Genomic DNA, 55,699 nt, shown 5'->3' with positions numbered 1-55,699 from the left:
GATGGGCAAGCTCTACCGCACGCAGAACGTGCGCTTCTACGATTTTTCGCAGGCCGACGCGTACACGCGCCGTTTTCCGTACCTGACGCAGCTGAAGGTGCCGATGGGCGCCTTCGACCTCGGCAAGAACCTGCCGGCGAACTCGATCAGCATCGTCGCGCCGACCGCCGAGCTGATCGCGCGCGATTCGCTGCATCCGGCGCTGTCCGACCTGCTGATCGAAGCCGCGCGCGAGGTGCACGGCGGCGCGACGACGTTGCAGCGCGCCGGCGAATTCCCCGCCCCGCTCGCGCACGACTTCCCGCTTTCCGACGACGCCGCGCGCTACTACAAGTCGGGCAAGAGCTTCCTGTACCGAACGCTGCCGTTCTGGATCGCGAGTCTCGCGGACCGCCTGCTGGTGATCGTCGTGCCGCTGATCGTGCTGCTGGTGCCGGCGCTGCGCGTCGTGCCCGGGTTGTACGCGTGGCGCGTCAAATCGCGCATCTATCGCTGGTACGGCGCGCTGATCGCGATCGAACGCAGCGCGCTCAGCGAACATGCGTCGGCCGAACGCGCGTCGCTGATCGAGCAGCTCGACGCGATCGAAGACTCGGTCAACGGCATGAAGATGCCGCTCGCGTACGCGGACCAGTTCTACGTGCTGCGCGAGCACATCGGCTTCGTGCGACGGCGGCTCACGGAAAGCCGCGACACGCAGGGCGGGCTGGACGAGGCCGACGAGCAGGCGGCCGATAAAGTCAAAGGCTGAGCGCCCCTGACGACACCGCCGGAACCTACGCCCACCGGCCGCCATCAGGGGATATCGACCGGTGCAAGCCGGGACCGCACCGCGTAAGATCGCTACAATTTTGATGAGATAACGGACGCACCGTCCGCGTCGTCCGACACAGGCAATCCGGGAGACATTTATGACCGTTGGCATCGACGCCCAACAGCGGCAGTGGTTTTACGATTTCGTCTCGCCGTTCACCTACCTGTTGCTCGAGCAATACGACAAATGGCCCGGCTTCGACTTCGCGTTCACGCCGGTCGTGCTGAACGATCTGTATCGCCACTGGGGCCAGCGCTCCGCGTACAGCGTGCCCGCCAAGCGCACCTTCATGTACCGGCACGCGCTGTTTCGCGCGGAGCAGCTCGGCATTCCGTACAAAATGCCGCCCGCCCATCCCTTCGATTCGATGAAGCCGCTGCTGCTCGCGACCGCCGCGAACGGCGACGTGCAATTCGTGCGCGAGATTTTCCGCTTCATCTGGCGCGAGGGGCGCGATCCGTCGAGCGACGAAGCGTTCGCCGAGCTGTGCGAGCGCGTCGGCAAGCCGGACGGCCCGGAACTGATCCAGGACGAAGCCGTGAAGGCGCAATTGCAGCGCAATACCGCCGATGCGATCGAACTCGGCGTCTATGGCGTGCCGACGTTTCGTCTGAACGATCAGCTGTTCTGGGGCGAGGACGCGCTGCCGATGGTGCTGTACTGCGCGCGCACGCCGAACTGGCTCGAATCGCGCGAGGTGAAGCGGATCAGTTCGCTGCCATGGGGGCTGCCGGACAAACCAACACCGGCATAACGCGGCGGCCGCTGAGGGCCGCGCCCTGGTTGCGGCTTCGGCCCGAACGAATCGATGCCGGCAGGCGTCGCGCTGATGCCGGCCATACCGTGCCCGCTATGCCGCCGAAGCGCAAACGGGCCTAAGGTTAAGCTTTCGCACCCCACGCGCGCGCCGCGCGGCGAGTTCATCGGCAGCGCCCGCGCCACCACGCTTCGATCATGGACGACACCGCCGCCTCACTCGATATCTGGCTCGTGCGCGTGCTGCGCACGCTGCTCGTCGAGCGCAGCGTCACGCAGACCGCGTTGCGGCTGAACCAGACCCAGCCCGCGATCAGCACCGCGCTGCGCAAGCTGCGCGAAACGCTCGGCGATCCGATTCTGGTGCGCGGCAAGTCGGGCATGGTGCCGACCGAATACGGCGAGTCGCTGCTCGCGGCCGCGCAGCGCGTGTTGCGCGATGTCGATTTCGTCGCGACGCCGCATGGCGATTTCGACCCGGACCGCTCGCGCCGCACTTTTCGCGTCGCCGCGCCCGACTATCTGAACGACTTCTTCATGCCGACCGTGATCGCGCGGTTTCGCGAAGCGGCGCCGCATGCGCGGCTCGAAATCGAATCGCTGGGGCCGCTGCTCGATCATTCGGCCGCGCTCGACGCCGGCGAACTCGATCTGGTGATCGGCAACTGGCCGAAGCCCGATCCGCGCTTCGAGCGCAGCGACCTGTTCGCCGATACCGTCGTGTGCATGATGCGCGCGGACCATCCGCTGACACACGAGCCGCTCACCCGCGAAGCCTATCTGGCCGCGCCGCATCTCGCGCCGACACCCTACAGCGGCGCGCGCGGCGGCGCGATCGATACCGGCTTCGCGCGGGCGAAGGCGAGCCGGCGCATCGTCGCGACGCTGCCCTACTTCGGCCTCGTCGCGCAGACGCTTCTGCAATCGGATCTGATCTTCACGACGACGCGGCGTTTCGCGATGCACTACGCGAGCATGTTGCCGCTCGCGGTCGTCGACGTGCCGATCGCGTTTCCGCGCATCCGCTGCTATCAGTTGTGGCATCCGCAGCCGGATCGGCCGAGCGATATCGGCTGGCTGAGGACGTTGATGTCCGAGGTGTCGGGTGAGCTGGTCGCGCGCAAGCCCCCGTTGCGCCGTATGGCCTAAACCGTGATCTGCGCCGTTGCGCGGACGTGGTTCGCGGCCTGCCCCAACGCATGAACCGTCGCGGCCTGCCGTGTCCTCAGTCGCAGCAGTTGCGCGCACACCGCAATCGCGATCGCGGCGGGGGCCTTGTCGACGATCCCTTCGACGCCGATCGGACAGGTCATCTCCGCGAGCCGCTCCCACTCCACGCCTCGTTCGAGCAGTCGCCGCTCGAACTTCACGCGCTTCGTGTTCGAGCCGATCATGCCGAAGTAGCTGAAATCACGCCGTCGCATGATGCGCGAGGCCAGCGAAAAATCGAGCGCATGGTTGTGCGTCATCACCAGAAACCACGCGCCGGGCGGCGCCGCGTCGACGATCGCCTCGGGCGTGTCGGTCGCTTCGACCTGCACGTTGGGCGGCGTTTCGTCGGGGAACAGCTCGTCGCGTTCGTCGACCCACTGGACCACGCACGGCAGGCTGCCAAGCAGATGCGCGAGCGCATGGCCGACGTGTCCCGCGCCGAACAGCACGATGTGCATCGGCGCCGGCCGCGGTGCAAGCTCGGGTCCGGTCCCGCCCGGAGAACAATTCAGGCGTGCTTGCATATTGCGCTCCCAACTCGTTTGCCACTCGCCATCACGCCCGCCGCGCGGCCGCCGTCGCGGCCCGCACCGCGCCGACCGCCTTCAGGATTTCCTCGCTGGTCGCGGGCGCATTGAGCGGCGGATTGACCTGATGGCCGCCGACCGCCGACACCGCGTCGCGCACCGCGAAGAACACCGAGAACGGCAGCAGCAGCGGCGGCTCGCCGGTCGCCTTCGAACGATGGATGCTGTCCTCCGCGTTGCGGTTCCTGAACAGCCTGACATTAAAAACCGGCGGCACGTCGTTGACGGTCGGGATCTTGTACGTCGAGGGCGCATGCGTCATCAGCTTGCCGCCGGCGTCCCACCACAGCTCCTCGGTGGTGAGCCAGCCCATGCCCTGAATGAACGCGCCTTCCACCTGGCCTACGTCGAGCGCCGGATTCAGCGAGGCGCCGACGTCGTGCAGCGCATCGGCGCGCAGCACGCGCATTTCGCCGGTCAGCGTGTCGATCACGACTTCCGATACCGCCGCGCCATACGAGTAGTAGTAGAACGGCCGTCCTTGCAGCTTCGACTGATCCCAGTAGAGCTTCGGTGTCGCGTAGAAGCCGTCGGACCACAACTGGATGCGCGCGAGATAAGCCTTCGCGACCACTTCCTCGAACCGCACGGCGACCTCGCCGACCATCACGCGATCATGCGCGAAGCGCACGTCCCGCGGGTTCACGCTGCCCGCGCCGAAGCGCTCGGCCGCGAACGCGGCGAGCCGCTCGCGCAACTGGCGCGCGGCGTCCTGCGCGGCTTTGCCGTTCAGGTCGGATCCGGTCGACGCGGCCGTCGCCGACGTATTGGCGACCTTGCTGGTATCGGTCGCGGTCACCCGAATCCGGTTGAAGCCGACGCCGAGTTCATGCGCGACGATCTGCGCGACCTTCGTGTTCAGCCCCTGGCCCATTTCGGTGCCGCCGTGGTTCACGAGCACCGAGCCGTCGGTGTAGATATGCACGAGCGCGCCGGCCTGGTTGAAGTGCGTGACGTTGAACGCGATGCCGAACTTGACCGGCGTGAGTGCCAGGCCCTTCTTCAGGATCTCGCTGTTCGCGTTGAATGCGTCGATCTCCTTGCGGCGCGCGCGATAGTCGCTGGTCGCTTCGAGTTCGTCGATCAGCTCGTGAATCACGTTGTCTTCGACCACCTGGCCGTACGGCGTCTGGTTGCGCTCGGTCTTGCCGTAGAGATTGCGGCGGCGCACGTCGAGCGCATCGACGCCGCACGAGCGCGCGACGTTGTCGAGGATGTACTCGATCGCGAACGCGCCCTGCGGGCCGCCGAAGCCGCGAAACGCCGTGTTCGACTGCGTGTTGGTCTTGCCGCAGGAGCCGTCGATCGAGACGTCCGACAGCCAGTACGCGTTGTCGAAGTGGCACAGCGCGCGCGTCATCACCGGCCCCGACAGGTCGGCGGAAAAGCCGCAGCGCGAGGTCATGTCGACCGCGACGCCTTCGATCACGCCCTCTGCGTCGTAGCCGACTTCGTAGGTGTAGTGGAAATCGTGACGCTTGCCGGTCACCATCATGTCGTCGTCGCGATCCGGGCGCAGCTTGACCGGGCACAGCAGCTTCCACGCGGCGAGCGCGGCGCAGCACGCGAACAGCGCCGACTGCGATTCCTTGCCGCCGAAACCGCCACCCATGCGCCGGCATTCGATCAATACGTTATGCGATGCAACGCCCAACGTGTGCGCGACGAGGTGCTGCATTTCGGTCGGATGCTGGGTCGAGCAGTAGACGTGCATGCCGTCGTCGTCCTTCGGCACCGCGTACGAGATCTGCCCTTCCAGATAGAACTGCTCCTGGCCGCCGAGCAACATCTCACCGGCCTCGCGATGCGCGGCACGCGCGATCTTCGTGCCGGCGTCGCCGCGCGCGAGCCTCATCGGCGGCAGCACGAACTGGTTCGCGGCGCGCGCCTGCTGCGCGCTCAGCACCGCCGGCAGTTCCTCGTAGACCACCTCGGCGCGCCGTGCGCCGAGACGCGCCACCTCGTGCGACGTCGCGACCACGATCAGCATCGGCTGGCCGACGTATTGCACGACGCCGTCGGCGAGGATCGGATCGTCGCCATGAACGATCGGGCCGACGTCGTTGACGCCGGGGATGTCGTCGGCGGTGAAGACCGCGACGACGCCGGGCGTCGCGCGCACCTTGTCGAGCGCGATCGAGACGATCTTCGCGTGCGCCTTCGACGACAGCCCCAGCGCCGCGTGCAGCGTGCCGGCCAGCTCGGGAATGTCGTCGGTGTAGGTCGCGCGCCCGCTTACGTGCAGATGCGCGGACTCGTGCGGACGCGACACGTGCACCTGGGTAAAGTCGTCGAGTTCCTGAACCTCTTTCAGGAACGGTTCGGCTTGCTGGTTCATGGTTGTGTTCTCCGTATTCTTGAACGCGCGGGGCTCAGGCGCTCGCGCCGGCCGGCGCGACCGCGCGCACGTCGAGCGCGCTCTTCGGCAGCGGCTGATGCGCGCGCGTTTCGAGCCAGAAGCGGTACAGCGTGTTCTTCGCCGACTCGAGGCGGTACTCGCTGCTCGCGCGCATGTCGGTGAGCGGCGCGTAGTCGGTGCCGAGCGCGAGCATCGCGGCCTGCGCGGTCGCCTCGTGCCACTCGGCGTCGCGCAGCACGGCTTCAGCCTGGAGCGCGCGCTTCGGCGTCGCGGCCATGCCGCCGAACACGATGCGCGGCTCGCGGATCGCGTCGCCGTCGGCGATGAACGAGAACGCCGCGCAGACGGCCGAGATATCCGAATCGAAGCGCTTCGACAGCTTGTAGGTACGAAAGCGCAGGTTCGCGCGCGCACCGCCGCGCGCGGGCACCTTCAGGCCGACGACGAACTCGTGCCCGGCCATGTCCTTCTGCTGATACGCGAGGTACAGGTCTTCGAGCGGCATCTCGCGCTCGATGTCGCCGCCCCGCACGATCACGCGCGCGCCGAGCGCGATCAGCCCCGGCATCGAATCGCCGATCGGCGAGCCGTTCGCGATGTTGCCGCCGAGCGTGCCGGCGTTGCGGATCGGCAGCGACGCGAAGCGCTGCCACATTTCGGTCAGCTCCGGGTACTGCTTCGCGATCTCGGCATACGCTTTTTCGACGCTGACGCCGGCGCCGATCTCGATCCAGTCTTCATTGGTTTCGAGCTTTTGCAGCTCGGCGATCTGTCCGACGTAGATGAGGTCGCCGAGCTCGCGCATCTGCTTGGTGACCCACAGGCCGATGTCGGTGCTGCCCGCGAGCAGGTGCGCGGCCGGTTCCTGCTGTTTGATCCGCGCGAGCGCCGCGACCGTGCGCGGCGCGGCGAAGCGCTGGCCCGCGTGCTCGTACTGAAACGTGTCGCGGCGTTCGAGCGTCGCGAGCGTGTCGGCGAGCGCCTTTACGTCGACTGGCGCTTGCGGCGCGGGCGCGTCGAACATGCGCTCGGCCGCGTCGACGATCGGCCGGTAGCCGGTGCAGCGGCACAGGTTGCCGGTCAGCGCATTGCCGATCGCCTCGCGCGACGGCACCGTGCGGTTCGCGCAGCCATGCTCGTGGCCGTGCTTCTCGTAGAGCGCCCACATCGACATGATGAAGCCCGGCGTGCAGAAGCCGCACTGCGAGCCGTGGCAGTCCACCATCGCCTGCTGCACCGGATGCAGCGAGCCGTCCGGCTGGCGCAGGTCTTCGACCGTGAAGAGCGCGCGGCCGTCGAGGGTCGGCACGAACTGGATGCAGGCGTTGACCGCCTTGAACTCGACGCCGCCCGCCGGATTGCGCTCGCCGATCACGACGGTGCAGGCGCCGCAGTCGCCTTCGGCGCAGCCCTCCTTGGTGCCGGTGCAATGCGCGTCCTCGCGCAGATACTGCAGCACCGTGCGGGTGACGGGCGCGTCCTCGATTTCGCGGATCGCGTTGCGGTGATAGAAACGAATCGGCTCGGTCATGTCTCGGTGCTCTCGTCTGTTCCGTGTTTGCGCGGACACGCCGCGTCGATGGTTTGAAAGCTATCACCGTCAATAAACCTAACCCATAGCCTGAATCGCATGGGGGACATATTGTTCGCGCGATATGACCCGCCATTGATTCGTCCCATTTTTTAAGCAAACCCTGCAAGGGAATCGGTTCCATGGGAGAATCACGCCTTCCCGCCGAATTCAAGTCTGGTTTTCCCGATGTCCACCGACTCCGCGTCCGCCCGCAGCGAATTTGCGACGACCCTGCAGATCATTCCGGTCGTCTTTTTCACCTTTCTTTGCTACCTCGCGATCGGTATTCCGCTCGCGGTGCTGCCCGGTTATGTGCACGGCGACCTCGGCTACAGCGCGGTGCTGGCCGGCGCGGCGATCAGCGTGCAGTACCTCGCGACGCTCGCGTCGCGGCCGCTCGCGGGCCGCTCGGCCGATACGCTCGGGCCGAAGCGCACGGTGTCGATCGGTCTGCTCGGCTGCGGCGCGAGCGGCGTGCTGCTGTTGCTCGCCGCGCTGACCGGTCGCTGGCCGGGGCTGAGCCTCGCACTGCTCGTGTGCAGCCGGCTCGTGCTCGGTTTCGGCGAGAGCCTGTGCGGCACCGGCGCGATCCTGTGGGGAATCGGCCGGGTCGGCACCTCCAACAACGCCCGCGTGATTTCGTGGAACGGCATCGCGACCTACGGCGCACTTGCGATCGGCGCACCGCTCGGCGTGATGATCTCGCGCTCGATCGGCTTTACCGCGCTCGGCATTCTGGTGATCGCGCTCGCGGGGCTCGGCTATTACCTCGCGCGTTTGATCGCGCCGGTGCCGGTCGTGCACGGCGAGCGGATGTCGTATCGCAGCGTGTTGACGCGCGTGCTGCCGCACGGTATGGGTCTCGCGCTCGGCTCGGCCGGCTTCGGTTCGATCGCGACCTTCATCACGCTGTTCTATGCGGCGAAGCACTGGCCGAATGCGGCGCTGTCGCTGACGCTGTTCGGCACGCTGTTCATCGGCGCGCGCCTGCTGTTCGCGAACACGATCAAGACCTACGGCGGCTTTCGTGTGGCAATCGCGTCGTTCTCGTTCGAATGCGCGGGTCTGTTGATGCTGTGGCTCGCGCCCGAGCCGCACATCGCGCTCGCGGGCGCCGCGCTGACCGGCTTTGGCTTCGCGCTGGTGTTTCCGGCGCTCGGCGTCGAGGCGGTCGGGCTCGTGCCGCCGGCGAGCCGCGGCGCGGCGCTGTCCGCGTACTCGGTGTTTCTCGATCTGTCGCTCGGCATTACCGGGCCGCTGGCGGGGTATATCGCCGGCGAGTTCGGTTACGGCTCGGTGTTCCTGTTTGCCGCGATCGCGGCTGCCGCGGCGGTCGTGCTGTCGACGGTGCTGTATCTGCGCAACGCGAAAGTAACCAGTCTGTCTACCGCGCAGTAAGCACTCGCAGTGAACGCGCGCAACGAACGCGCGGCGCAGACGCAACAAGGCCGCGACGCGCAAGGTCTTCACGACGCGCGCCGCGGCCATTCGATCCCACTGTCCATCCTCGCGGCTAATCCCTCTCCGCCGCCATCTCCTGCTTGATCGTCGTCTGCGCGCGCACCGCGATCTGGCCGTGATTGATTCGGCTCGACACGTTGTACACGCCGATCAGCATGAACAGCTCGGTCGCGGCCACCGAGCACGCGGTGCCGACACCGCCCCAGAAGTAGATGCTGATCGGTGCCTGCACCAGATGGAACAGCGCGCCGTAGATATAGATCCGCTTCAGCAACGACTGATTGCCCGACGCGATGACCGTCAGCATCACCTGGGTCGTCGTCATGCCGACGATCGCCGGCACGAACACGAGAACGCGCAAGATGCGGAACGTCTCGCCGAATGCCTCGCCGAGAAAACGTCCGACGAACCATTGGCCGAGCACCGTAAAGCCAACCAGAATCAGCACCGCCGACGCCGCGAACGCGACCATGAAGCCGCGGTTGACCTTGTGGATATAGGCGAAGTCGCTGCGCTCGTAAGCGACGCAGATCTTCGGAAAGAACGCCTGGATGGCCGGCGCCGTGCACGCGCGTAGCGCGTTGGTGAGTCGCTCGGCCGCCACGTAATAGCCGACCGCGCCCGGGCCGCTGATCATTCGCAGCATGATCACGTTCGCGTACATGTACACGGACGTCAGCGCCGAACCGAGAAAGATGTGATACGCCTCTTTCGCCTCGGCCATCACGTCGGCCCAACTGACCCGCACGGTCAGCAGGATCTCCCGCTTCCAGATCAGCGCGCCCATCAGGATCACGCCGCACACGAAGGTCGGCGCATATTGCAGAGCGGCCGCGAGCATCACGTCGTCGCGAGTCCTCACGAACAGGAACAGCGGAATCAGCAGACCCACGCGCGTCGCGAGCAGCGTGCCCGCGAGCACCGGCAGGCGCTGCGTGCCTTCGTAGAAGCAGCCGGGCGTCAGCACGCCGCCCCAGATCACGAGCGAGCCCAGCAGCGTCGCACCGCGCTCCTGCGGCGACATGTGCGCGGCGAAGGCCCAGCCGACCAGCACCAGCGAGCACAGCACCGCGAGAATCGCGCGGCCGATCGTGGTCGACCAGTAGATGCGGTTCACGACCTCCGGGCTATCGATGTGCACCGCCACCTTGCGCGCGCTCGACAGGCCGAAGCCGAAGTCGACGATGACGAGAAGAATCTGCGAAATCGATTGCGCGTAACCGATCACGCCCAACCCGGCCGGCCCGAGTACGTGCGACAGATACGGCAACGTAACGAGCGGCAGCACGTAGTTCAGTGCGTACACCGAATACAGCGCGATGATGACGTTTCTCGTCGACACAATCGTCCTGTTTGCAGTAGGCGGTGAAAACTCAGGTCGAAAAAACAGAATACGAGACGAAAGCAGGTTCGCTCAGTGCGATATCGATCCTGTTGTAGCGATCGTCTTCGCCATTTGCGTTCAACACCGCGCTCTTCACCGCATTGCCGATCAGATTGCTTACCACGGTCTTGTAGTTGGCGTCGGTTGCGTCGGTTGCGAACAGGATTTCGGCGAGTAGAGCATGGCCGCGTGTGGCCGCGCGCAACACCACGCGGCCCGAGGTCGAGCGCAGCACGTTGACCGCGATGCGCGTCGTCTCCTGCGAGACGGTCTGGTTTCCGCAATGCAGCGCCGCCGCGACGCCGCCGCGTTCGTAGCCGACGCCGAGATTCAGCGCATGCGCGAGGCTCGCGTCCTTGCCGCCCGCGATCGCGCCGCCGCCCGGATACGCCTTGGCGTAACCGACGATCGTGTCACCCGCGCGATCGCCGAAATTGCCCTGAATCGTGATGCCGTCGAGCGGTGTGCTGCCCGGCGCGGTCGAACTGCCGTACACGAACTGCGGGCCGTCGCAGCCGGCGTTCTCGTCGTCCTGGCCGGGACGGTAGCGATTGCCGACGATCGTCGCCCCCTGCTGGTAATCGATCTGGATGTGGCAACTCTGACCGGGCGGCACATCGAGGTACGACGGATGGCCGCGCGTCGAGAATTTCCAGCGGCCGATCTTGCCGTCGCCGCCGCAACCGTTGCGCGAGAAGTAATTGCCGTTCACCACCTTGCCCCAGTTGCCGCTCTTCATATAGACGCCGGCACAGCCATTGCGATCGAACACCGCGCCGACGATCAGCGACTCCGCGCCGAGAATCACGCCGTGTCGCGCGTTCCATTCCCAGCGTCCGCCGATCACCTGCCAGAAGTTGTCGACGATATCGGCGCCGGCCGTATGGCAGAACATGCCGATGCAATTGATCAGCGAGCCGTCGGTGTGCTCGGTCGCGTAGAAGCCGCGCTCGCACATGTACGCATAGCAGCGCTCGAGCGTCGAGGTGACGCCGAGTTCGTAGCCCGCGCGCGAAAAACCGATCGCCGTGCAACGACTCGCCCCGGCCGACGTACCGAAGTGGATGCCGATCGCCGTGTTGCCGGTGTGCGCCGGATAGTTGGCGAGGTAGTAGATGACCTTGTCGTAATGCGCAGGCCGCACCTGCAGATGATCGACGAACGCCGAGTCGCCGAGCGTCAGCGCCGCCGACCTCGGGCCGCCCGAGTCCTGTCGCTCCAGCACGGTCGCCGCCATCGCGATGTCGGTGATCACCACGTATTCGCCGCCGCCGTCGCCGCGCAGTCTCGAACCGTTCGCGGTGGCCAGGTCGCCGGTGTAACGCCAGATGCCGCGCGGTAGATACAACCCGCGCGCACCGCTCGCGAACGCTTCCCTGAGTTCAGCGCCGCAGTCGTAACCGGACGCGCCGCGCTGGATCGCCGCCAGCCGGTGCGGATCGACGAAGCGCGCGACGCTGACCTCGAGTCCCGCGACGATGTCGCTGAGCGTCTTCAGATAGCTCGGCGCAACCGGTTCCGATGCGGCACGCTCGGGCACGGACGCGGCGACGCGCAGGACGCCGCCGGCGCCGTCGCCCGCGCCGTTACCCATACTCGCGAACGCGTCGCGCTCGCGCAGCGCGTGCCCGGTCGCGCGCGCGATGCCCAAATCGGCTGTGCTTGCACTGGCCCCGGCCAGGCCGCCGAGCAGGAACGTCTTGAGCGCCTGTCGCCGGGTTTTCATCTAGCCTTCCCCCATTGCATTACTCCGTTCTTTTTTCACGTCGAGACATCGACAGGCATCAGTCCACCGTGATGCTTTGCCCCTGCTCGGCGGCCGCCGGACGCGCGCTCACGGTCACGGGGACCGGCACCGCACGCGCCTTCGCGCTGCGACTCAGGCCCTGCACGCCTGGCGGTCTGAACAGCGGCACACGATACTTGCGGCTGAAACGCCACAAGCTGTTCATATGCCGGCGCCCCGCCTTGCTCAGGAAGCCCGCTGCCGACGCACGCTGATGCTCGTGCGTGAGTCGCGCGCCCGGCACGCACAGCACGCGGTAGCCCGCCTGCCAGATGCGCGCGCAAAAATCGACGTCCTCCATATAGAGAAAGAAGTGCTCGTCCATGCCGCCGAGTTCGCCGAATAGCGCGCGCCGCACGATAAAGCCCGTGCCCAGCACCCAGTCGGCCTCGAACGGCGTTCCCGCGGCCCACGCTTCGCGCATCATGTGGTTGTCGATGCGGCGCTTGAACGCGCCGAGCCGCCCGAGCGGCGAACGCCGGCCGAGTATGTCGAGCACCGAATAAAAACGCCGCGCGGAAAACTGCCGCTCGCCATCCGGATAGACCAGATCGAGACCGACGAGGCCGACATCCTTCTCCGTTCTGAACAACTGCACCGCGTTTTCGAGCGATGTATCGACGAAATAGGTGTCCGGGTTCAGCACGAGCACGAGTTCGCGCAGACAACCGACCATGCCGAAATTGACGCCGGCTCCGAAGCCGCGATTGATCGACGTTTTGACGAGCCTCACTCCGGTCGGAAGCGTCTCCCTCAGATAGGAAAACGAATTGTCGGGTGAAGCGTTGTCCACCACGACGATGTCCTCCTTATCCGCAATCGAAAGTTCTAGCACGGAGCGCACGCAATTTCCGACCAGTTTTGGCGTGTTGTAATTGACGATCACCACGCTAAACATTCCCTTCAGGTTCATCCCCACCTCCTGCTTTACATCTGGTGTTCGTGGAATTACCCCCAAACACGGCTTTCTGGTTCTTGCACCTTGCTTCGCGCTGTTCGCGCGCACTACCGACTACCCCCTGCTCGTCCGCGCGATGCAGACGATCCGGAGCGCACTGCCTTCTGGTTCGCTACGTGCTGTTTGCACGCGGTCCGCCCACGTAATCGAACACTGGCAATGTCATCAGGATGAAGACAAACGGAATCACTTCGATCGATTGATAGAAGAGCGTTTGAAATAAAGCGGCCCACATGCACAACGAAATCCGGCTCGCGCTGCTCGCGAGTTTCGTCACCGATATCAGCACGCCGTAATAGAAGATCGCGCCCATCAGGCCGATATTCAGAATCTGCTGCAGCACGCTCGATTCGACGACGCCGAACTCCTGTTTCACCGGCTCGGGTGCCGAGTTCGTGACGAGCCCAAAGTACGTGCCGGCGATCACGTTGACCGGCAATACGAGCGACTTGGCCTTTTCCCATGCTTCGGTGCGGCCGTCGTTGCCGTCCGATTGCAGATCGGTCGCGCCTATGATCCGTTCGGTGCCGACGTTGACGACACTATCGTTCTGACTGCTCACCGCGACGCCGAAGATCATGATCGCCATCGTCGCGAACACGGTGGCAACGATCAGTTTCGCGTTTCTCGTGATGAACTGGATCGGCGCCTGCACGAACGCGAGCCCGAACGTACCGAGAATGATCAGCATGCCGCTGCGCGACAGCGCCGAGAAAATCGCGAAGCTGAGCACCGCGCACGCGAGGCCCGACAGCACGTTCTTGCGCACCAGATAGTCGACGCCGCACAGCGACGCGGCAATCGCGACGAACAGCGGGTAGTGCAGATAGCTGCCGGTCAGCGACGGCGCGCGCAGATTGTCGAAGCCGTACGTCGCGCCGGGCAGATCGATCGGGAAGACGTTCTGCTGCTGCGCGAGCGCGACACCCGCCTCGATCAGCGCGATCAGCACGAGCCCCGCATAGGCGACGCGCGGCTGCACGAAGCGCCTCTGATAGTTCGAGATCGCGTAGAAGTAGATGAACAGCGTGAAGATGAAGACGAACAGATAGGACGGCCCGAACTCACCGGTGAGCGCGAGCGTCGCGACGATCGACAGCCCGGTCGAGAACAGCATGCCCACGAGGAAGCCGAACGACAGGCGTCCTTCGTCGCGGAAGTAAGCGGCGATCGCCGTCGGCGAGACGTACCACACGAGCAGCCCGACGATGCCGCCGACCTGGATCAGATAGGCGGCGTCCTTGCCGATCAGATACTCGAGCACGCCGCGCGAGGCACACAGCACGACGGCCAGCAGATAGGCGATGGTTGCGATCATGGCGTCAGACCTGATACGCCACGGAGGCGGTGAGGTTGACCGGATCACCGCGGTAGATGCGCTCGATCACGTCCTGGAACTCATCGATTTCGCAGACGTTGAGCAAGGTGCCGTCGTGCTCGACGCCTTCCGCGCCGAGCGGCGTCGAGACGACCGGCAGTTTCGCCGCGAGCATTTCGAGCGTCTTCAGCTTGACGCCGGCGCCCGACAGCAGCGGCACCACGCCGATATCGGCGGACTCGAAGTACTTGCCCGGATTTTCGACGAAGCCGGTCACGCAAATATCGTCGCTATTCAGGCGCTTTACGCGGTCGCTCGGATCGGAGCCGACCACGAACAGCTTCAGGTGCAGGCCGCGCCGGCGCAGCGGCAGAAAAATCGTGTCGATGAAATTGAGCAGCGCCTCTTCGTTTTCACGGCGTTGCATCGCCCCCCAGAACAGGATGTTGCCTTTCTCGACCGTGTCTTTCGAGCGCCGCACTTCCTTCAGAAACGCCGGCAGTGAGATCGGCACGACCTGCAACGTGCCGACCCCGGGGTACAGGCCGTTGATCAGCTGCGCGTCCTTGCTGGACAGCACGAGCACCTTGTCGGCCAGCTTCAGCAGACGCTGCTCGAGCATGAAGGTCTGCCGCGTGAACAGCCATCCTTCGATGGACTTGACGCGCAATATGACCTGGATCTGCAAGTCATGCGCGCACATCACGATCTTCACGCCGTCGTGGAAACGCTCGCGCAGATTCTGGGCATACGCAAAGCATTGCGAGAACTCGAGCCGCACGGTGTCGTATCGGTTCCTGTCGACGAGCTCGCAGAGGAACTTGCCGATCGCGGGCTTATAGCGCGAGAACAGGCGCGGCGAAAAAGTCAGCGGATTCGCGAGGAACGACGGAATCAGGTCGAACCGGCTCACGTACTGGATGTACACGTTGCGCACGTTCGCGCGGAACTCGATGGCTTTTTCGTCGACCGGCACGCGCGACACGATCAGCACGTCGAGCTCCGATTCCGCGCTCAGTTTGATCAGGTAGTCGTAGGCCAAACGGTGGCCAGCTTGCGGCGCATTTTTCTGAGGCAGAAAAGGCGTGACAAATAGCTGTTTCATCCGAGTAGTCCCTTGCCTGTACGGTACGCGCTCGGTAAGCGCGGCCGTAAGATCCCTTCGCATTGCCATGTTGCTGTTCTGATCGGTCCAGTCGGGCGCTACGCCCCGCACCGCGGGCGCGTCGCGAACCAGGCGCCCGGGCTTATCTGTCGTACGGTTTGTAGATGTAGGCCGCGTAGCGATAGCGTCCGTAGCCGTAGCTGTAGCGTCCCGGCCGCATCCGCAGTCCGTTCATGATCACGCCGCGCACCGGCAGGCCGACCTTCTGCATCTGGCGGACCGACTCACGCAGCTCGCCGATGCCCGTGACACCCTGACGCGCGACGAAGAACGTCGTACCTGCCACGCAGGCGAGCCGGACCGCATCCGCGGCGAGCAGCACCGGCGGTCCGTCGAGCAGCACGACGTCGTAGCCGGTCGCGACCTGGCGCAGCACCGCTTCGAGCCGTGTGTTCGACAGCACGTCGCTCGGGCTCGCCACCTGGCGGCCGCTCGCGATGAAGTCGACACCCTGGAAACGGGTCGCGCGAATCAGCTCCTCGGGACGGTACGCGCCCTGGATCAGATCGGTGAGGCCGGGACCGCGATCGCCGCCGAGATGCCGATGCAGGAAGCCGCGACGCAGGTCGCCGTCGATCAGCAGGACGCGCTTGCCGGTCGCGCCGATTACCGCGGCGAGATTCAGCGACACGAACGACTTGCCGATGCCCGGCGTCGGGCCCGTGATCAGCACGATATGGTTGCGCGCCTTGGTCATCGTGAATTCGAGCGCGGTGCGAAAGCCACGCAGACTTTCGATGGCCGGATCGATCACCGCTTCGCCCGCAAGCACGAGCGCCTTCGATTCCGGACGGCGACGGCTGTGCGCGAACCGCTCTTCCTGACGGCTGAACGGCACGCTCGCGTAGACCGGCAAACCGGTGCGCAGCTCGACTTCGTATGGATCGTCGATCGCGTCGAACAGACGCTGACGCACGAGCGCGATCACCGAGCCGACGAACACGCCCAGCATCAGCGCGCCGATGATGATCAGCAGCGGCTTGGGCCGCACCGGCGTATCGGGCGCGACGGCGCCGTCGACGATGCGCACGTTGCCGGACTTACCCGCCTTGATCAGCTTCAGCTGTTCGAGCGTATTGCGCAGCGACGTATCGAGCTCGGTGCCGACCTGCACGTCGCGCTGCAGGCGCAGCACGTTCTGTTCGAGCGGCGGCAGCGCTTGCGTCCGGCTCGCGAGATCTTTCGCTTCCTGTTGCGCCGCATGCAACTGCGCGTTGACCGACTGCACGGCCGGATGCTGGTCGGTGAAGCGCGTCAGCAGTTCATTGCGCTTCTGTTGAAGTTCCGCGAGCCGCGTCTGCGCCTGAACCGACAGTTGCAGCAGGTTGGTCGCTTCCTCGCCGAGATCGACGGTGCCATGCTTCGCGCGGAAGTCGTTGAAGCGCGTTTCCGAAGCGGAAAGCTGCTGGCGCATTTCCGGAAGCTGTATTTCGAGGAAACGGATCGAACGCTCCGCTTCCTCGGATTTGCGCTTCAGGTTCTGGCTCACGTATTCGCCAGCGATGGTCGCGAGAATCGCGCTGATCTTCTTCGGATCGCTGCCTTCGAGCGACACGCCGAGGATGTCCGATTCCTTGCCTTTTTCCGAGATCGTCAGTTCCTTGCGCAGCTTTTCGGTCGTCGTCAGCGCGGACTGGCGCCGCACTTCGAAGGTCGCGCCGGGCTTCGCCTCGATCCGGTCGACGACGAGCGTGAGCGGCCCGTAGTTGGTCGTCGCGCTCAGCGCTTGGCCGACCGTGCCTTCGAGCTTCAGCTTGCCGTATTGCAGCTCGTAGCTCGATCCCTCGCCCATCTTCAGCACGAACGGACGGTCGAATAGCTCTTCGGGGACGTCGAATTTCGACACCGTGATGCGCTCGTTGCCGTACACGTAGCCGTGCGGTCCCGGCGTCGACAGATGATCGGAATGACGGCCGAGCCAGCGGCCGAACAGCGGGAAGTAGCGCGGCGCCGCTTCGATGTCGAGATTGAGCTTGTCGACCGCGCGGCCCACCACCATGCGCGAGCCGATCACCTGTGCCTCGCCTGACGTCGCGGTCTTCACGTCGAACATCGCGGACACGTCGCCGATCACGCTCCTGGACGAGGTACCCGCGTTCTCCTCGACCTGCACCAGAATGTCCGCGCGATACACGGGTTCGGAGAACACCGAATAAGCGATGCCGAGCGCGACCGCGATGGCCGTCGTGATGGCAATCAGCTTGCGATTGTCGTACAGCGCATCCAGATAATTCGCGAAGCCTGCCGGCGCATGTTCGCTGTTGTTGTTCCGGCTATCGAATGGTGCACTGCTTTGGTTCATGCGAGTTCTCCCAAAGTCTCGACGGTTTGCCACTTGTTCCCGGCGCCGGGACCGGCACGTCGCCGCATCCAGTCACGCCTGTGTCCAGCGAGCTGACCGCCTCGATCGGACGGGGGTAGCTGATTTCCGCCACATCGGCTACCTTTGTGTGTAACAGCGCCTATGCGAGGTCGGCTCTTTTCCCTAACATCGCATCACATGCTTTCTTACGGATCCCGAAATGAAAAAACTTCTTGCCGCCGTAATGCCCGTCTTGCTGAGCGCCCAGGTGGGTTACGCCCAGAGCATCGTGTCCGCCGCCTCTTCGGCTTATGCGCCGAGTTATGTCGCCAAACACTCGCAACTCGACGCGATGACGCCTCATGCGGCCAGTTCCACCACGCTCTACGGCTCCTCGTCGGATTTCGCGTACGCTAAAAAGAACCGCTATGTCGCGCCCAACGTGTACACCCAAACCAAAAACAGCCTTCCGAAGCAGAAACGTACAAGCGTTGCACAGCCTGTCCGCGGCAAGAACTCAGCGGACCCCTACGGCAGCGATTTGTGGAATTCAGACCAGACCTACGCGTCTCCCGAGACCGCCGATCCGTACAGCGTGCGCTGAGTTGTAGCGCATCACCGTCTGGACCCCCCGTATCGCCGATGTGGCCGCTTGCGGCCACATTCCTGTTTGGTTTGAACCGACTGCCGGGCCCGGTCGCGAAGATTCCCCGATTAGCCGCGTCTCGTCCGCCGTCTTTCCACGCAAACGCTCACGACATGCACATGCTTTTGTTCTGACGAGTCTGGCTTTTTCGCCGACCCATTGAGCCGGTCATCGCCAACTCCGCGCCGTCACCGCGGCCTCGTTTACTCTGTCGAGCCACGCGCTTCAGCGCTCGATAAAATGCCTTTCCATGGCGATCATAATATTCAGAGAGCCCGTCCTTACAACGTTCGGCAGCGCACACAAAAGCCGATTGCTACAGGATTGCTTCAGACAAATCACGCGATAAAAAGCACGTGTTTAAAACGACGATAACGGCACGGATATACACGCCGTTTGCCACAATCAGCGCCGACTATTTTCAGGGCACCGGACGCGGATTATCCGCATAGCGCGCGCGACGGCGCGACGGCGAGACGTGCGTCGAACTTTCGCCGATGTGCATGATTTCAGCCAGACGCCGCGCGTAATGCTCGGGCAGATATTCTTCGACGTCGTACTTTCTGTGCTCATCGGCCAGATGAATGGCGAGTTCGCCGAGCGCCTGTTTCAGACTGCCCGGATCGAACTTGAACTTGATCTTGTTGCCGACCGATTCCGCGGTCACCGCCATGCTGCCGCCATCGCGAACCAGCACCGGCAGACCGAGCATCGCCGCCTCGATCACGACAAGCGGCGCGTTCTCCGCGCCCACCGACGGCACGACCACCGCATCGGCGAACTCGCGCATGGCGGGAAACAACTGCTGCTGCGGCATCGTGCCGAACAGGATCAGCTTGCGCTGTGCGATCAGCGACGCGTAGCGCTGCTCGATCGCCGCGCGGTCCGGGCCGTCGCCGTACACGCCGATGCAATTGATGCGCTCGAAGCCCGTCGCCTCGCAGAGCGTCAGAAATTGCAGCAGGCCTTTCTCCGGCGAGATCCGTCCGACGAACGCGATGTTGAAGCGCTCCTTGTCACGCACCGTGACGATTGGCATCGCGCTCGGCACCGCCGACGGATTGTGCACGATGACCGTATTCTCGATGCCGACGCGATGCAGCGCCTGCTGCATGAACAGGCTCGGGCACAAGATCCTGTCGAACACGCGCGCGGGCTGATAGGCCGCGCGCACCGCGTGCCACCACGCCTTCGTCATCAGATCGTGCACGAGGCCCTTCGGCGTCGGCCGCAACGTGAAGACCGCGCGTGTGCGCAGCACGTCGAGCGGCAGAATGATCGGACGCTTATCCTTGTCGAAGTACTGCAGCGACGGGTTGTAGTAGACGAGGTGATAGTCGTGGCAGGTGTGATACGCGCGATAACCGAACTGACGCTCGTGCCGCGCGATCACGCTGAGAATCGAAGGCGACAGCACGTTGTGGTAGTTGTGCACCATCAGCCGATGCGGCCGGAAACGATGCAGCGCCTTTTCGAGCGCGCGCGCGGCGGTCGTGTTCCAGGAGCGCGACAGCATCGTCGAGCGCGCGGAAAACTGGCTATCGTCGAAACGCTCGACCTCGACGCCGGGCAGCGTGCCCAACAGCTCGGCCGATTGTTGATAGACCACTTCCGCGCCGCCCATGTGCGCGTAATCGTTGATCACCAGTACCCTGCAGCGCTGCATGTCCCCTCCTGTCGTATGCCCCTCGTGCCGTCTCGCGAAAAACCCCGACGGCGTTGCCCGGACGAATCGCTTCGTCCAGGCGCTCCCTCTGTTCAAAACTGCGGAAACTTGCCGCGCCAGCCTCCACCCTCGCGCAGATAGCGCAGAAACAGCGCAATGCCGCTCAATTGCGCCGCGAAGCGCAGCGTCGATGCCGCATCGTCGATGATGATCGTGCGCAGCCGGTACGGATCGGTGTGCTGATCGTTCCAGCCGATGTCGCAGGTGCGCGCGGTTTTGAAGCCGGCGGCCCGCACGAACTCCACTTCGCGTTCGCCGTAATTGCCGTTCGGATACGCGAAGTGCTCGCACGGTTGTTGCAGCAGCGCCGCGATCTCATGGCGGCTGTCGCGGATCTCGGCCTCGCTTTCAGCGTCGCTGCAATGCGTGAGGATCGGATGGAAGCGCGTATGCGCCTGGAAGTCGATGTGCTCGCGCATCGCCTGCATCGCTTCGATCGACAGGCCGGTCGGCCGGTCGTCGCCGTCCTGCTGGTAGCCTTGGGCCGCCAGCGCGGCGAGGCGCTCGTCGTTCGTCATCCGCTTCAGACGTTCATGGCCGACGCGCAGCGAGCCCGGATGCAGCCACCAGTGACTGCGCGGCCGTCCGACGATGCGGCTGCACAGGAAGATCGTCGGGCGCACGTTGTGCTTGATGAACACCGGCAACAGCTTCCCGTTGCCCGCGTGGCCGTCGTCGAGCGTGATCGCCACGCGTGGCCGGCCGCGGCCGGGCGCGCTGACGTCGGTCAACGGCACGAACTCGCACAGCTTGCCGAGATAAGTCAGGTGACGGTCGAGCGTGTCCGGATCGGGATCGTGATAAAGCAGCACGGCCACGCGATCGCGCCACAGCACCTTGCGCGTGAACCACGCCAGACCCGAAATCAGGACGAAGCCCGCCAGCATCTCCTTCACGAGCATCTTGTAGCGCTTCATGCGGCGCCCGCGGTAGCTGTCGGACAGGTGCGAGCGCGCGGGCGCGCCCGTTGCTTGGGTTTTATTCACCTGAGCGCTCCGGCATGGGTGCATGGGCGACGGGCCACGTGCGTTGCCGCGCACCCGCTTTCAACGAACCGATAATGTGCCGCGCCACGGTCGGCGACGCGTGCTTGGTTCCATAGACGAAGCGCATCACGGGCCCGAAGCTGTGCGCGCACGCGGGTCCGATCACATAGAGGCCGCGCACGCGCGTTTCGTAGTGCGACGTCAGGTCGGGCATGCCGCCCTGATTCGAAATCGCGTCGGCCAGATCTTTGGACAGGAACGCGTGCTGCCGCATGTCGGTTTTGAAACCGGTCGCGGCGATCACGTGATCGGCACTCACCCGCGCTTGCTTGCCGTCGCTCAGCACGTTCAGTACGACGCGGTCGTTTTCGACCGCCGCGGAGCGCACCACGGCGCGATGCGAGATCTGCACCTTGCCGACCACGCGATCGTGCAGCCACCACGCGCCGGACGCGCCGTACGTGTGCTCCATGATCTGCTTGCGGCGTCGCGGATCGAGCATGTGGAACACGCCGGGACACTCGGACAGGAACAGCGAGCGCCAGCCGCGCCCCAGTCCCGCGTCGGGCCCCTTGATGCGCGACAGGATGTTGCGACCGCCGTGCGGCCGCTCATGCCACACCACGCTGCTCTCGCGCATCAGCACGTGCGCGCGCGCGCCAAGTTCGTTGAGCAACGCGGACAGCCCGAGCGCCGACTGCCCGCCGCCGACGATCGCAATGTCCTTGCCGCGCGCCCATTCGAGGTTCCCATACAGCTCCGAATGCGACGCATATTGCGCCGGCAAGTCCCGCAGCGCCGGCGGGGTTTGCGCGAAGCCCTTCAGGCCGAGCGCGATCACGACTCTGCGCGCGGCGAGCGAGCGGCCGTCGCTGAGCGACAGCTGGAACTGATCGCCGACGCGGCGCAATGCGAGCACGTCGACCGGCTCGATTTCGCCGACCAGATTCGACTGGAACCACAAGCCGTACTCGACGAAGGTTTCGAGCGGCAGCGCCATGCCGAGCGGTTGGTAAGGCAGTCCTTTCAGGCGGCAGTAGTCTTCGACGGTAAAGCCGCTGCGCGGCGCGTGCAGGCTCGACGCGAAAGCCTCGGAGCGCAGCAGCATGCCGGGCGGCATGTAGTTGCGCCACGCTCCCATCGGTTCCCCGAGGATCTGGTGATCCACGCCGGCGGCCTTCAGATGCGCGGCAAGAGATGACCCGTAGGGCCCCGCGCCAATGATGATGGTATCGGTCAAAGACATGCTGGTCTCCAGGGGAACGGCTTTCGTTGCCAGCGTCAGGCTTTGGCCTGATGCGACTCGGGCGCCCTGATCGCTTTTTTCCAGCTGCGCTTCATGCGCCGCAGCGGATTCATCACGACATAGTGCTGCAACGCTGGGAACGGATCGGTCCAGCGGAAATAGCCATCGAAAATTTTCGTGCGCTCGCTCAGCAATTCGGGCGGCGGCCGGTCGGAAAACGTCGCGCGCCACGCAACCGGTTGCCGGCTCGGGCGCTCGACGGGCAATGGCAGGCCGAGTTCATGGCGGTACGCGGCAAGCGGAATGTTGACGCCGCACAGCGTCGCGATCTCCTCCTGCCAGTCCGTGCGGCCGACCGTGGGCTCGACCATCACGAACTCGTTGTAGTTGTCGTCCCACTTGTACTCGATGCTGCCCATGCCGTCGAAACCGGCCAGCTCGGCGAAGCGCCGCGTCAGCGGTTCGAGCGTCCCGCGCGCTTCGGGCGCGGCCACGCAGATCGCGGTATTGCCGACACCCGGCGGCGAGCTCAACACCTTGCGGCCGGTGAACATGCTGACCATGTTGCCGTCGGCGCCGCGATAGAACAGCGTGAAGTGGATGTTGCTGTCAGGCCCCTCGATCCACTCCTGCGCGATGATGCCGCCCGGCGTCGCGAGCATCGCGATAGCGCGATCGCGTGCATGCTGCAGCATGTCGACGCGCACCGCGCGTTCTTTCTCGCCGCGCAGCACGTTGCGCTTGTCGTCCGGTTTCAGCACGCACGGGTAGCGCAATTCGGCCAGCCGTTCAATGTCGGCAAGCTTGTCGAGCACGACCGAGCGCGGCACCGGAAAGCCATGCCGCTGCGCGAATTCGTGAAAGCGCGCCTTGCTCGACAACATCTTGACGGTGTCGTCGGCCGGCAGGCGGAACCGATACCAGTGCGACAAAGCCGCCCGATTTTCCGACACCGCATGCACCGCGTCTTCGTCGGTCAGAATCAGAACTGGCAGACGATCGAACCGCTTGCCGAGTTCGATCATTTCATCAACGAATATTTTCCCGACAAAACTCTTTACCTGATGCGCATGAACGTGTCGGCACCACGTCGCCGCGCGGGTCCTCGTATCGACTGCGATAACCGGAACGCGGGCCTGCGCGAGCGATCGCGCCACCCCCAGCCCGTTCAACTCTGCTCCAACGATAACCCCTGCCGATTGACCTGAGTCGTATGCGCTCGCCATAGTGTCGATATCCCTGCTTCGTACGTGCGCGGACCCTCGAAGACAGACTTCGAGACTCCACGCGATCGAATTATCGAATCGGATAGAAATCCTTTTTTGTCGCCTCGCGGGGGCGCTTTGGCGTTAAAGCTTGGTTCCGGCGGCATGCATGCATGAGCGCGGCAGGCACGTCCTGGCACGCGCCGTGTGTCGAATCATGGTCTTGCGATTTACCGCAGCGTGAGCATTGCGCTGCTCTTGCCTTGACCTACTTTACGTTTCGGCCTGATCTCGATACGTGCGCCGGCGCACAGAGAACAATAGAAAGTAAGAAAGGAAAAAAACCTTTTAGAAAGGCGCAGAGCCTTATTCCGTAACGGTTTCGGAGATTTCGCCATTGTTATGTAAAAAGGTTGCGAAGCATTAATTTATTGCAACGCGATAATGGCGGGAAAAAACTTTCTAATGGGACTATAAAGTGCTGGATCGCACAAAAGATACGCGCTGCGAATGCTATTCGTAGCGCATCGGAAAAATGCTTATTTACCTTCGCTCAAGCCGCGCTCGAGCGCCGCGACACCCGCCGGCAGATCGACCTTGACGCCGAGATCGACCATCGTGCGGCCCAGCGCATGCACGGTGCGAAACAGGTTGTGCTCGCGGCACTGTTCGCCCATCTGGCCGATACGTACGATCGGCAGACCGAACGAGCCGGAGATTTCCACCTGATGCTGCCGCGAGATATGCGCGCAGACGTCGGCGGGACTGAGGCCGTCCGGCACGTCGATGCCGACCACCGAATTCAGGCGGCAATTCTCCGGCGCATACAGTTGCAGGCCCAGCGCGGTGACGCCTTGTTGCAACGCGAGCGAGCATTTCAGATGGCGCGCGAAGCGCTTCTCCAGCGTCTCCGCGCAGACGAGCCGCAGCGCCTCGTGCAGCGCGAGCACGCCCGACACCGGCGCCGTGTAGTGATACCCGGCGTTGTGCCAGAAATTTTCCGCCAGCGACGCATCGAGGCACCAGTGCGTATTGGGCGCCGTGCGGCCTTTGACGCGCGCCCAGGCGGCGTCTGAAAACGCAATCAGCGACACGCCCGGAATCGATGACAAGCCCTTCTGGCCGCCGGTGATCACCGCGTCGATGCCCCAGGTATCCATTTCGAGCGGCATCGTGCTCAGCGTGCAGACAGCGTCGACGATCACGAGCGCGCCCGCTTCCTTCGCAAGCGCGGCGATGTCTTTCAGATGATGATTCCACACGGTGTTCGAGGTCTCGCCCTGCACGACCGTGACGACCTCGGGACGCTCGCGGCGCAGCGCGTCGGCGATCTGGTCGAGACTCGCGACCGTGCGGTCCGCGACTTCGAGCATGCTCACGCGCGCGCCGACGCGCCGGCCCATTTCGCCCATGCGGTCGCTGAAGAAGCCGTTCTTGATGCACAGCATGCGCGTGCCTTCCCACGCGAGATTGGAGATCGCCATCTCCATCGCGCCCGATCCCGGTCCCGCGACGCCGAGCACCCACTTCGACTGCGTCTGGAACACGTAGCGCGCCATCGTTTTCACCTGGTTCACCACCTTCGCCATCGTGCCGCCCAGATGATTGATCACGATCGCATTGGCCTTCGCGACCGCGGCGGGAATCGGCACGGGGCCGGCGCCCATCATCAGCAGCGGTTCTTCGGGAAGGATGGCGTCGAGCGATTCGACAATCGGACAGGGGACGGACGAAGCAACGGTAGTGGAGGTCGAAGTCGGCATGATCGGTATATGAATGTGAAGCGCAAAGGAACGAACGGCCTCGCAGCAGGCACGCCGCTCGAGGCCGTTCGTCCGATCATTCACCGAACCGTGCGATTGCGCAAGTTTTTTGGCCAGGGTAGCCAGCCGTCATGCGCGAGCGGTACCCGCGTTCACCACATCACCCTACTCTTTCATTCGCGAAGTCGCCTAACATCGAGAAACAGCTTCTTCGGAGCCCGATATGCGCACGATCCTGTTCAGCAGTCGTCAATACGACGTCGATACATTCACCGAGGCCAATGCCGCGCATGGCTATGAACTGCATTTCCAGGAATCCCCTCTCGACAGCGAGACCGCGATCCTCGCGCATGGCTACGACGTGGTCTGCCCGTTCGTCAACGACAGCGTCGACGCCGCCACGCTCGAACGGCTTCATGCGGGCGGCACGCGCATGATCGCGCTGCGCTCGGCGGGCTTCAATCACGTCGACCTCGCGGCGGCCGAGCGGCTCGGCATGCCGGTCGCACGCGTACCGGCCTACTCGCCGTACGCGGTCGCCGAACATGCGGTGGGGCTGATTCTCGCGCTGAACCGGCGCCTGCCGCGCGCGGTCGCGCGCACGCGTGAAGGCGACTTCTCGCTGCATGGGCTGCTCGGCTTCGACCTGCATGGCAAGACGGTCGGCGTGATCGGCGCGGGCATCATCGGCCGGGTGTTCGCGCGCATCATGGCGGGCTTCGGCATGCAGGTGCTCGCCTACGATCCGGGGCCGCCGGCCGACGAACTGCTCGCGCTCGGCGCGCGCTACGTGCCGCTCGATACCTTGCTCGCCGAATCGGACGTCGTCAGTCTGCATTGCCCGCTGTTGCCCGACACCTATCACCTGATCGACCGCGCCGCGCTGGCGAAGATGAAGCGCGGCGCGATGCTGATCAACACCGGGCGCGGCGGGCTCGTCGAGGCGAACGCACTGATCGGCGCGTTGAAGGACGGCCAGCTCGGCCATCTCGGGCTCGACGTGTACGAGGAAGAAGGCGGCATCTTCTTCGAGGATCATTCGAATCTGCCGCTACAGGACGACGTGCTCGCGCGTCTGTTGATGTTTCCGAACGTGATCGTCACCGCGCACCAGGCGTTCTTCACGCGCGAGGCGATGACCGAGATCGCGCAGACCACGCTCGCGAACATCGCGGCGTGGCAGGCGGGCACGCCGCGCAACCTGGTGCAGGCGGGGTAGCCGTGATAACCGTGGCGTGCGCGAATTGCCGCGGACCGCGAAAGTCAGACGTCGCTGTCGCTGCCCGACTGGGTCGCGCGAATCGCGGTGCGGGCATCATCGGCCGCGCCGCACAGCTCACGCAGCAATCCCGCCTCGCGCTCGTGCACTTCGACCGGACACCAGCGCGCGCCCGCCTCGGCCAGATAGCGCGCGCGATGCTGGCCATTGCGAAACGCCACCACCCCCTCGCGCTCGATGCCGACCCAGCCGAGCAATCCCGGCGCGCGACGCGTGGAGATCGTCACGTAGGGCATCTGCGGAATCCGCGGGCTGTCAGGATCGAGAAACTCGCGAATGCCGCGGACCTTGCCCGCGTGCCATTCGGCGACCGGCTTCAGCACGTAATCGGTGTTGTCGCGATTCGCGCACAGGAGCAGCTTGCGCAGATCGACGAGCACGACCTGATGACGTGTGCCGTCGGTGACGAAGACGCGCTTCAGACGCACATGGTCGTACCACGCATGCTCGTGCAACGGCACGATCCAGACAGTTTCGGCGCAGCCCGGGGCGCGGGCCGGCGATGAATTGGGCAAAGGCAGGGACAAAGGCAGGCTCGGCAAGCTGGCGGCAGGACGCCAGAGCATTAATAGAGCGCTAACGCTACGAGCCGGACGTGACGGAAACATGACAGCCTACCGGATTAATTACGCTGCATGAGCACATGGCAACACTGCCTGATCGACAGGCAAACAGGGAGCTTCAGATACCCTTCAGGTATACATAACGATGATAGCCTTCCAATATTTCGATAACCATGTGCGAATCGAGTCGAATGACGGCAACGGCGTCGCTACGATCGTGCTGGAGAGGCCCGCGCGGCGCAATGCGGTCGATCGGCAGGTGGCCGAGGCGTTGAGCGCTGCGTTCAGCCGCTTCGAGGCCGAGCCGGCGTGGCACGCGGCCGTGCTGTTCGGCGCGGGCGGCACGTTTTGCGCGGGCGCGGACCTCGGCGCGCTCGCCGACGCTACGCGCCGCAATGAGCTGCACGCGGACGGCAGCGGCCCGGGGCCGATGGGACCGACACGCACATGCTTCAGCAAGCCGGTGATCGCCGCGATCGCCGGCTATGCGGTGGCGGGTGGGCTCGAGCTTGCCGCGATGTGCGACCTGCGCGTCGTCGAGGAAGATGCGGTGCTCGGCGTGTTCTGCCGGCGTGTCGGCATTCCGCTGATCGACGGCGGCACGATCCGGCTGCCGCGACTGATCGGTCTGTCGCGTGCGCTCGATCTGATCCTGACCGGCCGCGCGGTCGATGCGCGCGAGGCGCTTTCGTTCGGGCTCGCCAACCGCGTGGTGCCGAAGGGCGAAGCGCGCGCGGCTGCCGAGCAACTGGCCGCGGAGCTCGCCGCGTTTCCGCAGGCGGCGCTGCTCGCCGATCGTCGCTCCGCGCTCGAGAACAGCACGCTGGACGATCTCGCCGAGGCATTGCGGCGCGAAGGCGCGGGCGGCTACGCGGCGGTCTTCGCCGAAGGCGTGGCGGGCGCGGCGCGCTTTGTGTCCGGCGCGGGCCGTCATGGCGACACGTTCGACGCGGATCGCGGATAAGACGGCGCCGCGCGATCGGTGACAGGTTTGCAATCGCCGGTCGCGACACCCCCGCGCGCACGAGACCTGGGTTACCCGACCGCCGCGTTCCACAAAAAACAACAGCTTTCCGGACAGCCGGCAAGCCAGATTTGACTTAGGTAGAATCCCCTACTGTTTTTCCCTGGCCGGCGACAGCGTTTCCGCCTTCGGAATCGCCCGCCCGGCGCCCGTTGTTCGCGCCGCTTCACGCGTCACACCCCATCATCGCCATGCCTTTGCCTCTACTTGCCCTCGCCGTCGCCGCGTTTGGAATCGGTACCACCGAGTTCGTCATCATGGGCCTGTTGCCCGATGTCGCGCGCGATCTGTCCGTGTCGATTCCGGCGGCTGGCCTGCTGGTGTCCGCGTATGCGCTCGGCGTCACGATCGGCGCGCCGATCGTCGCGATCGCGGTTGCCAACATGCCGCGCAAAAAGGCCCTGATGAGCCTGATCGGCGTGTTCATCGTCGGCAATCTGCTGTGCGCGATCGCGCCCGGCTACGCGGTGCTGATGGCCGCGCGCATCGTCACCGCTTTCTGCCACGGCGCGTTTTTCGGCATCGGCTCGGTGGTCGCGGCCGGGCTCGTCGCTCCGAATCGCCGCGCGCAGGCAATCGCGCTGATGTTCACCGGCCTCACGCTCGCCAACGTGCTCGGCGTGCCGCTCGGCACCGCGCTCGGCCAGGCGGTCGGCTGGCGCGCCACTTTCTGGGCCGTGACCGGCATCGGCGTGCTGGCGGCGGCCGCGCTCGCGGTGTGCCTGCCCGCGAAGATCGAGATGCACAAGGCGAGCCTCGTGCGCGAATTCAGCGTGCTGAAGAACCCGCAGGTGCTGATGGTGCTCGGTATCAGCGTGTTCGCGTCGGCGAGCCTGTTTTCGACCTTCACCTACATCACGCCGATTCTCGAAGACGTGACCGGCTTCACGCCGCACGCGGTCACCCTGGTGCTGCTCTTGTTCGGCCTAGGCCTGACGGTCGGCAGCACGCTCGGCGGCAAGCTCGCGGACTGGCGGCTGATGCCCTCGCTGGTCGCGTTCCTGATGGCGATCGTCGTGATCCTGTGCGTGTTCGCGGGCACGATGCACGCGCGCACTCCGGCGATGCTGACCGTGTTCGTGTGGGGGGTGCTCGCATTCGCGATCGTGCCGCCGCTGCAGATGCTGATCGTCGATCGGGCGAGCCACGCGCCGAATCTGGCGTCGACGCTGAACCAAGGGGCGTTCAACCTCGGCAACGCGACCGGCGCATGGCTCGGCGGCATGGCGATCGGCGCCGGCGCGCCGCTGACGACGCTGCCGTGGGTCGGCGTCGCGACCGCGCTCGGCGCGCTGTTGTTGACGTTGTGGTCGGTGTCGATCGAACGGCGGGTGGCGGTGGCGGGGTGAGCTTGCCGGCTCGAAGTCATGGTTCGAGAGACAGCGATTACACCGTTCTGCTGCGGTCGCCGAGTTGACGAATAGACGCTAATCGCTGGCTTTTGCGATCTATACGTAGGGTGATAATCTCAACCCACGTTGCGCGGACACTCGACAAACGGCCCATATTTCGTGGCGCCGCCGCAAGCAACGGGGAGTCCGCCATGGTCTCGATGCGCCTGTTGCTCCGTGCCAGCCTGTTGGGCACGGCGATCGCGGTAGCCGCGATCGTCGCGGCGAACTGTGGAGGCGGCGGAGGCGGAAACAGCAGTGCCCCGACGGGCGCGAGCGTCGGCGCCGGCGGCGCATCCGGCGCATCGACTCCGGCCGCAGCGAGCGGCGGCAGCACCACCAGCGGTGGCACCACGAGCGGCGGCACCACCACCGGTAGCACCGGCGGCTCGGGCAGCGGCTCGGGCACCCCGACGGGCGGCACATCGGCGGCAGCCGTGCGCGACGTGCTCACCTATCACGACGACATCGCGCGCACCGGCCAGAACCTCGGCGAAACCACGCTGACGCCCGCCAACGTGGCGGCTTCGACGTTCGGCAAGGTCGGCTTCTTTAGCGTCGACGGCAAGGTCGACGCGCAGCCGCTATTCGTCGCCGCGCTGGCGATCGCGGGCGGCACGCACAACGTGCTGTACGTCGCGACCGAGAACGACAGTGTGTACGCATTCGATGCCGACACCGGCGCGACCCTGTGGCAGGTGCGCACACTCGGCACCGGCGAAACCCCGAGCGACGACCTCGGCTGCAGCCAGATCGTGAACACCATCGGCATCACCTCGACACCGTTGATCGACCGTTCGCGCGGCACGCACGGCACGATCTACGTCGTCGCGATGTCGAAGGACGCGGCCGGCGGCTACCATCATCGCATTCACGCGCTCGACCTCGCGACCGGCGGCGAGCTGCTGAACGGTCCCACCGAAGTCGCCGCCTCTTACCCGGGCAGCGGCGCGGGAAATACGAACGGCGTCGTGCCGTTCACCTCGTCGTTGTACGCGGAGCGCGCGGGGTTGCTATTGCTCGGCAACACGGTCTACACGACGTGGACCTCGCACTGCGACGACGGCGGCTATACGGGCTGGATCATGGGCTACGGCGCCGACACGTTGCAGCAGACCACCGTGCTCAACCTGACGGCTAACGGCATCGGCGGCGCGATCTGGATGAGCGGCGCGGGACCGGCGTCGGACGGCTCGTCGATCTATCTGCTCGATGCCAACGGCACGTTCGACACGACGATGACGTCGAGCGGCTTCCCCGCCAGCAAGGATTTCGGCAATACGTTTCTGAAGCTCGGCACGGCGGGAGGCCTGTCGGTGGCGGACTACTTCGCGATGACGAACGTCGTGCAGGAGGCCAACGACGACATCGACCTCGGCTCCGGCGGCGCACTGGTGCTGCCGGACCTGACCGACGCGAACGGCACCGTACAGCATCTGACGCTCGGCGCGGGCAAGGACAGCACCATCTACGTGCTGAATCGCGACTCGATGGGCAAGTTCAACCCGGCGGCCGACAACATCTATCAGGAGATTCCCGCGCAGCTTGCCGGCGGCGAGTTCGGCATGCCCGCCTATTTCAACGGGCGCGTGTATTTCGGCTCGGTCGGCGATCATCTGAAGGCGTTCACCGTGACCAACGCGAAGCTGTCGATCACACCGACCGCGCAAAGCGCGATGACGTTCGCCTATCCCGGGACGACGCCGAGCATCTCGGCGAACGGCACCACGAACGGCATCGTGTGGGCCGCCGAAAACGGCACCGTCGCGGCCTTGCATGCGTTCGACCCGATCACGCTCAACGAGCTGTACAACAGCAACCAGATGGGCACGCGCGATCAGTTCGGCACGGGCAACAAGTTCATCACACCATTGATCGCAAACGGCAAGGTGTATGTCGGCACGACGAATGGGGTGGCCGTATTCGGGTTGCTGGGTGGGTGAAGCGGACAACGCGCCGATTCATTGCGGCCCGGTACGCCCAAGGTCTCGCACAACCGACGAGGGCCGGCATACCGCGCCGGCCCTCGCTCATCGTGACTGCCGCGCGCTCACGCTCGCGCCGGCAGAATCTCTGCGGCACACGCGCCGAACCCCACGCGATACCCGTCGCCCTGGCACCAGCCGACGAGCGTCAACTCATCGCCGTCCTCGATGAACGTGCGCGTGCCGCCCTCCTTCAACGCCAGCGGCTTCTTGCCGTTCCACGTCAGCTCCAGCAGGCTGCCGTACGAATCCTCGGTCGGCCCGCTGATCGTCCCCGAGCCCATCAGGTCGCCCACCCGCGTATTGCAGCCCGCCACCGTGTGATGCGCGAGCTGCTGCGCCATCGTCCAGTACATGTATTTGAAGTTGGTCCGGGCGATCGTGCTCGCTTGCCGCGCGGGTTGCGCACGCAATGTCACTTCGAGGTGAATGTCGAACGCATGCTTTCCTCGATGCCGCAAATAGGCGAGCGGCTCTGGCTCCTGCACCGGCTGCGCGACGCGGAAGGGTTCGAGCGCATCGAGCGTGACGACCCACGGTGAGATCGTCGTCGCGAAGGTCTTCGCATTGAATGGGCCGAGCGGCACGTATTCCCATTGCTGGATGTCGCGCGCGCTCCAGTCGTTCAGCAGCACCATGCCGAAAATGTGCGCCTCCGCGTCCTCGCACGCGATCGGCTCGCCCAGCGCATTGCCGCCGCCGATGATGAAACCCGTCTCCAGTTCGATATCGAGCTTGCGGCTCGCGCCGAACACCGGACGCTCCTGGTCGGGCAACTTCAACTGACCATTCGGACGACGCACCGGCGTCCCGCTCACGACCACCGACGATGCCCGTCCGTTGTAGCCGATCGGCATCTCCGACCAGTTCGGCAGCAGCGCATGCTTCGGATCGCGGAACATCGCGCCGACATTGGTCGCGTGTTCCTTCGATGAATAGAAATCCGTGTAGCCCGGAATCTGCACCGGCAGATGCAGACGCGCATCGGCCGCGCGCACGAGCACCTTCGCGCGCAACGCGGCATCGTCGCGCAGCGTCGCGGTGTCGCGCGCGAGCAGTTGGCTCAGCTGGATACGCACGCTGCGCCACACGTCGCGGCCAAGCGCGATGAAATCGTTCAGCGCATCGCGCGCGAACACGTTGTGCGCCGGCACGTTCAGCAGACCCGCGGCCTGCAATCCGGCGAGATCGACGATCCGATCGCCGATCGCGACGCCCACGCGACGCGCGTCGTTGCCACGGTCGCTGAAAATGCCGAACGGCAGGTTCTGGATCGGGAAGTCGCCAGCCGGGTCGTTGGCCGACTCGATCCAGCTCTTGCGCGACGCATCGAGCGTCGCCTGGAGATCGTTCACCGCGTTCATCGTTGCTCCGGATTGAAGTGTTTCTTGAGGCATTGCCAGCACTCGTAGTAATGCGCCTGCAATTGCGCGGTTTCGAGCGCGAAGCGCGTCGGCTTGATCAGCGTGCGGGTCTCGAACATGAAGGCCATCGTGTCGTCGACCTTCTTCGGCACCGAGGTATCGAGATGCGACGCCTTCTCGAACGTGTCCGCGTCCGGGCCGTGGCCCGTCATGCAGTTGTGCAGGCTCGCGCCGCCGGGCACGAAGCCCTCGGCCTTCGCGTCGTAGACGCCATGCACGAGGCCCATGAACTCGCTCGCGACGTTGCGATGGAACCAGGGCGGCCGGAACGTATCTTCGGCGGCGAGCCAGCGCGGCGGGAAGATCACGAAGTCGATCGTATCGACGCCCGGCGTGTCGCTTTGCGATTGCAGCACGAGGAAGATCGACGGATCCGGATGGTCGAAGCTGATCGAGCCGATCGTGTTGAAGCGGCGCAGGTCGTATTTGTACGGCGCGTAGTTGCCGTGCCATGCCACTACGTCGAGCGGCGAATGGCCGATGTCCGCGCGCCACAGATTGCCGTTCATCTTCGCGACGAGTTCGAATGCGCCTTCGCGGTCTTCGTATGCGGCGTGCGGCGTCAGGAAATCGCGCGGATTCGCGAGACCGTTGGAGCCGATCGGCCCCAGTTCCGGCAGACGCAGCAGCGCACCGAAGTTCTCGCAGATATACCCGCGCGCGCTGCCGTCCGGCAGGCTGACCGCGAAGCGCACGCCGCGCGGAATTACCGCGATCTCGAACGGCTCGACATCGACGTGGCCCATTTCAGTCGCGATATGCAGGCGCCCCTGTTGCGGCACGATCAGCAGTTCGCCGTCGGCGCTGTAGAAGAAGCGATCGCGCATCGAGCGGTTCGCCGCGTACAGATGGATCGCGCAACCGCTCATCGCTTCGGCCGAGCCGTTGCCCGCCATCGTGACCCAGCCGTCGATGAAATCGGTCGGTTCGCTGGGCATAGGCAGGGGGTCCCAGCGCAGCTGGTTCGGCGGCGTCGGCGGCACCTCGGCGAAGTTCGCGACGAGCCGCTCCGACGGCCTCGACGTGAACGGCTTGTGCATGGCCGCCGGACGAATCCGGTACAGCCACGAGCGACGGTTGTGACCGCGCGGCGCCGTAAACGCCGTGCCCGAAATCTGTTCGGCATACAAACCATAGGCCGCGCGTTGCGGCGAATTGCGGCCGGTCGGCAGCGCGCCCGGCAATGCCTCGGTCGCGAATTCATTCGCGAAACCCGACTGATAGCCGGGCTCGATTTCATGACGCAGGCGTTCGTCGGCCGGCTTACGTGTTGAGGTATCCATACAAGGTTCTCCGCGAGTTGCCCGATTCTTTCCCGGTTGATAGGTGATCTTTGCTGATCTTTGCTGTCAGGCTCAGGCCGGCTCCGCTTTGGACGCGCGGCTGGGTGGCCGCGTCGCACCGGCGAGCACGACCACCAGCAGCGCCGAGCACAGCACCGGCAGCGCCGCCGCATGAAACAGCGCGGCATTCGAGCAGTTCAACGCGATCAGCATTGGGTCGTCCCCTCTGGCTGGCTAAGAGTGTATTTTACGAATAGTAAAACGAATTACGAATAGTGAAACTAACGTATACCCTTGGAAACACGCCCGCGAACCTCGCCATTCCGCGCTCAGCCCCGGCCGATAAGCGTGAGGCCAATAACGATATGAGCATTTTGTTAATCTGCGCAGGGCGCGTACTGCTACCATCAATGAATGCGGCCATCGCGTCGCGCTGCCACGCGCCCGGTGCGCGTTCATCGTCGCCTTTCATTTGCCTTCATGATTTCGCCGACCATCCCCGATCTGATCGCCCGCGCCGCTCATCACCCGTTTCTCGGCGAGCATCTGGCAATGGGACAAGGCGGGCACGCCGGCATCGCGCTCGCACATTTCGATGGCACCGAGCTCACGAGTGCCTACGAGCCGATCTTCGACATCAGCGTGCACGGGCTCGCGCAGTCGCTGTCATGCGGCGCGGAAGGGGTCGACCGCTTCGGTGATGAACTCGGCTTTCAGGCGGTCACGCACCGGCTCGACGCGCCGCCATTCGAGGTGTTCGATCCGTTCGACAACATCGCCGACGATCAGCAACTGGTCGCGCTAGACCGCATGTCGCGCGCGCTGCACGCAATCAACTTCTTCGGGCCGCAGCGCCATGGGTTGCTGTTTCTGCGGGTGCACGAGAGGCTGTTGAAGAGCGTGAAGTACGACCACGGCCGGCATTTTTCGAGCGTGCTGACCTCGTTCAATTTGAGTCCGACGCGCATCGTGATCGAATTGCCGGCGGCGGCGGTCGCACACAAGACGTTCCTGGGCTATCTGACGCGCAGCTATCAGCACTACGGGTTCAAGGTGGCGGGCAATCTGTCGAACGCGGGGCAGATCCTGTCGGTATCCGAAACCGCGCGGCTCGACTTCATCAAGATGGATGCGGCGGCCGCATTGCGCGACGCGACCGTGAAGCCGCTCGTCGGCTACGCGGGCCGGCTGCGGGTGCCGCTGATTTTCAATCGCGTGATGGACGAGGCGCAATTCTCCGCGCTACAGCAGTACGACGTGCGGTTCGTGCAAGGGCCATTATTCAACGCGCATTATCACGACCGGGCGGCGTGACACGATGTGGGCCCCTTAGCCGGGGCGCCCCGGCATTACCTCAGCCGGCTCCCCCAGCCGCGCCGCGAGCGCCTTCAGGCGCGGCGCGACATTCTCGCGAAACATTTCCTCCCCCATCGACGACGCCGGCCCGCTGCAGCTGAGCACGAGCCAGCGCTTTTCGCGCGGCTCGCGAAACGGCACCGCGACTGCGTTCACGTCGTCATGCCACGCACGAAACGAGTAGCAGCATCGCTCGGTCGCGAACGCGGCGATCTCCTGTTCGGCTTCGGCGACGAGCATCGCCCCCACTCTGCCAGCCGCTTTTTTCAGTTCCGCGAGTAACGCGGTACGCGCGTCGGGCGGCTGCACGGCGAGATAGGCGCGGCCCATCGAGCTCGTCAGCATCGACAGTTTCGAGCCGGATGCCAGGCCGAGCGTCAATGCGGTTTCGCTGCGAATCGTCTCCAGATACACCATGTCGAGCCCGTCCCGGCACCCGAGCGAGACCGCCGCGCCGACCTCGCGCGCCAGGCTGCGTAGGTGCGGGCGTGCCAGTTCGAGCATGTCGGTGCCCGACAGCAGCGCGAAACCGAGCGACAGCACGCCCGCGTCGAGCGCATATTTGCCGTGTCTTTCGTCCAGCCGCAGATAGCCGAGCACGGTCAGCGTGTAGGCGAGCCGGTTCACGGTTGCCTTCGGCAGACCCGTGCGTTCGACGAAATCCCGATTGCCGAGCATCGTCTCGCCTGGCCGGAACGCGCGCAACAGGTCCAGCCCGCGAGCAAGGGCGACGACGAATTTGCGTTCGTCGAGCGAAGCGGAGAAAGTGGATGGCGGCGTCATAGGGTGATACACTCGGGCGTCATTTGCAAAACATTGTTTCGCAACGCGGAACTCTAGTCAAGCTGGTTCTGAGCGAGAAATCAGGAGATACGTCATGGCCGTGGCCGCGCAGTTTCACTGGGAAGACCCGTTGCTGCTCGATCAGCAGCTCACCGAAGACGAACGTATGGTGCGCGATGCCGCTGCGGCTTACTCGCAGGACAAGCTGCTGCCGCGCGTGCTGGAGGCGTTCCGCCACGAAAAGACCGATATCGGGATCTTTCGCGAAATGGGCGAGCTTGGCCTGCTCGGTCCGACGATTCCCGAACAGTACGGGGGCCCCGGTCTGAACTATGTCGCGTACGGGCTGATCGCGCGTGAAGTGGAACGCGTCGACTCCGGCTATCGCTCGATGATGTCGGTGCAGTCGTCACTGGTGATGGTGCCGATCTACGAATTCGGCTCGGACGCGCAGAAGGAAAAATATCTGCCGAAGCTCGCGCGCGGCGAGTGGATCGGCTGCTTCGGCCTGACCGAGCCGAACCACGGCTCCGATCCGGGCGGCATGGTCACGCGCGCGAAGAAGGTCGATGGCGGCTACTCGTTGTCGGGCTCGAAGATGTGGATCACCAATTCGCCGATCGCCGACGTGTTCGTCGTATGGGCGAAGCTCGAGGAAGACGGCAAGGACAACATCCGCGGCTTCATTCTCGAGAAGGGCTGGAAGGGTCTGTCGGCACCGGCGATCCACGGCAAGGTGGGTCTGCGCGCGTCGATCACCGGCGAAATCGTGCTCGACGAAGCGTTCGTGCCGGAAGAGAACATCATGCCGGGTGTCAGCGGCCTGCGCGGTCCGTTCACGTGTCTGAACTCGGCGCGCTACGGCATCGCCTGGGGCGCGCTCGGCGCGGCCGAAGCGTGCTGGCACATCGCGCGTCAGTACGTGCTCGATCGCAAGCAATTTGGCCGGCCGCTCGCCGCGAACCAGCTGATCCAGAAGAAGCTCGCCGACATGCAGACCGAGATCACGCTCGGGCTGCAAGGCGTACTGCGCCTCGGCCGCATGAAGGACGAAGGCACGGCCGCGGTCGAAATCACCTCGATCATGAAGCGCAATTCGTGCGGCAAAGCGCTCGACATCGCCCGCCTCGCGCGCGACATGCTCGGCGGCAACGGCATTTCGGACGAATTCGGCGTCGCGCGTCATCTGGTGAACCTCGAGGTCGTCAACACCTACGAAGGCACCCACGACGTTCACGCGCTGATCCTCGGCCGTGCGCAGACCGGTATTCAGGCGTTCTTCTGATTCCGATGCTGGTGTATCGATAATGCAAAAAAGCCGGTTCCTTCGAACCGGCTTTCTGGTTCATGCCGCGCCGCTTACCGGTTCGGCTGCGGCGTCAGGCGCAGGTACGGACGCAACGCCTTGTAGCCCTTCGGGAATTTCTGCTTGATGACTTCCTCGTCCTTCAGCGACGGCACGATCACGACGTCATCGCCCTGCTTCCAGTTGCCCGGCGTCGCGACCGAGTGACTGTCGGTCAGTTGCAGCGAATCGATCACCCGCAGCACTTCGTCGAAGTTGCGGCCGGTGCTCGCCGGGTACGTGATGATCAGACGCACCTTCCGGTTCGGATCGATGACGAACAGCGAGCGCACCGTGAACGTTTCGTTCGCGTTCGGGTGAATCATGTCGTACAGCCCGGAGACCTTGCGATCGCCGTCCGCGAGAATCGGAAAACCGACGTTGGCGGCTTGCGTCTCGTTGATGTCCTTGATCCACTCCTTGTGCGACTCCGCGCTGTCGACCGACAACGCGATCGTCTTCACGTTGCGCTTTTCGAACTCGCCCGCGAGCTTTGCGGTCAGGCCCAGTTCGGTCGTGCAGACCGGCGTGAAGTCGGCCGGATGCGAGAACAGCACGCCCCAGCTATTGCCGAGCCACTCGTGAAACCTGATGCGGCCAATGCTCGACTCCTGTTCGAAATCCGGCGCAATGTCGCCAAGACGTAGACTCATAGTGCATCTCCTGTAGGTATTCGGAAGGTATCCGGATAAGGTCGCGGGCGTGTGCCCGCGGCGGCCAGTCACGATAAAGCATAAGGCCGCGGTGGTACATGGCGAACCAACATCGCGTCAGTACTTAATGTGTCTTTGTAATTTTCTCCCGTTTGACGGAAACTTTTCGGGACAGATCAACTCAATCCAGATACCGCTCTGGAGCAGAGTGCCCTCAATCGGGTGTCTTGACGCCACGCGCTGGCGGGAACGAATCGTGCGGCGGCGGCATGCAACCGGCACTATGCTCGCCAGCGACCGTTTCTTTGGTTACGATTTACGCGTAGCGTGAGACAAAGGGAGCTGTCAATGTCGGAAGTCAACAAGGAGAGATTGATGTCGGATATCAAAACCGTCCTCGCGGACGCTGAAGACCTGCTGAAACAGGCCGCGAGCGCTACCGGCGAACGCGCGTCGGAACTGCGCGAAACCGCGCTGACGCGCCTGAAGCAGGCGAAAGAAAAGGCAGCCGACGTTCAGGTCGTGGTCGTCGAAAAAGGCAAGAAGGCCGCCCGCGCCACCGACGACTACGTGCACGAGCATCCGTGGGCGTCGATCGGCATCGCCGCGGGCATCGGCGTGGTGGTCGGTCTGCTGATCAATCGCAAGTAAAGGCCGGTGAGGCCGCCGGAGCAGGCATGTCCGGCGCACCGGCGACACGGGCGGACCGGCGCGAGCCTCGCCGGTCCCCTTCTGCTGGCGCGCGCGCGCCGGCCAGGCCCTCACGCGCAACGCCCACAGCCATGACGACCGAAACACACTCGCAGCGCGCAGAACGCAGCCCGTTGCGCCGTATTCTCAGTTCCGTGTTTGCGATCCTGCAAACGCGGCTCGAACTGGTGGGCATCGAACTCGCCGAGGAAAAAGACCGCCTGCTCGGCGTGCTGTTTCTCGGTCTTGCCGCGACGATGCTCGCCACGATGGCCTTGATCGCGTTGACCGCACTCGTCGCCATTGCCTTCTGGGACACCTACCGATGGCAGGCGCTTGCCGGCATCACCGCGGTCTACGCGATTGCCGGGCTCGCCTGTGCGCTGAAGGCGCGCAGCGGTTTGCGCAACGCGCCGATGGTATTCGAAGCGACCATCGCGGAGTTCGAAAAGGATCGCGAAGCGTTTCGCAGCCGCGACTGATGGGAAAGTTCGTCTGCATCCGATCCATCGCCTCACCCTCACTGCCGTCGATACGCCATGAGCCCCTCCCGTCCTGATACCGCCTTTCGTAACAAGCGCCATCCGTCGAAGGATCTGAGCGCGCCGCATCTGCGGGCGCTGCGCAAGGAATTGCTGCTCGTGCGCGCGGACGTCGAGCGCGTCGAGCTCGCACGGGCCACCTTCGAACTGCGCCAGGCCGTCGCGCATTTCAGCTGGCTCAGGTTCGTGATCCCCGGCTTTGGCGGCGTGCGCGTCGGTAAAGGGCCAAAGGCGAGCGTGCTCAACGCGGGCACGATCGGCGCGTTGCTCAAGCAGTACCCGTTCATCAGCTCGATCGCTTCGCTGTTGCTCGCCAAACCGCTGCGCGCGAGGGTCGTCGCGAGCGCTAAGCCCGTGCTCAAGTGGGGCAGCCTTGCGCTCGGCGCGTGGGAAGCGTTCCGGATCTGGCAACAGATGAAGAACGAGTCGGCGGCGGCGCGGGCGGCCGCGGCGGCTTCCGCTACGGCGCAGTCGCCGGCTGCGCAGGACGATTCGTTGCGAAGCGGCTATTGAGGTCGTGGCCGCTGCGAGTGGCAGCAATCTATCGGACCTCCCGCTCGCATGGTTGCGTGTGTCGGACGTCAATCACCCGCTAACTGGTGTTCCAGCATTCGCTGCTCGTGGGCGTCGCGCCGCTCGCATCGTTTCTATTGCCTCGCTGACCCGTCGCATCCAGCGTGAACGTGCCGCACGGGTCGTCGCGCATCGGGCCCGCTTCCGCGGGCGCCGCTTCGATCGAATAGCCGCCGTTCGTGTCGTCCGCGGGCAGCACGCGCACGCGATACACCGGGGCGCCGAACTGCGGCGCCTGATCGATACCCGGTGGCAAGGCCGGCACGCCATCGCTCGCCGCGGCCTCAACGAATTGCGCAGCCCGATATAACGCCGACGCTGCATCGATGCGATGCGTGCGCGCAATGTGGCTGCGATACGAAGGGATCGCAAACGCGGCGAGCGTGGCGGCAATCGCGAGCGCGATCACGAGTTCGAGCAGCGTGAATGCGGATGTGTTCGGCCTTTTCATACGTGTCCAGTCGGTGCGTTCCTCAGAATGGTCTTGCTGCAACGCGCCGCCAATGACGTTCGATCGCGCCATCTTCGGTCACGACCTCCATCTGCAACCAGACCTGCGACTCGCTGCTCCGCCCGAAGCCGCGCGCGGTCAGCAGATAAGCGCTGGCGTTGGGTCGACTCGCGAGACGCCAAGGCTCGATCAGGCATTGCGGCGCGCGCGATGATCCCGGCCATTGCGCCACGGGCGTGATGGCGCCTGCGACGAACGCGGTTTCAAGCCTCCATTGAGTCGGCTCGCCGGATGTGAGCGGTGCATCGCGCGCGTCGCCACTTGCCGATAGCACGTTGCGCTCGCACCAGCTCAGCGCCGAATCCGCCGCGTGGAAAGCCTGCAGATAGTCGCGCACATTGGTCGCCGCGCGAGCGGCCGCGAGCGATGTTTCGAACCATATCGCGGACGTGGCGAGCATCATGGCCGAGATCAACAGCACGATGGCTAGCACGACGCCGCGTTGATGTGCCCGTCGGGCACCGCCCTGACAATTTCGCCTACCTAAGTGTTTCGCTGTTCCGCCTGGTCCGCCGCGTATGTCGTACGCGCGGCCGCGTTGCGTTGCTGTGCCGCGATCCATCACGACGACACCTCCGCGCGATTACGCAGCGCAACGCGGCGGGAAAACACCTGTCGAGGCCGCAGGTCGGTACCGAGTGTACTCACGCCATCGCAGTCGATGTACTTCGAACGCTGTCCTTGCGGCGCGCCACGCACCAGCACGCAGACATCGACCGCAACGACGTTCGCCCATTGATCCGCCGCCACGGCCGACGCATTCGCCGCATCCGCCGCGCCGTCCAGCCAGTAGCGCAACCGCACGCGCTCGACGCCTTCGATCAGCGGCTGAGCGGACCCCGCGTTGCCGCTGCCCACGCAGTAAAGCTCCGGCTCGCCGGTCGAGCCGCTGACGTTGGCGAAGTAGCGATTCACCACCGGCGCGCCCTCATCGCCAAGGACCGCGTCGCTGCTTTTGACGGCCTGTCCGACACAGTCGGTGACCTGACCGCTCGACGATGGCCATGTCGATACGACGTCTGCGACGTAACGGATCGCGACGCCATCCGAGCCGGTGCTCAAGGTGGTGCAAGCGAGGCTGTCGTCGGCGCCGGTCGGACGACCGCCCGAGCAGCCGAATAGCGCAGGCGCCGCGTTGTAGCCAATGACATTGGCAGGGACGAAGCCGGCCATCTGCAATTGCTGGCCGATCAGCATCAGCGCGGTCAAGCCCGCTTCGCGAATCCGGGTCGCGTTGCTCGCCTGCACGAACGCGTTGCGCTGCGCCGTGTAAAGGGACACGGCGCCCGCGATCACGATCGACCCGAGCGCCATCGCGATCAGGAATTCGATTAGCGTATGACCGAGTGGGCAATGCGGCCGCTTCATTTCGCGAACGCCAACGCGACACACGACGATCCAGCCGGTGCATCGACGTCGCCGCAAGGCTCCGCCGGCTGGGCGCTCGCATCGCCCAAAGCGGGCCGGTCCCGCACGGACGCCCACGTCACGCGCGCCGCCGCGACCGCGCCGCTCTCGCCAATCGATGCGTCGCCGTGCGGCAGCAGAACGCTCGCCCAGGTGCGCCATTGATTGAGCGCGACATCGCCCGTGGAAGGCGTGCGCGTCGCTTCGGCAATCGAGTCGGCTATCCACGCGGCGCTCTCGCGCAGCGTCATCGCGCGCGCTTCGCGTGCGATCCACACCTGAACCGCGATCAAACCCAGCGCGCTCACCGCGACCAACGCGACCGCCAGCATCACCTCGATCAACGAGCTGCCATCACATGGCGATGCGTGCGCACGCAAACCGGTCTTGAATGCGGGCTGTCTCATGACGTCGCTCCGCACGCGCCTTCCGAGATCCGCGCGCGACCTCCTGCCGCGACACTGATGCAGCGCCGCCACGAGTTCCCCTGCATCGATTTCGATGGGCTTCGCGGCGCGATATCAAAACTTCGAAACGCGCCGATCAGTTGCCCAGCCGGCGGCGTGAACATCATATCCGTCTGCACGCCGGCGATGCTCACCGCCGCGAGCGCCGGCTGCGCGCGCAACAACGACGGCTTGCCGCCACGTTCGGCGAATACGGCCCAGCCGCAGGCCCAGTCGGCGATGCCACCGGCGCAGGCTTGGCCCGACGCGAGACAGACGCGCGCTGCATCGACGCGGCACACCGTGATGCGCGCACCGCGCCGCAGCGCCTCGCTGCGCGCGTAGGCGAACGTGGACAGCAGCGCCTTCGAGCGCGCGTCGACCTGATCGCGCATATGCCATGCGGCGAACGACGGCACCGCCATCACGGCCATCAGCATCACGAGCGCTATCACCGCCAGCGTTTCGACGAGTGTGAAACCGGCGCGCGATGGCCGGTAAATCCCCTTGAATTTCATCTGCATCCCTGAGCGTTACGAACGGATGCAGCCAATCTAGCGATTTGCGAGCGCGCCGACCATCGTCCGAATGGCCAGGTGGCATTCAGACGTTAGCGCGCGCAACAATGCACGTGACGATCGATCACGGAGGCGGGAGAAGCGATGCGTGAAAAAAAGCGCGAAATGCGCGAGGCGATGGACGCGAATGACCGCAGCTCAGCTGCGACAAGCGTGCGCTCAGCGCTTGCGGGAAGGCTTGGGTGGGGAAGAGGCGCGGCGGAATTCCTCGATCACGTCCTCGAATTCGGAGACGTCTTCGAAGCGCCGGTACACGGAAGCGAAACGGACGTAAGCGATCGTGTCGAGCGCGCGCAACTCGTTCATCACGAGTTCGCCGAGGCGCTCGCTACGCACCTCGCGCTCGCCGCTGCCGAGCAGCTGATACTCGATACGGGCGACAGCCGCTTCGATCGCGTCCACCGCAACCGGGCGCTTGCGCAGCGCCAGTTGCATGCTCGCGACGATCTTGCGACGATCGAATTCCGTGCGCGTGCCGTCCTTCTTGACGACCGACGGCAACGCCAGCTCGACCCGCTCATACGTCGTGAAACGCTTGTCGCAGGCCGGGCAGCGGCGGCGCCGGCGGATCGTCGCGCCGTCTTCGGATACGCGCGAGTCGACGACTTGCGTATCGGCATGGCGGCAGAAGGGGCAATGCATGGTTTAGCCGTAAACCGGAAAGCGCTTGGTCAGATCAGCGACCTGAACCTTCACGCGCTCGATCGTCGCGGCATCTTCCGGGTTGTCCAGCACGTCGGCGATCAGGTTGCCGACCTGCTCGGCTTCCTTCACGCCGAAGCCGCGCGTGGTCATGGCCGGAGAACCGAGGCGGATACCCGAGGTCACGAACGGCTTTTCCGGATCGTTCGGGATCGCGTTCTTGTTGACCGTGATGTGTGCCGCGCCGAGTGCCGCTTCCGCAGCCTTGCCGGTGATCTTCTTCGCGCGCAGGTCGACCAGCATCACGTGGCTTTCGGTGCGACCCGACACGATGCGCAGACCGCGCTTGACCAGCGTTTCAGCAAGCACACGCGCGTTCTCGACGACCTGCTGCTGATACGCCTTGAATTCCGGCGAAAGCGCTTCCTTGAACGCAACGGCCTTCGCGGCGATCACGTGCATCAACGGACCGCCCTGGATGCCCGGGAAAATCGCCGAGTTGATCGGCTTCTCGAACTCGGCCTTCATCAGGATCACGCCGCCGCGCGGGCCGCGCAGGCTCTTGTGCGTGGTGGTGGTGACGAAATCGGCGTGCGGCACCGGGTTCGGATAAACGCCCGCGGCGACGAGACCGGCGTAGTGCGCCATGTCGACCATGAAGTAGGCGCCGACCGACTTCGCGATCTTCGACATGCGTTCGAAATCGATGCGCAGCGCGAACGCGGACGCGCCCGCTACGATCAGCTTCGGCTTGTGTTCTTGCGCGAGCTTCTCGGCGGCGTCGTAGTCGATGTCTTCGGCTTCGTTCAAGCCGTAGCTGACCACGTTGAACCACTTGCCCGACATGTTGACCGGCGAGCCGTGCGTGAGGTGGCCGCCGTGCGCGAGGCTCATGCCCATGATCGTGTCGCCCGGCTTGAGCATCGCGAAGAACACGCCCTGGTTCGCCTGCGAGCCCGAGTTCGGCTGCACGTTCGCGGCTTCGGCGCCGAACAGCAGCTTTACGCGGTCGATCGCCATCTGCTCGGCAACGTCGACGTATTCACAGCCGCCGTAATAGCGCTTGCCCGGATACCCTTCGGCGTACTTGTTCGTGAGTTGCGAGCCTTGCGCGGCCATCACGGCCGGGCTCGTGTAGTTTTCCGACGCGATCAGTTCGATGTGCTCTTCCTGACGGCGGTTTTCCTGCTCGATGACCTTCCAGAGTTCAGGATCGACGTTGGCGATGGTGCTTTGGGCTCTGTCAAACATACGGGTTCCGTTGAGTGTTTTCAGGTTGACCGGATCGTGCGCCGAATCCTGCGTAGAGGGTACACAGCGGGGTACGCAGCGCTTTGGGCGGCGAGGCTTGCCCTGACGTGGCGAGTGGAGAGTCGCCGCACACGCGAGGCGAGCCAGCCACCGTCAGCGCAGATTAATGCGCGCGGTTCACGGCTGCCCAGGCGAACGGCAAAACGGCACCCTGCGCTTCACGGTGGGTTGTTCCACCTTGAACCCGATTGGTTGAATCGGCTGAGTCGGACGACTCGGTTCTATCGCCAGTCACGCAGGGTCGAGCGCGTTAGTGTATTGGAAGAGGCCCGAATAGGCAACCGACTTGCGGGTGCTCCGGCGGCCGCCGGCGGGGCCTCCGGACGGTTTGGCGGCCCCGCTGCGCAACCATCTGAGGAAAGCGCGCCGGTCGCGCCGCGCACCCGTTGCGCGCCGCCGCGGCAGCCGCCGATCCGGCTCGTGCATCCTTGCCGCAGCCTGCCATTGGAAGTAGGCTTTGGGCCTTTGTCTCTTACCGACCAGGGAACTGCAATGATCGTGTTTGTCACAGGAGCGTCGGCCGGATTCGGCGCCGCCATCGCCCGCTCGTTCGTCAAGGGCGGCCATCGTGTCGTCGCCACTGCACGCCGCAAGGACCGTCTGCAAGCACTCGCCGACGAGCTCGGCGACGCGCTGCTGCCGTACGAGCTCGACGTGCGCGATCGCGCCGCCGTCGAAGCCGTGCCCGCGTCGCTGCCGGCGGACTTCGCCGCGATCGACGTGCTCGTCAACAACGCCGGCCTCGCGCTCGGTACCGAGCCGGCTCACAAGGCAAGTCTCGATGAATGGAACACCATGATCGAGACCAATTGCACGGGCCTCGCGCAGGTCACGCATGCGCTGTTGCCCGGCATGGTCGAGCGCAACCGCGGGCATATCTTCAATCTGGGTTCGGTGGCGGGCCGCTGGCCGTACGCGGGCGGCAACGTGTACGGCGCGACCAAGGCGTTCGTGCGCCAGTTCAGCCTGAACCTGCGCGCCGACCTCGCCGGCACCGCGCTGCGCGTGACCGACATCGAGCCGGGTCTGTGCGGCGGCACCGAATTCTCGAACGTGCGTTATCGCGGCGACGACGACAAGGCCGCCAAGGTCTACGACAACGTGCAGCCGCTGACGGCCGAAGACATCGCCGATTCCATCTACTGGATCGCCACGCGCCCAGCCCACGTCAACATCAACACGATCGAGCTGATGCCGGTCGCGCAGTCGTTCGCCGGTCTGTCCGTGCATCGCGGCTGAGATTGGAGGCGGCCGGCGGCGGATGCCGCTACCGTTGGTCGCGCCGCCGCCCATCGTCGTGCTGGCTTTTCCTGCGGCACGTCGATAGCCCACTCCGCCAGTCCCGGCCCGGCCGGCAAAGCCGGCTCCCATCGCCGCCGACGCCCGCCACAAGCAACTCACACTTCGAAACAGACCCCGGGTTGTGCGTTCCGGTAGAATGCGCCGCATGAATATGTCGACCAGCCAGCCAGGCACGGAAATCGGCTATACGTGGCCGATCCGCGTGTACTACGAAGATACCGACGCCGGCGGGATCGTGTTTTACGCCAATTACCTGAAGTTTTTCGAACGCGCTCGCACCGAATGGCTGCGCGCATGCGGCGTCGACCAGCACCGGCTTGCGGAAGAAAACGACGCGATTTTCATCGTGCGCAGTACCGCGGTCGATTACCGGGCTCCGGCCCGACTCGACGACATCGTGAAAATTATCAGCCGGATCGAGCGTCTTGGCCGAGCTTCGGTAGACTTCGTGCAGGAAGCATGGCGCGAAGGCACGCTGCTTGCCACCGGTTCGGTCCGGATTGGCTGTGTGGACCGCGCGACGCTGCGGCCAGCCGCGATCCCGCCGTCGGTTCTCGCCGCGCTGCGGCACGGGCCGGGCACTAGCGAGAGCGCTGACTGAACGACGGCGGCATGTCAACGGACGACCCCTGAGCCTCGTTGTTACGGGGCCAGTGAACTCATACCGGTCAGGTAACACAAAGCATGGTTCGGCTTCGATATCGCCGAAGCTTCCGTTTTGCCCACGGCAAGCTTGAAGCGGCCTTGCAGCCGGACGCCCCCTTCCCGGGACGTTAAAACGAACCTTTATGAACACTACACAAGATCTGTCGATCGTTTCACTCGTACTCAACGCGAGCCTGCTGGCCCAGGCCGTCATGGCTCTGCTGCTGTTGCTGTCGCTACTCTCCTGGACTTTCATCTTCCGCAAGTGGTTTGCGATTCGCCGGGCGCGCGCGCAAACTGAACGCTTCGAGCGTGATTTCTGGTCGGGCGGCGACCTGCAGGCGCTGTATCAGAGCGCCGCGAACAACCGTCACAGGATCGGCGCGCTCGAGCGGATTTTCGAGTCCGGCATGCGGGAATTCCTGAAGGGCAAAGAGAAGCGCCTGAACGATTCGGGCGCGATTCTCGACGGCGCCCGGCGCGCGATGCGCGCGGCGTTCCAACGCGAAATGGACGTGCTCGAAGCGAATCTGGCGTTCCTCGCGTCGGTCGGTTCGGTCAGCCCGTATATCGGTCTGTTCGGCACGGTGTGGGGGATCATGAATGCGTTCCGCGGCCTCGCCAACGTGCAGCAGGCCACGCTCGCGAACGTCGCGCCGGGCATCGCCGAGGCCCTGACCGCCACCGCGATCGGCCTGTTCGCCGCAATTCCGGCCGTGGTCGCCTACAACCGCTACGCGCACGACATCGACCGTCTGGCGATCCGTTTCGAAACCTTCATCGAAGAGTTCTCGAACATCCTGCAGCGCCAGGCACACTGAGGAGGCCATGATGGCAGGCTCCCGTTCCTCCAGCATGCGCGGCTCGCGCTCGCGTCGCGCAATGGCCGACATCAACGTCGTGCCGTACATCGACGTGATGCTCGTGCTGCTAGTGATCTTCATGGTCACGGCGCCGCTCGTCGCGCCGTCGATCGTCAATCTGCCGACCGTCGGCGGCGCGGCGCCCCAACAGCAGACGCCACCCGTCATCGTCAACATCCGCGCCGACGGCAACATGAGCGTCAAGTACAAGGACGACTCCGGCACGCAGCAGCAGGAAGACATGACGAAGGCTGGCCTCAACGGTTTCATCGCCGATCGGGCACAATCGCACCCCGATCAGCCCGTCGTGATCGCCGCCGACAAAACCGTGAAATACGAAGTCGTGATGAACGTGATGTCCGAGTTGAAGGCTCGGGGCGTCAAGCGCGTCGGATTGCTCGTCAAATCGCAATGATCCGCAAGAACTCCGAATACCCGCTTCAGCCGCCGCGTGAACGCGGCACCGGGCGAGCTTTTCTGTTCGCGCTGGTGATGCATGCGCTGCTCGGATTCTTCCTGTATCAAGGCATCCAATGGCAGAACAGCACGCCCGAGGGCGAGCAGGCGGAACTGTGGACAGAGGTGCCGGATTCGGCGACTCCGCGTCCCGTCGTCACGCCGCCGCCCACCCCGGTCGCCCCTGCTCCGCCCGTGCGCGACGAACAGGCCGACATCGCGCTGCAGGAAAAGAAGCGCCACCAGCAGGAAGCGGCTCGCGCGGCCCAACTGGCCGAACAGCAGCGCCAGCTGAAGCTGAAAGATCAGCAGGAAGCGGAAGCGAAGCGGCAGCAACAGCTGGCGGCCGAACAGGCGGCCCAACTCGCGGCGCAGAAGTCCGCGAAGCTCAAGCAGCAGCAGGCGCAACAGCAGCAACAGCAGCAGGCCGAGAAGCTCAAGCAACAGCAGCTCGCCGAGCAGCAGAAGCAACAGCAACTGAAAGAACAGCAGGAGCAGCAGCAAAAGCAGGCTCAGGCAGAAGCGCAGAAGAAGGCTGAGGCGGAGAAAGCGGCGAAGGCCAAAGCGCAAGCCGATGCGGCCGCGCAGGCGAAAAAGCAGCTCGACAACGAACGTCGCGCGCGGCTTGCGCAGATGCAGGGTCTGGCCGGCGGCGTGGGCGGCAGCAGTTCGAGCAGCAACGGACTGGGCAAGAGCGGAACGGGTAGCGGCTCGGGCGGCACGGCGGCATCGCCGGGTTACGCGGACAAGGTACGACGGCTGGTGCTTCAGCATGTGAACTGGGGCGGCGAAACGGAAGGTCTCGAGACCGTGATCGCCGTGCGTTGTTCGCCGGACGGCAATCAGCTGAGCGCAAACATTACCCACAGCAGCGGCAACGCCGCGTGGGACGCCGCCGCGTTGCGGGCGGTGAAAGCCTCCGATCCGATGCCTCGGGACGTCAATGGTAAGACGCCGGACTACTTCACTATCACGCTGCGTCCGGCGGCTTGATGTGCAGGCTGACAGCCGACCGGCGGCCAACGCCGCGCCCCACCCGGCGCGGCGTTGCGCGGGAACGAAATAGCCGTTTGCCGGTCTGTCTGCTGTCTTCGAGTATTAAGTAAAACCGTTTTGAGGAACCCATACAGCATGAGTTTGATGACCAAGCTAGGCCTGCGAACACTCGTGGCAACGTGCCTGATCGCCGTCGGCGGCGCCGCCAACGCACAACTCAACGTCCTCGTGACGGGCGTCGGATCCACTCAGTTTCCGATCGCAACGGCGAATTTCGCCAATGAAGCGAACTCCCCGCAGCAGGTCAGCACGATCGTGCGTCAGGATCTGCAACGCAGCGGCAAATTCACGAATATCGACGCAGGCTCGACGCCCGTGTCCGAGACCGATTCCGTCGACCTCGGCGCATGGAAGGCGAAGGGCGCCAACGCGTTCGTCGCGGGCAGCGTGAACCGCCTGCCGAACGGCCACTACGAAGTGCGCTTCAAGCTGTACGACACGGTCAAGGGCGAAAGCCTCGGCGGCCTCGTGCTGGTGAGCCCGGAAAGCGGTCTGCGCATGAGCGCGCACAAGGTCGCGGACTACATTTACGCCAAGCTGATGGGCAATCGCGGCGTGTTCGCCACGCGCCTGTCGTATGTGATCAAGTCGGGCAACCGCTACCAGCTGCAGATCTCGGATTCGGACGGTCAGGACGCGCACATCGCGCTGTCGAGCCCCGAGCCGATCATCTCGCCGGCCTGGTCGCCGGACGGCACCAAGGTCGCTTACGTGTCGTTCGAGAAGAAGAAGCCGATCGTCTATATCCACGATCTGCCCACGGGCCGGCGCATCGTCGTATCGGACCAGAAGGGCAACAACAGTGCGCCGGCGTGGTCGCCGGATGGCCGCACGCTCGCCGTCGCGCTGTCGCGTACCGGCAATACGCAGATTTTCGCGGTCAACGCGGACGGCAGCGGTCTGCGTCGTCTGACGCAAGGCAGCTCGATCGACACCGAGCCGACCTACTCTCCTGACGGTCAGTGGATCTATTTCACGAGCGACCGCGGCGGCGCACCGCAGATCTACAAGATGCCGGCGCAAGGTGAAAGCGCGGGCGGCGCGCAACGCGTCACGTTTACGGGCAGCTACAACACCAGCCCGCGTGTGAGTCCTGACGGCAAGGAGCTTGCCTACATCTCGCGCGTCGGCGGTGCATTCAAGCTGTACATCCAGGACCTGCAAGGCGGATCCGCCACGGGCCTGACGGACACGACACATGACGAATCGCCGAGCTTCGCGGCGAACGGTCAGTACATTCTTTACGCCACTCAGGTGAACGGCCGTGGCGTGTTGGCCGCAGTATCGACCGACGGTCGCACTCGGCAGGTCCTGTCCGTTCAGGGGGGCAGCGTACGCGAGCCGTCCTGGGGCCCGTTTATGCAATAACGTTGATGCAATAACACAAGGAGAGTAATCAAATGATGTCCAAACTTCGTTTCGCATTCGCCGTCGTGATGGTCGGTGCACTGGCCGCATGTCACTCGGGCGTCAAGCTCGACGAAAACGCCAACAAGGGCGCAGGCTCGGCCCAACCGAACCCGAACGACGTCGCGACGGTCAACGTCGACCCGCTGAACGATCCGAACAGCCCGCTCGCGAAGCGCAGCATCTACTTCGACTTCGACAGCTACTCGGTGAAGGATGACTATCAACCGCTGCTGCAACAACACGCGCAATATCTGAAGAGCCACCCGCAGCGTCACGTGCTGATCCAGGGCAACACCGACGAGCGCGGCACCAGCGAATACAACCTCGCACTCGGCCAGAAGCGTGCTGAAGCCGTGCGTCGTTCGCTGTCGCTGATGGGCGTGTCGGATTCGCAAATGGAGGCCGTGAGCCTCGGCAAGGAAAAGCCGCTGGCAACGGGTCATGACGAAGCGTCGTGGGCACAGAACCGCCGCGCCGACCTCGCGTATCAACAGTAAGTCAACGGGTGGTGAGCCGAATGACGCATCGTTTCTCCTGGCTGCGGTTTGCCGCAGCGGCCTGCGTCGCAGGCACGGCCCTCACGGCCGTGCCCGCCCATGCGGGCATTTTCGACGACGATCAGGCCCGCCAGGCCATTCTCGATCTGCGTTCGAAGACCGATAGTCTGTCGAGCCAGCTATCGGCGGCGCAACGCACGATCCTCGATCAGTCCAACCGTCTCGACCAGCTCAACCAGCAGGTCGCGACGCTGCGCGGACAGAACGAGGACATGGCGAACCAGCTCACGACGCTGCAAAAGCAGCAGAAGGACTACTACACCGATCTCGACACGCGCCTGAAGAAATTCGAGCCGCAGCAACAGACGGTGGACGGCGTCCAGGGCGAGGTGCAGCCGGGTGAAACCGATGCGTTCAACGCGGCTTCACAGCAATTCCGCAGCGGCGACTTCAAGAACGCGGCGGCATCGTTCCGCAGCTTCATCTCCAAATATCCGAACAGCCCCTATCAGCCGACCGCGCAATACTGGCTCGGCAACGCGCTGTATGCACTGCGCGACTACAAGGGTTCGACGGCGGTCTGGCAAGGTGTCGTGAAGAACTATCCGCAGCATCCGCGTGCACCGGAAGCGCTGCTCGCGATCGCGAACAATCAGCTCGAACAAGGCCAGAAGGCCGCGGCGAAAAAGACGCTCGAGCAGATCGTCGCGCAATACGCCGGCTCGGACGTCGCGCAGTCGGCGCAGAACAAGCTGTCGCAGATCAAGTAGATCGTGGTGTCGGATTGATCTCGTTTTGATGTAGTCGGCAGTAACGCGCAGTGTCCGAAGTGATAGCCACGCGCGCCTCTCGCTGGAAAGCCCGGGTAGTGATGCCCGGGCTTTTCATTTTGGGCGACGGTCTTGCCGAGTTGACAGGGTATTGGTGCGCCGATATAATTTCGCTTCTCTTTTGGGTCGTTAGCTCAGCTGGTAGAGCAGCGGACTTTTAATCCGTTGGTCACAGGTTCGAATCCCGTACGGCCTACCAAAAGATTCGAGGGCTGACATGCGAAAGCATGTCGGCCCTTTTCTTTTTCCTTTGCCCGCGTGTGCAAACAGGCACGCGCACGGCAAACGAGCCGCCTCTTCCCGCCGGCCTCAACGTAGCCTTCCGTTCAGGCACTGCCGTCCGCCCTCCAACGCCGCCAAAAAACACCCGGCATCCCGCAACGACATCGCGCCAACGCGCCAGCGCATTCTTATCTTTTTAGTAATTTTCGATTCATGTTTGTGCCACGGGTGGTTTGTAGCCTCGCGACTTGCAATACCGGCTGCAACTTTCAAAAAATTTCACCCACCCTACTCAAACACACAGAATGCAAACCACCCTGAAGGCGCTTCCGATCGCGGTTCTGATCTCCGCCATCTACGGCTGCGGCGGCAGCACCCAAAACACGAGCACACCGGCGCCGCAAGGCACCACGAGCAGCACCCCGGCCACGACGACGACGCCCTCGACTTCCGCCAGCAACTACACGGCTGGCAACCTGCTGATCTCGCGCACGGCCTATGATCCGGCGTACGTCGTGAGCGGCATGCTGCCTTATAACGCGACGCCCACGACCACCAATGCAGCCCCCGTGACCGAAACGCTGTCTGAGCAGTTGTGGGTCGACTTCAAACTCGACGACAATGAATGATGATCCGCTAACGCCCCACCGTACCCGGGACGTCATTCGCTCAACGGAATGGCGTCCATGCTCCCAATCTATACGCAGTACTAGTCTGAATCCACTCGACGTGAAACCGAAACAAATCCTGTCCGCCTTGATCGCCGGCGGCGTCGCTTCCCTGCTCGCGCTGTCGAACGTCCATGCGGCGACGGGCGCCAACGCTGAGCAATGGCCACGACGGCAGCGTCAGCGCAATCGACGTCGCGACGCGCAAGGTGGTCGCCACGATGAGCGTGGGCGGCAAGCCGGAGGCGCTCGCGGCGGACAGCCACGGGCACGTGTTCGTCAATGTGGAAGATCGCGCCGAGATCGTCGAGATGGACGGTCGGTCCGCGACGGTGCTGGCGCATTGGCCACTCGCACGGTGCGAGTCGCCGACCGGACTCGCGATCGATCCGGCGAGCGAGCGCCTGTTTTCGGTTTGCGCCAATCACCGCATGATGATCGTCGATACGACGTCGGGCCGTCGCGTGGCCGAACTGCTGATAGGGGGTCACCCCGACGCGGCGGGCTTCGATCCGGCCTTGAAGCTCGCGTTCAGTTCGAACGGTGCGGACCACTACACGGTCGCGCAGAACATGCCAACGCTGGAAGGCGCGAAAACGATGGCGCTCGATGAACAGCAGCACCGGATCTATCTGGTGTCGTCGAAGTTCGGCGCGGCCGACCCGGCCACGGCTGCCAATTCTCATCCGCGCGCGACGGTCATCCCCGCTACGTTCGAAGTGCTCGAGGCGCAGCTCAAGGCACACTGACGCGCGGCATCGACGCACGGCCGCCCGTTGATCGCGGCGGCGCGTCAAACATCGGTTCGCCTAGATGAGGCCGTGCGCGACGCCGCTCGGCATCGCCCAGCGCTCGCTGTCGTTCGACACGCCGAAATCGGCGGCCCGTAGTGAAACGGTGGCCGAGCAGGCCGTCGCACGCTTTGCGCTGGCGCGCGCGAGGATGCGTTGCTCGTGCACATAGAAGAATTCGAGTTGGCGCGCGTCGGACGCTTTTCGTTGGAGCTCGAACACATCCTCGAGCACGCGCCGCGACACATGAAAACGCTGAAGTCCGCGGCCAAGCCGGATCTGAAAGACAACACCGTCGCTGTTGTGCGGCACCGCTGCCCAGATAAGCGGAATGCTACTCATGGAGCCCCCGTAACTGGATCTTCATGTCAGGAACATTGACGATTTCATCCTCGCACGGATAAACGCACGGCGCGACTTGTCAAAATTAAACAACGTTGATTTGGCGTTTTCACCACAGTGGCAGATGTTGCGACGCGACGCCCCAGCGAATCCTTACTCGACAGCAGTCCGTCGCTTACGCCCCGCGGTCGTTCGTCGGGTACGATGCAATGCGGCCCGATTTAATTGGCCACGCTTCTCGCTGATTTTTCGGTGGCCGGCCATGCAGAAGAATCATTCGCTTTTGCGTCGGGAATCCACACGCAAGGAATATGCGTTGGCTCGATTGACATCTGCCGTCGCTCGAACTGAATGGCGACGCGGCGACATCGTCGCGCACTCCAACCCCATTCATTGACCGTATGGTTCGCCACCTCACAGACCGTCTACACCCTCTGCTCGCATGATCGCTTCACGACGCCTTAGAGCGTTCGCGACAAAGAGAGCAACAAAGAAGAGACGACAGAACGGCGAGCGCGTCCCGCAACGATCGGGCTGCCCGCCGCTCAGGGGTACCCATGAAAGCTGGAAAGGTAATCTGGGTAGTGGCTTTGCCGTGTCTGATCGAAACGTCGCATGCACAGGAGGTCTATCTGCAAGGCGGCACGCTGGGCATCGGAGTTGGCGCGGCGTGGAGCGTCACGTCGTGGTTCGGCGTGCACGCGGACTTCAACGCGATCAATTTGTCGCACAACTTCGAGGTTGGGGGCAATCGCTACGAAGACGGCATACGGCTGCGTCAGGGCGGTCTCTACGGCGATTTCTTTCCGTGGGCCGGCACCGGCTTTCGCGCTACAGCGGGCCTGCGTCTGACCGACAACGAAGTCAGCGGCAACTCGGTTCCGACCAACGGCATGTACGTATTCGAGGGCAAAGCCTCGCCGGCCTTTCCTGGCGAATACGCGACGGCGACCGCCCGATACCCGACCGCGATGCCCTACCTTGGCATCGGCTATGGCTTGCACCCGGGAGCCAAAGGCTGGGGGCTCGTGGTGGATCTCGGTGTCGCCTACGGCATTCCGAAGACCTCGTACACACTGTCGCCGGCACTGTCGCAGGCCGCGGGACCGGAGATGAGTCAGCAGATCATCAACACCGGATTGCAGCAACTGCGCGATAAGGTCTCGCCTTATCGATGGTATCCGACGTTGCAGATCGGCATTTCTTATCGCTTCTGAGGCGCAGCGCACGGAAACCGTCGCAGTACTATAAATTTGCGAAGGACTTTTCACATTCCGATTGCATAAAAAACAAACGAAAGAAAGAGCGATACGACCTTCGCTTTTTCTGGTTATTTATCGAGATGAAAAGATATGCAATGATCGCCGCCGGCGCGTGTCAAGGTACTTGTCGCCTCAGTCATGCAGCCAAAGGCTGTTTAAGTGTGGCATGCGAAGCCATCGTGACGACTGACTCGCGCTCCGGATTGAGAGTGACGGCGCCGATCGGCGTCCAGTCTCGCGTGCAGCCTGACCAGCGTGCGGGGTTGCGTTCCCGCGCCTGGACATATACCTCGTGACGCGCCGCGAGGATCACGTGATCGTC

General features: G+C 64.3%; 53 protein-coding genes, 1 tRNA gene, 1 pseudogene and 1 riboswitch (1 of these 56 cut by a window edge). Of the genes and pseudogenes, 26 read left to right on the top strand and 29 right to left on the bottom strand.

The window, feature by feature from the left end; translation table 11 throughout:
- From HDG37_RS34540 to HDG37_RS34530, 3 genes are all read left to right on the top strand, one after another.
- Positions 1–751: the 3' portion of a TAXI family TRAP transporter solute-binding subunit gene (locus tag HDG37_RS34540; RefSeq protein ID WP_184055487.1), read on the top strand. It extends 653 nt beyond the left edge of the window; only the last 751 of its 1,404 coding nucleotides appear in the window; its start codon lies off the left edge, out of view; its stop codon occupies positions 749–751.
- A 160-nt stretch (positions 752–911) separates the two neighbouring features.
- Complete coding sequence (locus HDG37_RS34535) at positions 912–1,568, top strand: 2-hydroxychromene-2-carboxylate isomerase (protein WP_184041122.1); 657 nt, start codon at positions 912–914, stop codon at positions 1,566–1,568.
- 200 nt (positions 1,569–1,768) lie between these two features.
- Entirely contained in the window at positions 1,769–2,719 is a 951-nt protein-coding gene (locus HDG37_RS34530) for a LysR substrate-binding domain-containing protein (RefSeq protein WP_184055485.1), read from the top strand.
- Here HDG37_RS34530 and xdhC read toward each other — a convergent pair.
- Genes xdhC through xdhA form a run of 3 tightly spaced genes read right to left on the bottom strand, consistent with a single transcriptional unit; the run spans position 2,716 to position 7,259 of the window.
- Positions 2,716–3,306: a xanthine dehydrogenase accessory protein XdhC gene (xdhC, locus tag HDG37_RS34525; protein WP_184055483.1), complete on the bottom strand. Its 591-nt coding sequence runs from the start codon at positions 3,304–3,306 to the stop codon at positions 2,716–2,718. The genes HDG37_RS34530 and xdhC overlap by 4 nt on opposite strands.
- A 31-nt stretch (positions 3,307–3,337) precedes the next feature.
- On the bottom strand, positions 3,338–5,707 hold the full coding sequence (gene xdhB, locus HDG37_RS34520; protein WP_184055481.1) for a xanthine dehydrogenase molybdopterin binding subunit: 2,370 nt from the start codon (positions 5,705–5,707) through the stop codon (positions 3,338–3,340).
- A 34-nt stretch (positions 5,708–5,741) separates the two neighbouring features.
- On the bottom strand, positions 5,742–7,259 hold the full coding sequence (gene xdhA, locus HDG37_RS34515) for a xanthine dehydrogenase small subunit (RefSeq protein WP_184055479.1): 1,518 nt from the start codon (positions 7,257–7,259) through the stop codon (positions 5,742–5,744).
- A 228-nt stretch (positions 7,260–7,487) separates the two neighbouring features.
- On the opposite strand from xdhA, the gene HDG37_RS34510 reads away from it, so the two are divergent.
- Positions 7,488–8,699: an MFS transporter gene (locus HDG37_RS34510; protein ID WP_184055477.1), complete on the top strand. Its 1,212-nt coding sequence runs from the start codon at positions 7,488–7,490 to the stop codon at positions 8,697–8,699.
- Positions 8,700–8,814: 115 nt separating this feature from the next.
- On the opposite strand, the gene HDG37_RS34505 is transcribed toward HDG37_RS34510, so the two are convergent.
- The 6 genes from HDG37_RS34505 to HDG37_RS34480 all read right to left on the bottom strand — a co-directional run bounded on the left by HDG37_RS34505 (position 8,815) and on the right by HDG37_RS34480 (position 17,675).
- Positions 8,815–10,104, bottom strand: a complete 1,290-nt coding sequence (locus HDG37_RS34505) for an oligosaccharide flippase family protein (RefSeq protein ID WP_184055475.1) — start codon at positions 10,102–10,104, stop codon at positions 8,815–8,817.
- Between the two features lie 31 nt (positions 10,105–10,135).
- Positions 10,136–11,872, bottom strand: a complete 1,737-nt coding sequence (locus HDG37_RS34500; protein WP_184055473.1) for a hypothetical protein — start codon at positions 11,870–11,872, stop codon at positions 10,136–10,138.
- Positions 11,873–11,930: 58 nt separating this feature from the next.
- Positions 11,931–12,845 carry a glycosyltransferase family 2 protein gene (locus HDG37_RS34495; RefSeq protein WP_184055471.1) on the bottom strand — a complete coding sequence of 305 codons (915 nt, stop codon included), beginning with the start codon at positions 12,843–12,845 and terminating at the stop codon, positions 11,931–11,933.
- Positions 12,846–13,002: 157 nt separating this feature from the next.
- The gene (locus HDG37_RS34490; RefSeq protein WP_184055469.1) at positions 13,003–14,208 is read right to left on the bottom strand and encodes a hypothetical protein; all 1,206 of its coding nucleotides are present in this window, start codon (positions 14,206–14,208) and stop codon (positions 13,003–13,005) included.
- Positions 14,209–14,212: 4 nt separating this feature from the next.
- Entirely contained in the window at positions 14,213–15,313 is a 1,101-nt protein-coding gene (locus HDG37_RS34485) for a glycosyltransferase (RefSeq protein ID WP_184055467.1), read from the bottom strand.
- A 142-nt stretch (positions 15,314–15,455) separates the two neighbouring features.
- Complete coding sequence (locus tag HDG37_RS34480) at positions 15,456–17,675, bottom strand: GNVR domain-containing protein (protein WP_184055465.1); 2,220 nt, start codon at positions 17,673–17,675, stop codon at positions 15,456–15,458.
- Between the two features lie 220 nt (positions 17,676–17,895).
- On the opposite strand from HDG37_RS34480, the gene HDG37_RS34475 reads away from it, so the two are divergent.
- Positions 17,896–18,279, top strand: coding sequence for a hypothetical protein (locus tag HDG37_RS34475; RefSeq protein WP_090803213.1), 384 nt, complete (start codon positions 17,896–17,898; stop codon positions 18,277–18,279).
- Positions 18,280–18,742: 463 nt separating this feature from the next.
- Here the strand turns inward: HDG37_RS34475 and HDG37_RS34470 are convergent, their stop codons facing one another.
- The 5 genes from HDG37_RS34470 to HDG37_RS34450 form a co-directional block, all read right to left on the bottom strand.
- Entirely contained in the window at positions 18,743–19,987 is a 1,245-nt protein-coding gene (locus HDG37_RS34470; RefSeq protein ID WP_184055463.1) for a glycosyltransferase, read from the bottom strand.
- Positions 19,988–20,079: 92 nt separating this feature from the next.
- Positions 20,080–20,964 (bottom strand): polysaccharide deacetylase family protein, encoded by an 885-nt coding sequence (locus HDG37_RS34465; protein ID WP_184055505.1) that lies wholly within the window; start codon positions 20,962–20,964, stop codon positions 20,080–20,082.
- 61 nt (positions 20,965–21,025) lie between these two features.
- A complete protein-coding gene (locus HDG37_RS34460; RefSeq protein WP_184055461.1) occupies positions 21,026–22,279 on the bottom strand; it encodes an FAD-dependent oxidoreductase in 1,254 nt (417 codons plus the stop codon).
- Between the two features lie 35 nt (positions 22,280–22,314).
- Positions 22,315–23,304 (bottom strand): carboxylate--amine ligase, encoded by a 990-nt coding sequence (locus HDG37_RS34455; RefSeq protein WP_260335211.1) that lies wholly within the window; start codon positions 23,302–23,304, stop codon positions 22,315–22,317.
- 719 nt (positions 23,305–24,023) lie between these two features.
- Complete coding sequence (locus HDG37_RS34450; RefSeq protein WP_184055457.1) at positions 24,024–25,247, bottom strand: alanine--glyoxylate aminotransferase family protein; 1,224 nt, start codon at positions 25,245–25,247, stop codon at positions 24,024–24,026.
- Positions 25,248–25,470: 223 nt separating this feature from the next.
- Here HDG37_RS34450 and HDG37_RS34445 point away from each other — a divergent pair, with 223 nt between their 5' ends.
- The gene (locus HDG37_RS34445) at positions 25,471–26,466 is read left to right on the top strand and encodes a 2-hydroxyacid dehydrogenase (RefSeq protein WP_184055455.1); all 996 of its coding nucleotides are present in this window, start codon (positions 25,471–25,473) and stop codon (positions 26,464–26,466) included.
- A 44-nt stretch (positions 26,467–26,510) separates the two neighbouring features.
- Here HDG37_RS34445 and HDG37_RS34440 read toward each other — a convergent pair whose 3' ends face one another.
- Entirely contained in the window at positions 26,511–27,092 is a 582-nt protein-coding gene (locus HDG37_RS34440) for a plasmid fertility inhibition factor family protein (protein WP_409260266.1), read from the bottom strand.
- Between the two features lie 142 nt (positions 27,093–27,234).
- Between HDG37_RS34440 and HDG37_RS34435 the strand changes: the two genes are divergently transcribed.
- From HDG37_RS34435 to HDG37_RS34425, 3 genes are all read left to right on the top strand, one after another.
- Entirely contained in the window at positions 27,235–28,053 is an 819-nt protein-coding gene (locus HDG37_RS34435) for a crotonase/enoyl-CoA hydratase family protein (protein ID WP_184055451.1), read from the top strand.
- A gap of 251 nt (positions 28,054–28,304) precedes the next feature.
- Entirely contained in the window at positions 28,305–29,462 is a 1,158-nt protein-coding gene (locus HDG37_RS34430) for an MFS transporter (RefSeq protein WP_184055449.1), read from the top strand.
- A 194-nt stretch (positions 29,463–29,656) separates the two neighbouring features.
- A complete protein-coding gene (locus HDG37_RS34425) occupies positions 29,657–31,447 on the top strand; it encodes a PQQ-binding-like beta-propeller repeat protein (RefSeq protein WP_184055447.1) in 1,791 nt (596 codons plus the stop codon).
- Positions 31,448–31,554: 107 nt separating this feature from the next.
- Here HDG37_RS34425 and fahA read toward each other — a convergent pair whose 3' ends face one another.
- From fahA to HDG37_RS34410, 3 genes are all read right to left on the bottom strand, one after another.
- Positions 31,555–32,853, bottom strand: coding sequence for a fumarylacetoacetase (gene fahA / locus HDG37_RS34420; protein ID WP_184055445.1), 1,299 nt, complete (start codon positions 32,851–32,853; stop codon positions 31,555–31,557).
- Positions 32,850–34,196 (bottom strand): homogentisate 1,2-dioxygenase, encoded by a 1,347-nt coding sequence (gene hmgA, locus HDG37_RS34415; RefSeq protein WP_184055443.1) that lies wholly within the window; start codon positions 34,194–34,196, stop codon positions 32,850–32,852. The genes fahA and hmgA overlap by 4 nt, the downstream gene beginning before the upstream one ends.
- Before the next feature lie 72 nt (positions 34,197–34,268).
- Positions 34,269–34,409 carry a hypothetical protein gene (locus HDG37_RS34410; protein ID WP_184055507.1) on the bottom strand — a complete coding sequence of 47 codons (141 nt, stop codon included), beginning with the start codon at positions 34,407–34,409 and terminating at the stop codon, positions 34,269–34,271.
- A 267-nt stretch (positions 34,410–34,676) separates the two neighbouring features.
- Here HDG37_RS34410 and HDG37_RS34405 point away from each other — a divergent pair, with 267 nt between their 5' ends.
- The gene (locus HDG37_RS34405) at positions 34,677–35,510 is read left to right on the top strand and encodes an EAL domain-containing protein (protein ID WP_184055441.1); all 834 of its coding nucleotides are present in this window, start codon (positions 34,677–34,679) and stop codon (positions 35,508–35,510) included.
- Positions 35,511–35,525: 15 nt separating this feature from the next.
- On the opposite strand, the gene HDG37_RS34400 is transcribed toward HDG37_RS34405, so the two are convergent.
- Complete coding sequence (locus tag HDG37_RS34400) at positions 35,526–36,335, bottom strand: IclR family transcriptional regulator (protein ID WP_184055439.1); 810 nt, start codon at positions 36,333–36,335, stop codon at positions 35,526–35,528.
- 94 nt (positions 36,336–36,429) lie between these two features.
- Between HDG37_RS34400 and HDG37_RS34395 the strand changes: the two genes are divergently transcribed.
- The gene (locus tag HDG37_RS34395) at positions 36,430–37,620 is read left to right on the top strand and encodes an acyl-CoA dehydrogenase (protein ID WP_184055437.1); all 1,191 of its coding nucleotides are present in this window, start codon (positions 36,430–36,432) and stop codon (positions 37,618–37,620) included.
- A 74-nt stretch (positions 37,621–37,694) separates the two neighbouring features.
- Here HDG37_RS34395 and HDG37_RS34390 read toward each other — a convergent pair whose 3' ends face one another.
- A complete protein-coding gene (locus HDG37_RS34390; RefSeq protein WP_184055435.1) occupies positions 37,695–38,333 on the bottom strand; it encodes a peroxiredoxin in 639 nt (212 codons plus the stop codon).
- A 348-nt stretch (positions 38,334–38,681) separates the two neighbouring features.
- Between HDG37_RS34390 and HDG37_RS34385 the strand changes: the two genes are divergently transcribed.
- The 3 genes from HDG37_RS34385 to HDG37_RS34375 all read left to right on the top strand — a co-directional run bounded on the left by HDG37_RS34385 (position 38,682) and on the right by HDG37_RS34375 (position 40,078).
- Complete coding sequence (locus tag HDG37_RS34385; protein ID WP_026225611.1) at positions 38,682–38,984, top strand: YqjD family protein; 303 nt, start codon at positions 38,682–38,684, stop codon at positions 38,982–38,984.
- A gap of 131 nt (positions 38,985–39,115) precedes the next feature.
- On the top strand, positions 39,116–39,505 hold the full coding sequence (locus HDG37_RS34380) for a phage holin family protein (protein ID WP_184055433.1): 390 nt from the start codon (positions 39,116–39,118) through the stop codon (positions 39,503–39,505).
- Positions 39,506–39,562: 57 nt separating this feature from the next.
- Entirely contained in the window at positions 39,563–40,078 is a 516-nt protein-coding gene (locus HDG37_RS34375) for a DUF3318 domain-containing protein (RefSeq protein WP_184055431.1), read from the top strand.
- Between the two features lie 79 nt (positions 40,079–40,157).
- Here the strand turns inward: HDG37_RS34375 and HDG37_RS34370 are convergent, their stop codons facing one another.
- The 7 genes from HDG37_RS34370 to glyA form a co-directional block, all read right to left on the bottom strand.
- Positions 40,158–40,589 carry a type IV pilin protein gene (locus HDG37_RS34370; RefSeq protein ID WP_184055429.1) on the bottom strand — a complete coding sequence of 144 codons (432 nt, stop codon included), beginning with the start codon at positions 40,587–40,589 and terminating at the stop codon, positions 40,158–40,160.
- A 22-nt stretch (positions 40,590–40,611) separates the two neighbouring features.
- On the bottom strand, positions 40,612–41,211 hold the full coding sequence (locus tag HDG37_RS34365; RefSeq protein WP_260335210.1) for a hypothetical protein: 600 nt from the start codon (positions 41,209–41,211) through the stop codon (positions 40,612–40,614).
- Positions 41,211–42,017 carry a PilW family protein gene (locus tag HDG37_RS34360; protein ID WP_184055425.1) on the bottom strand — a complete coding sequence of 269 codons (807 nt, stop codon included), beginning with the start codon at positions 42,015–42,017 and terminating at the stop codon, positions 41,211–41,213. The genes HDG37_RS34365 and HDG37_RS34360 overlap by 1 nt, the downstream gene beginning before the upstream one ends.
- Positions 42,014–42,463 (bottom strand): hypothetical protein, encoded by a 450-nt coding sequence (locus HDG37_RS34355; protein ID WP_184055423.1) that lies wholly within the window; start codon positions 42,461–42,463, stop codon positions 42,014–42,016. The genes HDG37_RS34360 and HDG37_RS34355 overlap by 4 nt, the downstream gene beginning before the upstream one ends.
- Positions 42,460–43,026: a GspH/FimT family pseudopilin gene (locus HDG37_RS34350; RefSeq protein ID WP_184055421.1), complete on the bottom strand. Its 567-nt coding sequence runs from the start codon at positions 43,024–43,026 to the stop codon at positions 42,460–42,462. Before HDG37_RS34350 ends, HDG37_RS34355 begins: the two co-directional genes overlap by 4 nt.
- 213 nt (positions 43,027–43,239) lie before the next feature.
- The gene (gene nrdR / locus HDG37_RS34345) at positions 43,240–43,722 is read right to left on the bottom strand and encodes a transcriptional regulator NrdR (protein ID WP_008919734.1); all 483 of its coding nucleotides are present in this window, start codon (positions 43,720–43,722) and stop codon (positions 43,240–43,242) included.
- Positions 43,723–43,725: 3 nt separating this feature from the next.
- Positions 43,726–44,973, bottom strand: a complete 1,248-nt coding sequence (gene glyA, locus HDG37_RS34340) for a serine hydroxymethyltransferase (RefSeq protein ID WP_184055419.1) — start codon at positions 44,971–44,973, stop codon at positions 43,726–43,728.
- A gap of 178 nt (positions 44,974–45,151) precedes the next feature.
- A riboswitch (ZMP/ZTP riboswitch) is annotated at positions 45,152–45,278 on the bottom strand.
- Positions 45,279–45,525: 247 nt separating this feature from the next.
- Here glyA and ydfG point away from each other — a divergent pair.
- The 11 genes from ydfG (at position 45,526) to HDG37_RS34285 (ending at position 53,731) form a co-directional block, all read left to right on the top strand.
- Entirely contained in the window at positions 45,526–46,272 is a 747-nt protein-coding gene (gene ydfG / locus HDG37_RS34335; RefSeq protein ID WP_184055417.1) for a bifunctional NADP-dependent 3-hydroxy acid dehydrogenase/3-hydroxypropionate dehydrogenase YdfG, read from the top strand.
- 199 nt (positions 46,273–46,471) lie between these two features.
- The gene (ybgC, locus tag HDG37_RS34330; RefSeq protein ID WP_184055415.1) at positions 46,472–46,936 is read left to right on the top strand and encodes a tol-pal system-associated acyl-CoA thioesterase; all 465 of its coding nucleotides are present in this window, start codon (positions 46,472–46,474) and stop codon (positions 46,934–46,936) included.
- A 187-nt stretch (positions 46,937–47,123) separates the two neighbouring features.
- Positions 47,124–47,801 (top strand): protein TolQ, encoded by a 678-nt coding sequence (tolQ, locus tag HDG37_RS34325; protein WP_090803171.1) that lies wholly within the window; start codon positions 47,124–47,126, stop codon positions 47,799–47,801.
- Between the two features lie 10 nt (positions 47,802–47,811).
- The gene (gene tolR / locus HDG37_RS34320; RefSeq protein ID WP_026225609.1) at positions 47,812–48,258 is read left to right on the top strand and encodes a protein TolR; all 447 of its coding nucleotides are present in this window, start codon (positions 47,812–47,814) and stop codon (positions 48,256–48,258) included.
- Positions 48,255–49,292: a cell envelope integrity protein TolA gene (gene tolA, locus HDG37_RS34315; RefSeq protein ID WP_184055413.1), complete on the top strand. Its 1,038-nt coding sequence runs from the start codon at positions 48,255–48,257 to the stop codon at positions 49,290–49,292. The genes tolR and tolA overlap by 4 nt, the downstream gene beginning before the upstream one ends.
- Before the next feature lie 138 nt (positions 49,293–49,430).
- Positions 49,431–50,723 (top strand): Tol-Pal system beta propeller repeat protein TolB, encoded by a 1,293-nt coding sequence (gene tolB, locus HDG37_RS34310; RefSeq protein ID WP_184055411.1) that lies wholly within the window; start codon positions 49,431–49,433, stop codon positions 50,721–50,723.
- A 32-nt stretch (positions 50,724–50,755) separates the two neighbouring features.
- A complete protein-coding gene (pal, locus tag HDG37_RS34305; protein ID WP_018419502.1) occupies positions 50,756–51,262 on the top strand; it encodes a peptidoglycan-associated lipoprotein Pal in 507 nt (168 codons plus the stop codon).
- Positions 51,263–51,282: 20 nt separating this feature from the next.
- Complete coding sequence (ybgF, locus tag HDG37_RS34300) at positions 51,283–52,032, top strand: tol-pal system protein YbgF (RefSeq protein WP_090803165.1); 750 nt, start codon at positions 51,283–51,285, stop codon at positions 52,030–52,032.
- Between the two features lie 183 nt (positions 52,033–52,215).
- A tRNA-Lys gene (locus tag HDG37_RS34295) sits at positions 52,216–52,291 on the top strand.
- A gap of 328 nt (positions 52,292–52,619) precedes the next feature.
- Positions 52,620–52,943: a hypothetical protein gene (locus HDG37_RS34290; RefSeq protein ID WP_184055409.1), complete on the top strand. Its 324-nt coding sequence runs from the start codon at positions 52,620–52,622 to the stop codon at positions 52,941–52,943.
- Between the two features lie 173 nt (positions 52,944–53,116).
- Positions 53,117–53,731: a YncE family protein gene (locus HDG37_RS34285; RefSeq protein ID WP_184055407.1), complete on the top strand. Its 615-nt coding sequence runs from the start codon at positions 53,117–53,119 to the stop codon at positions 53,729–53,731.
- Between the two features lie 60 nt (positions 53,732–53,791).
- Here HDG37_RS34285 and HDG37_RS34280 read toward each other — a convergent pair whose 3' ends face one another.
- A complete protein-coding gene (locus tag HDG37_RS34280) occupies positions 53,792–54,115 on the bottom strand; it encodes a hypothetical protein (RefSeq protein WP_184055405.1) in 324 nt (107 codons plus the stop codon).
- A gap of 557 nt (positions 54,116–54,672) precedes the next feature.
- Between HDG37_RS34280 and HDG37_RS34275 the strand changes: the two genes are divergently transcribed.
- Positions 54,673–55,332 (top strand): hypothetical protein, encoded by a 660-nt coding sequence (locus HDG37_RS34275; protein WP_184055403.1) that lies wholly within the window; start codon positions 54,673–54,675, stop codon positions 55,330–55,332.
- Between the two features lie 181 nt (positions 55,333–55,513).
- Here the strand turns inward: HDG37_RS34275 and HDG37_RS34270 are convergent.
- Positions 55,514–55,699, bottom strand: a pseudogene (locus tag HDG37_RS34270) (hypothetical protein); the annotation flags it as partial.

Source organism: Paraburkholderia sp. MM5384-R2 (assembly GCF_014201025.1).
GTDB lineage: Bacteria > Pseudomonadota > Gammaproteobacteria > Burkholderiales > Burkholderiaceae > Paraburkholderia > Paraburkholderia tuberum.
This window is presented reverse-complemented; position numbering and strand designations above follow the sequence as displayed.

Excerpts from the sequence above, each read along its gene's own strand:
- HDG37_RS34535 (WP_184041122.1), top strand. The coding sequence starts at position 912 with ATGACCGTTGGCATCGACGCCCAACAGCGGCAGTGGTTTTACGATTTC.
- HDG37_RS34530 (WP_184055485.1), top strand. The coding sequence starts at position 1,769 with ATGGACGACACCGCCGCCTCACTCGATATCTGGCTCGTGCGCGTGCTG.
- xdhC (WP_184055483.1), bottom strand. The coding sequence starts at position 3,306 with ATGCAAGCACGCCTGAATTGTTCTCCGGGCGGGACCGGACCCGAGCTT.
- xdhB (WP_184055481.1), bottom strand. The coding sequence starts at position 5,707 with ATGAACCAGCAAGCCGAACCGTTCCTGAAAGAGGTTCAGGAACTCGAC.
- xdhA (WP_184055479.1), bottom strand. The coding sequence starts at position 7,259 with ATGACCGAGCCGATTCGTTTCTATCACCGCAACGCGATCCGCGAAATC.
- HDG37_RS34510 (WP_184055477.1), top strand. The coding sequence starts at position 7,488 with ATGTCCACCGACTCCGCGTCCGCCCGCAGCGAATTTGCGACGACCCTG.
- HDG37_RS34500 (WP_184055473.1), bottom strand. The coding sequence starts at position 11,872 with ATGAAAACCCGGCGACAGGCGCTCAAGACGTTCCTGCTCGGCGGCCTG.
- HDG37_RS34495 (WP_184055471.1), bottom strand. The coding sequence starts at position 12,845 with ATGAACCTGAAGGGAATGTTTAGCGTGGTGATCGTCAATTACAACACG.
- HDG37_RS34490 (WP_184055469.1), bottom strand. The coding sequence starts at position 14,208 with ATGATCGCAACCATCGCCTATCTGCTGGCCGTCGTGCTGTGTGCCTCG.
- HDG37_RS34485 (WP_184055467.1), bottom strand. The coding sequence starts at position 15,313 with ATGAAACAGCTATTTGTCACGCCTTTTCTGCCTCAGAAAAATGCGCCG.
- HDG37_RS34480 (WP_184055465.1), bottom strand. The coding sequence starts at position 17,675 with ATGAACCAAAGCAGTGCACCATTCGATAGCCGGAACAACAACAGCGAA.
- HDG37_RS34475 (WP_090803213.1), top strand. The coding sequence starts at position 17,896 with ATGAAAAAACTTCTTGCCGCCGTAATGCCCGTCTTGCTGAGCGCCCAG.
- HDG37_RS34470 (WP_184055463.1), bottom strand. The coding sequence starts at position 19,987 with ATGCAGCGCTGCAGGGTACTGGTGATCAACGATTACGCGCACATGGGC.
- HDG37_RS34465 (WP_184055505.1), bottom strand. The coding sequence starts at position 20,964 with ATGAAGCGCTACAAGATGCTCGTGAAGGAGATGCTGGCGGGCTTCGTC.
- HDG37_RS34460 (WP_184055461.1), bottom strand. The coding sequence starts at position 22,279 with ATGTCTTTGACCGATACCATCATCATTGGCGCGGGGCCCTACGGGTCA.
- HDG37_RS34455 (WP_260335211.1), bottom strand. The coding sequence starts at position 23,304 with ATGATCGAACTCGGCAAGCGGTTCGATCGTCTGCCAGTTCTGATTCTG.
- HDG37_RS34450 (WP_184055457.1), bottom strand. The coding sequence starts at position 25,247 with ATGCCGACTTCGACCTCCACTACCGTTGCTTCGTCCGTCCCCTGTCCG.
- HDG37_RS34445 (WP_184055455.1), top strand. The coding sequence starts at position 25,471 with ATGCGCACGATCCTGTTCAGCAGTCGTCAATACGACGTCGATACATTC.
- HDG37_RS34440 (WP_409260266.1), bottom strand. The coding sequence starts at position 27,092 with ATGCTCTGGCGTCCTGCCGCCAGCTTGCCGAGCCTGCCTTTGTCCCTG.
- HDG37_RS34435 (WP_184055451.1), top strand. The coding sequence starts at position 27,235 with ATGATAGCCTTCCAATATTTCGATAACCATGTGCGAATCGAGTCGAAT.
- HDG37_RS34430 (WP_184055449.1), top strand. The coding sequence starts at position 28,305 with ATGCCTTTGCCTCTACTTGCCCTCGCCGTCGCCGCGTTTGGAATCGGT.
- HDG37_RS34425 (WP_184055447.1), top strand. The coding sequence starts at position 29,657 with ATGGTCTCGATGCGCCTGTTGCTCCGTGCCAGCCTGTTGGGCACGGCG.
- fahA (WP_184055445.1), bottom strand. The coding sequence starts at position 32,853 with ATGAACGCGGTGAACGATCTCCAGGCGACGCTCGATGCGTCGCGCAAG.
- hmgA (WP_184055443.1), bottom strand. The coding sequence starts at position 34,196 with ATGGATACCTCAACACGTAAGCCGGCCGACGAACGCCTGCGTCATGAA.
- HDG37_RS34410 (WP_184055507.1), bottom strand. The coding sequence starts at position 34,409 with ATGCTGATCGCGTTGAACTGCTCGAATGCCGCGCTGTTTCATGCGGCG.
- HDG37_RS34405 (WP_184055441.1), top strand. The coding sequence starts at position 34,677 with ATGATTTCGCCGACCATCCCCGATCTGATCGCCCGCGCCGCTCATCAC.
- HDG37_RS34400 (WP_184055439.1), bottom strand. The coding sequence starts at position 36,335 with ATGACGCCGCCATCCACTTTCTCCGCTTCGCTCGACGAACGCAAATTC.
- HDG37_RS34395 (WP_184055437.1), top strand. The coding sequence starts at position 36,430 with ATGGCCGTGGCCGCGCAGTTTCACTGGGAAGACCCGTTGCTGCTCGAT.
- HDG37_RS34390 (WP_184055435.1), bottom strand. The coding sequence starts at position 38,333 with ATGAGTCTACGTCTTGGCGACATTGCGCCGGATTTCGAACAGGAGTCG.
- HDG37_RS34385 (WP_026225611.1), top strand. The coding sequence starts at position 38,682 with ATGTCGGAAGTCAACAAGGAGAGATTGATGTCGGATATCAAAACCGTC.
- HDG37_RS34380 (WP_184055433.1), top strand. The coding sequence starts at position 39,116 with ATGACGACCGAAACACACTCGCAGCGCGCAGAACGCAGCCCGTTGCGC.
- HDG37_RS34375 (WP_184055431.1), top strand. The coding sequence starts at position 39,563 with ATGAGCCCCTCCCGTCCTGATACCGCCTTTCGTAACAAGCGCCATCCG.
- HDG37_RS34370 (WP_184055429.1), bottom strand. The coding sequence starts at position 40,589 with ATGAAAAGGCCGAACACATCCGCATTCACGCTGCTCGAACTCGTGATC.
- HDG37_RS34365 (WP_260335210.1), bottom strand. The coding sequence starts at position 41,211 with ATGGATCGCGGCACAGCAACGCAACGCGGCCGCGCGTACGACATACGC.
- HDG37_RS34360 (WP_184055425.1), bottom strand. The coding sequence starts at position 42,017 with ATGAAGCGGCCGCATTGCCCACTCGGTCATACGCTAATCGAATTCCTG.
- HDG37_RS34355 (WP_184055423.1), bottom strand. The coding sequence starts at position 42,463 with ATGAGACAGCCCGCATTCAAGACCGGTTTGCGTGCGCACGCATCGCCA.
- HDG37_RS34350 (WP_184055421.1), bottom strand. The coding sequence starts at position 43,026 with ATGCAGATGAAATTCAAGGGGATTTACCGGCCATCGCGCGCCGGTTTC.
- nrdR (WP_008919734.1), bottom strand. The coding sequence starts at position 43,722 with ATGCATTGCCCCTTCTGCCGCCATGCCGATACGCAAGTCGTCGACTCG.
- glyA (WP_184055419.1), bottom strand. The coding sequence starts at position 44,973 with ATGTTTGACAGAGCCCAAAGCACCATCGCCAACGTCGATCCTGAACTC.
- ydfG (WP_184055417.1), top strand. The coding sequence starts at position 45,526 with ATGATCGTGTTTGTCACAGGAGCGTCGGCCGGATTCGGCGCCGCCATC.
- ybgC (WP_184055415.1), top strand. The coding sequence starts at position 46,472 with ATGCGCCGCATGAATATGTCGACCAGCCAGCCAGGCACGGAAATCGGC.
- tolQ (WP_090803171.1), top strand. The coding sequence starts at position 47,124 with ATGAACACTACACAAGATCTGTCGATCGTTTCACTCGTACTCAACGCG.
- tolR (WP_026225609.1), top strand. The coding sequence starts at position 47,812 with ATGGCAGGCTCCCGTTCCTCCAGCATGCGCGGCTCGCGCTCGCGTCGC.
- tolA (WP_184055413.1), top strand. The coding sequence starts at position 48,255 with ATGATCCGCAAGAACTCCGAATACCCGCTTCAGCCGCCGCGTGAACGC.
- tolB (WP_184055411.1), top strand. The coding sequence starts at position 49,431 with ATGAGTTTGATGACCAAGCTAGGCCTGCGAACACTCGTGGCAACGTGC.
- pal (WP_018419502.1), top strand. The coding sequence starts at position 50,756 with ATGATGTCCAAACTTCGTTTCGCATTCGCCGTCGTGATGGTCGGTGCA.
- ybgF (WP_090803165.1), top strand. The coding sequence starts at position 51,283 with ATGACGCATCGTTTCTCCTGGCTGCGGTTTGCCGCAGCGGCCTGCGTC.
- HDG37_RS34290 (WP_184055409.1), top strand. The coding sequence starts at position 52,620 with ATGCAAACCACCCTGAAGGCGCTTCCGATCGCGGTTCTGATCTCCGCC.
- HDG37_RS34285 (WP_184055407.1), top strand. The coding sequence starts at position 53,117 with ATGCGGCGACGGGCGCCAACGCTGAGCAATGGCCACGACGGCAGCGTC.
- HDG37_RS34280 (WP_184055405.1), bottom strand. The coding sequence starts at position 54,115 with ATGAGTAGCATTCCGCTTATCTGGGCAGCGGTGCCGCACAACAGCGAC.
- HDG37_RS34275 (WP_184055403.1), top strand. The coding sequence starts at position 54,673 with ATGAAAGCTGGAAAGGTAATCTGGGTAGTGGCTTTGCCGTGTCTGATC.